This is a genomic window from Brevibacillus sp. BC25, assembly GCF_000282075.1.
In the GTDB taxonomy this organism is placed as follows: domain Bacteria; phylum Bacillota; class Bacilli; order Brevibacillales; family Brevibacillaceae; genus Brevibacillus.
Window position 1 is genome coordinate 1 of the sequence record NZ_AKIX01000016.1, and the last position, 57,671, is coordinate 57,671.

At 48.1% G+C, this 57,671-nt stretch carries 59 protein-coding genes and 2 riboswitches (1 of these 61 running past the window's edge); of the genes, 42 read left to right on the forward strand and 17 right to left on the reverse strand.

Translation table 11 applies throughout. The features are described from left to right. From PMI05_RS03400 to PMI05_RS03410, 3 genes are all read left to right on the forward strand, one after another. The coding region (locus tag PMI05_RS03400) for a CotH kinase family protein (protein ID WP_007717247.1) at positions 1-1,673 on the forward strand (1,673 nt) is incomplete at its 5' end. Continuing rightward, a complete protein-coding gene (locus tag PMI05_RS03405) occupies positions 1,670-2,404 on the forward strand; it encodes a polyphosphate polymerase domain-containing protein (RefSeq protein ID WP_007717248.1) in 735 nt (244 codons plus the stop codon). The genes PMI05_RS03400 and PMI05_RS03405, both read left to right, overlap by 4 nt. Before the next feature lie 22 nt (positions 2,405-2,426). Further along, positions 2,427-3,113, forward strand: a complete 687-nt coding sequence (locus tag PMI05_RS03410) for a DUF4956 domain-containing protein (protein WP_007717249.1) — start codon at positions 2,427-2,429, stop codon at positions 3,111-3,113. Between the two features lie 67 nt (positions 3,114-3,180). On the opposite strand, the gene PMI05_RS03415 is transcribed toward PMI05_RS03410, so the two are convergent. From PMI05_RS03415 to PMI05_RS03425, 3 genes are all read right to left on the reverse strand, one after another. Further along, entirely contained in the window at positions 3,181-4,575 is a 1,395-nt protein-coding gene (locus tag PMI05_RS03415; protein ID WP_007717251.1) for a DUF4832 domain-containing protein, read from the reverse strand. A gap of 32 nt (positions 4,576-4,607) precedes the next feature. After that, on the reverse strand, positions 4,608-5,759 hold the full coding sequence (locus PMI05_RS03420) for a response regulator (RefSeq protein WP_007717253.1): 1,152 nt from the start codon (positions 5,757-5,759) through the stop codon (positions 4,608-4,610). 130 nt (positions 5,760-5,889) lie between these two features. Continuing rightward, positions 5,890-6,204, reverse strand: a complete 315-nt coding sequence (locus PMI05_RS03425) for a thioredoxin family protein (protein WP_007717255.1) — start codon at positions 6,202-6,204, stop codon at positions 5,890-5,892. 213 nt (positions 6,205-6,417) lie between these two features. Between PMI05_RS03425 and PMI05_RS03430 the strand changes: the two genes are divergently transcribed. The 14 genes from PMI05_RS03430 to PMI05_RS03495 all read left to right on the forward strand — a co-directional run bounded on the left by PMI05_RS03430 (position 6,418) and on the right by PMI05_RS03495 (position 19,443). Continuing rightward, positions 6,418-6,873 (forward strand): A24 family peptidase, encoded by a 456-nt coding sequence (locus PMI05_RS03430; protein WP_007717257.1) that lies wholly within the window; start codon positions 6,418-6,420, stop codon positions 6,871-6,873. A 96-nt stretch (positions 6,874-6,969) separates the two neighbouring features. Next, positions 6,970-7,800 carry an SAF domain-containing protein gene (locus tag PMI05_RS03435; protein WP_007717259.1) on the forward strand — a complete coding sequence of 277 codons (831 nt, stop codon included), beginning with the start codon at positions 6,970-6,972 and terminating at the stop codon, positions 7,798-7,800. 3 nt (positions 7,801-7,803) lie between these two features. Further along, positions 7,804-8,961: an AAA family ATPase gene (locus PMI05_RS03440; protein ID WP_007717261.1), complete on the forward strand. Its 1,158-nt coding sequence runs from the start codon at positions 7,804-7,806 to the stop codon at positions 8,959-8,961. Between the two features lie 28 nt (positions 8,962-8,989). Beyond that, positions 8,990-10,378 carry a CpaF family protein gene (locus PMI05_RS03445; RefSeq protein ID WP_007717263.1) on the forward strand — a complete coding sequence of 463 codons (1,389 nt, stop codon included), beginning with the start codon at positions 8,990-8,992 and terminating at the stop codon, positions 10,376-10,378. Continuing rightward, positions 10,356-11,282, forward strand: a complete 927-nt coding sequence (locus PMI05_RS03450) for a type II secretion system F family protein (protein ID WP_007717264.1) — start codon at positions 10,356-10,358, stop codon at positions 11,280-11,282. The genes PMI05_RS03445 and PMI05_RS03450 overlap by 23 nt, the downstream gene beginning before the upstream one ends. 4 nt (positions 11,283-11,286) lie before the next feature. Continuing rightward, positions 11,287-12,222 (forward strand): type II secretion system F family protein, encoded by a 936-nt coding sequence (locus PMI05_RS03455; protein WP_007717265.1) that lies wholly within the window; start codon positions 11,287-11,289, stop codon positions 12,220-12,222. Positions 12,223-12,322: 100 nt separating this feature from the next. After that, complete coding sequence (locus PMI05_RS03460) at positions 12,323-12,535, forward strand: hypothetical protein (protein ID WP_007717266.1); 213 nt, start codon at positions 12,323-12,325, stop codon at positions 12,533-12,535. A gap of 117 nt (positions 12,536-12,652) precedes the next feature. Further along, positions 12,653-14,098: a VWA domain-containing protein gene (locus tag PMI05_RS03465; RefSeq protein ID WP_007717267.1), complete on the forward strand. Its 1,446-nt coding sequence runs from the start codon at positions 12,653-12,655 to the stop codon at positions 14,096-14,098. 30 nt (positions 14,099-14,128) lie between these two features. Next, a complete protein-coding gene (locus tag PMI05_RS03470) occupies positions 14,129-15,274 on the forward strand; it encodes a hypothetical protein (RefSeq protein WP_007717268.1) in 1,146 nt (381 codons plus the stop codon). Between the two features lie 15 nt (positions 15,275-15,289). Then, on the forward strand, positions 15,290-16,144 hold the full coding sequence (locus tag PMI05_RS03475; protein WP_007717270.1) for a hypothetical protein: 855 nt from the start codon (positions 15,290-15,292) through the stop codon (positions 16,142-16,144). 23 nt (positions 16,145-16,167) lie between these two features. Beyond that, on the forward strand, positions 16,168-16,890 hold the full coding sequence (locus tag PMI05_RS03480) for a hypothetical protein (RefSeq protein ID WP_007717272.1): 723 nt from the start codon (positions 16,168-16,170) through the stop codon (positions 16,888-16,890). 34 nt (positions 16,891-16,924) lie between these two features. Further along, complete coding sequence (locus PMI05_RS03485) at positions 16,925-17,326, forward strand: TadE/TadG family type IV pilus assembly protein (RefSeq protein WP_007717274.1); 402 nt, start codon at positions 16,925-16,927, stop codon at positions 17,324-17,326. Then, entirely contained in the window at positions 17,327-18,001 is a 675-nt protein-coding gene (locus PMI05_RS03490) for a Tad domain-containing protein (RefSeq protein ID WP_007717276.1), read from the forward strand. A gap of 128 nt (positions 18,002-18,129) precedes the next feature. Further along, complete coding sequence (locus PMI05_RS03495; RefSeq protein ID WP_007717278.1) at positions 18,130-19,443, forward strand: VWA domain-containing protein; 1,314 nt, start codon at positions 18,130-18,132, stop codon at positions 19,441-19,443. 78 nt (positions 19,444-19,521) lie between these two features. Here the strand turns inward: PMI05_RS03495 and PMI05_RS03500 are convergent, their stop codons facing one another. Continuing rightward, positions 19,522-20,082 carry a hypothetical protein gene (locus tag PMI05_RS03500; protein ID WP_007717280.1) on the reverse strand — a complete coding sequence of 187 codons (561 nt, stop codon included), beginning with the start codon at positions 20,080-20,082 and terminating at the stop codon, positions 19,522-19,524. Positions 20,083-20,295: 213 nt separating this feature from the next. Here PMI05_RS03500 and PMI05_RS03505 point away from each other — a divergent pair, with 213 nt between their 5' ends. Continuing rightward, positions 20,296-21,072, forward strand: coding sequence for a DUF169 domain-containing protein (locus PMI05_RS03505; RefSeq protein ID WP_039960175.1), 777 nt, complete (start codon positions 20,296-20,298; stop codon positions 21,070-21,072). On the opposite strand, the gene PMI05_RS03510 is transcribed toward PMI05_RS03505, so the two are convergent. After that, a complete protein-coding gene (locus tag PMI05_RS03510; RefSeq protein WP_007717284.1) occupies positions 21,069-21,590 on the reverse strand; it encodes a DinB family protein in 522 nt (173 codons plus the stop codon). The two genes, PMI05_RS03505 and PMI05_RS03510, sit on opposite strands and share 4 nt — an antisense overlap. A gap of 65 nt (positions 21,591-21,655) precedes the next feature. After that, positions 21,656-22,603 (reverse strand): YafY family protein, encoded by a 948-nt coding sequence (locus tag PMI05_RS03515; protein WP_007717286.1) that lies wholly within the window; start codon positions 22,601-22,603, stop codon positions 21,656-21,658. A 144-nt stretch (positions 22,604-22,747) separates the two neighbouring features. Between PMI05_RS03515 and PMI05_RS03520 the strand changes: the two genes are divergently transcribed. The 6 genes from PMI05_RS03520 (at position 22,748) to PMI05_RS03545 (ending at position 29,083) form a co-directional block, all read left to right on the forward strand. Further along, positions 22,748-23,614, forward strand: a complete 867-nt coding sequence (locus PMI05_RS03520; protein ID WP_007717288.1) for a D-Ala-D-Ala carboxypeptidase VanY — start codon at positions 22,748-22,750, stop codon at positions 23,612-23,614. 21 nt (positions 23,615-23,635) lie between these two features. Beyond that, entirely contained in the window at positions 23,636-24,688 is a 1,053-nt protein-coding gene (gene vanG, locus PMI05_RS03525; protein ID WP_007717290.1) for a D-alanine--D-serine ligase VanG, read from the forward strand. A 3-nt stretch (positions 24,689-24,691) separates the two neighbouring features. Next, complete coding sequence (locus PMI05_RS03530) at positions 24,692-25,492, forward strand: M15 family metallopeptidase (protein WP_007717292.1); 801 nt, start codon at positions 24,692-24,694, stop codon at positions 25,490-25,492. Continuing rightward, the gene (gene vanT / locus PMI05_RS03535; protein ID WP_007717294.1) at positions 25,476-27,629 is read left to right on the forward strand and encodes a serine racemase VanT catalytic subunit; all 2,154 of its coding nucleotides are present in this window, start codon (positions 25,476-25,478) and stop codon (positions 27,627-27,629) included. Before PMI05_RS03530 ends, vanT begins: the two co-directional genes overlap by 17 nt. A gap of 42 nt (positions 27,630-27,671) precedes the next feature. After that, positions 27,672-28,763 carry a cell wall metabolism sensor histidine kinase WalK gene (locus PMI05_RS03540; protein ID WP_007717296.1) on the forward strand — a complete coding sequence of 364 codons (1,092 nt, stop codon included), beginning with the start codon at positions 27,672-27,674 and terminating at the stop codon, positions 28,761-28,763. Between the two features lie 125 nt (positions 28,764-28,888). Continuing rightward, on the forward strand, positions 28,889-29,083 hold the full coding sequence (locus PMI05_RS03545) for a hypothetical protein (protein ID WP_007717298.1): 195 nt from the start codon (positions 28,889-28,891) through the stop codon (positions 29,081-29,083). A gap of 122 nt (positions 29,084-29,205) precedes the next feature. On the opposite strand, the gene PMI05_RS03550 is transcribed toward PMI05_RS03545, so the two are convergent. Beyond that, on the reverse strand, positions 29,206-29,793 hold the full coding sequence (locus PMI05_RS03550) for a CAP domain-containing protein (RefSeq protein ID WP_007717300.1): 588 nt from the start codon (positions 29,791-29,793) through the stop codon (positions 29,206-29,208). Between the two features lie 7 nt (positions 29,794-29,800). Continuing rightward, positions 29,801-29,958, reverse strand: a riboswitch (cyclic di-AMP (ydaO/yuaA leader). A gap of 108 nt (positions 29,959-30,066) precedes the next feature. Here PMI05_RS03550 and PMI05_RS03555 point away from each other — a divergent pair. From PMI05_RS03555 to PMI05_RS03570, 5 genes are all read left to right on the forward strand, one after another. Beyond that, positions 30,067-30,285: a hypothetical protein gene (locus tag PMI05_RS03555; RefSeq protein WP_007717302.1), complete on the forward strand. Its 219-nt coding sequence runs from the start codon at positions 30,067-30,069 to the stop codon at positions 30,283-30,285. A gap of 336 nt (positions 30,286-30,621) precedes the next feature. Continuing rightward, on the forward strand, positions 30,622-31,125 hold the full coding sequence (locus tag PMI05_RS31245; RefSeq protein ID WP_238543241.1) for a hypothetical protein: 504 nt from the start codon (positions 30,622-30,624) through the stop codon (positions 31,123-31,125). A gap of 8 nt (positions 31,126-31,133) precedes the next feature. Continuing rightward, positions 31,134-31,625 (forward strand): ABC transporter substrate-binding protein, encoded by a 492-nt coding sequence (locus PMI05_RS31250; RefSeq protein ID WP_007717307.1) that lies wholly within the window; start codon positions 31,134-31,136, stop codon positions 31,623-31,625. 151 nt (positions 31,626-31,776) lie between these two features. After that, the gene (locus PMI05_RS03565; RefSeq protein ID WP_007717309.1) at positions 31,777-33,366 is read left to right on the forward strand and encodes a helix-turn-helix domain-containing protein; all 1,590 of its coding nucleotides are present in this window, start codon (positions 31,777-31,779) and stop codon (positions 33,364-33,366) included. Between the two features lie 275 nt (positions 33,367-33,641). Next, positions 33,642-34,115 carry a hypothetical protein gene (locus PMI05_RS03570; protein ID WP_007717311.1) on the forward strand — a complete coding sequence of 158 codons (474 nt, stop codon included), beginning with the start codon at positions 33,642-33,644 and terminating at the stop codon, positions 34,113-34,115. Between the two features lie 175 nt (positions 34,116-34,290). Here PMI05_RS03570 and PMI05_RS03575 read toward each other — a convergent pair whose 3' ends face one another. The 4 genes from PMI05_RS03575 to PMI05_RS31260 form a co-directional block, all read right to left on the reverse strand. Continuing rightward, entirely contained in the window at positions 34,291-35,406 is a 1,116-nt protein-coding gene (locus PMI05_RS03575; RefSeq protein WP_007717313.1) for an aminopeptidase, read from the reverse strand. Between the two features lie 96 nt (positions 35,407-35,502). Beyond that, on the reverse strand, positions 35,503-36,702 hold the full coding sequence (locus PMI05_RS03580) for an iron-containing alcohol dehydrogenase (RefSeq protein WP_007717316.1): 1,200 nt from the start codon (positions 36,700-36,702) through the stop codon (positions 35,503-35,505). 93 nt (positions 36,703-36,795) lie between these two features. Further along, the gene (locus PMI05_RS31255) at positions 36,796-37,839 is read right to left on the reverse strand and encodes a methyl-accepting chemotaxis protein (protein WP_007717318.1); all 1,044 of its coding nucleotides are present in this window, start codon (positions 37,837-37,839) and stop codon (positions 36,796-36,798) included. A gap of 25 nt (positions 37,840-37,864) precedes the next feature. Beyond that, positions 37,865-38,503, reverse strand: coding sequence for a hypothetical protein (locus PMI05_RS31260; RefSeq protein ID WP_007717320.1), 639 nt, complete (start codon positions 38,501-38,503; stop codon positions 37,865-37,867). A 266-nt stretch (positions 38,504-38,769) separates the two neighbouring features. Here PMI05_RS31260 and purC point away from each other — a divergent pair, with 266 nt between their 5' ends. From purC to purN, 7 genes are read left to right on the forward strand one after another with little or no spacing between them, the layout of a single operon-like run. After that, on the forward strand, positions 38,770-39,489 hold the full coding sequence (gene purC, locus PMI05_RS03590) for a phosphoribosylaminoimidazolesuccinocarboxamide synthase (protein WP_007717322.1): 720 nt from the start codon (positions 38,770-38,772) through the stop codon (positions 39,487-39,489). Next, positions 39,482-39,730, forward strand: coding sequence for a phosphoribosylformylglycinamidine synthase subunit PurS (gene purS / locus PMI05_RS03595; RefSeq protein WP_007717324.1), 249 nt, complete (start codon positions 39,482-39,484; stop codon positions 39,728-39,730). The genes purC and purS overlap by 8 nt, the downstream gene beginning before the upstream one ends. A 4-nt stretch (positions 39,731-39,734) precedes the next feature. Further along, positions 39,735-40,427 carry a phosphoribosylformylglycinamidine synthase subunit PurQ gene (gene purQ, locus PMI05_RS03600; RefSeq protein WP_007717326.1) on the forward strand — a complete coding sequence of 231 codons (693 nt, stop codon included), beginning with the start codon at positions 39,735-39,737 and terminating at the stop codon, positions 40,425-40,427. After that, on the forward strand, positions 40,408-42,651 hold the full coding sequence (purL, locus tag PMI05_RS03605) for a phosphoribosylformylglycinamidine synthase subunit PurL (RefSeq protein WP_007717327.1): 2,244 nt from the start codon (positions 40,408-40,410) through the stop codon (positions 42,649-42,651). Before purQ ends, purL begins: the two co-directional genes overlap by 20 nt. After that, a complete protein-coding gene (gene purF / locus PMI05_RS03610; protein WP_007717328.1) occupies positions 42,636-44,054 on the forward strand; it encodes an amidophosphoribosyltransferase in 1,419 nt (472 codons plus the stop codon). The genes purL and purF overlap by 16 nt, the downstream gene beginning before the upstream one ends. Before the next feature lie 30 nt (positions 44,055-44,084). Beyond that, the gene (purM, locus tag PMI05_RS03615) at positions 44,085-45,125 is read left to right on the forward strand and encodes a phosphoribosylformylglycinamidine cyclo-ligase (RefSeq protein WP_007717329.1); all 1,041 of its coding nucleotides are present in this window, start codon (positions 44,085-44,087) and stop codon (positions 45,123-45,125) included. Then, positions 45,119-45,727, forward strand: a complete 609-nt coding sequence (gene purN / locus PMI05_RS03620; protein ID WP_039960180.1) for a phosphoribosylglycinamide formyltransferase — start codon at positions 45,119-45,121, stop codon at positions 45,725-45,727. The genes purM and purN overlap by 7 nt, the downstream gene beginning before the upstream one ends. Positions 45,728-45,787: 60 nt before the next feature. Here the strand turns inward: purN and PMI05_RS03625 are convergent, their stop codons facing one another. Further along, the gene (locus PMI05_RS03625) at positions 45,788-46,723 is read right to left on the reverse strand and encodes a magnesium transporter CorA family protein (RefSeq protein ID WP_007717331.1); all 936 of its coding nucleotides are present in this window, start codon (positions 46,721-46,723) and stop codon (positions 45,788-45,790) included. A 292-nt stretch (positions 46,724-47,015) separates the two neighbouring features. Beyond that, a riboswitch (M-box (ykoK) riboswitch) is annotated at positions 47,016-47,184 on the reverse strand. A gap of 219 nt (positions 47,185-47,403) precedes the next feature. Between PMI05_RS03625 and PMI05_RS03630 the strand changes: the two genes are divergently transcribed. From PMI05_RS03630 to purD, 3 genes are all read left to right on the forward strand, one after another. Next, complete coding sequence (locus tag PMI05_RS03630; protein WP_007717332.1) at positions 47,404-47,781, forward strand: hypothetical protein; 378 nt, start codon at positions 47,404-47,406, stop codon at positions 47,779-47,781. 181 nt (positions 47,782-47,962) lie between these two features. Continuing rightward, the gene (purH, locus tag PMI05_RS03635; RefSeq protein WP_007717333.1) at positions 47,963-49,513 is read left to right on the forward strand and encodes a bifunctional phosphoribosylaminoimidazolecarboxamide formyltransferase/IMP cyclohydrolase; all 1,551 of its coding nucleotides are present in this window, start codon (positions 47,963-47,965) and stop codon (positions 49,511-49,513) included. A 77-nt stretch (positions 49,514-49,590) separates the two neighbouring features. Continuing rightward, the gene (purD, locus tag PMI05_RS03640) at positions 49,591-50,868 is read left to right on the forward strand and encodes a phosphoribosylamine--glycine ligase (RefSeq protein ID WP_007717336.1); all 1,278 of its coding nucleotides are present in this window, start codon (positions 49,591-49,593) and stop codon (positions 50,866-50,868) included. Positions 50,869-51,208: 340 nt separating this feature from the next. Here purD and PMI05_RS03645 read toward each other — a convergent pair whose 3' ends face one another. The 3 genes from PMI05_RS03645 to PMI05_RS03655 all read right to left on the reverse strand — a co-directional run bounded on the left by PMI05_RS03645 (position 51,209) and on the right by PMI05_RS03655 (position 53,879). Beyond that, the gene (locus PMI05_RS03645) at positions 51,209-52,417 is read right to left on the reverse strand and encodes an MFS transporter (protein ID WP_007717340.1); all 1,209 of its coding nucleotides are present in this window, start codon (positions 52,415-52,417) and stop codon (positions 51,209-51,211) included. 11 nt (positions 52,418-52,428) lie between these two features. Further along, a complete protein-coding gene (locus PMI05_RS03650; RefSeq protein ID WP_238543242.1) occupies positions 52,429-52,773 on the reverse strand; it encodes a MarR family winged helix-turn-helix transcriptional regulator in 345 nt (114 codons plus the stop codon). A gap of 188 nt (positions 52,774-52,961) precedes the next feature. Then, on the reverse strand, positions 52,962-53,879 hold the full coding sequence (locus PMI05_RS03655; RefSeq protein ID WP_007717344.1) for a LysR family transcriptional regulator: 918 nt from the start codon (positions 53,877-53,879) through the stop codon (positions 52,962-52,964). A gap of 127 nt (positions 53,880-54,006) precedes the next feature. Between PMI05_RS03655 and PMI05_RS03660 the strand changes: the two genes are divergently transcribed. Next, positions 54,007-55,050 (forward strand): alcohol dehydrogenase catalytic domain-containing protein, encoded by a 1,044-nt coding sequence (locus PMI05_RS03660; protein WP_007717346.1) that lies wholly within the window; start codon positions 54,007-54,009, stop codon positions 55,048-55,050. 15 nt (positions 55,051-55,065) lie between these two features. Next, positions 55,066-56,520: an aldehyde dehydrogenase family protein gene (locus PMI05_RS03665; RefSeq protein WP_007717347.1), complete on the forward strand. Its 1,455-nt coding sequence runs from the start codon at positions 55,066-55,068 to the stop codon at positions 56,518-56,520. Between the two features lie 71 nt (positions 56,521-56,591). Here the strand turns inward: PMI05_RS03665 and PMI05_RS31580 are convergent, their stop codons facing one another. After that, positions 56,592-56,726: an EYxxD motif small membrane protein gene (locus PMI05_RS31580; protein WP_007717348.1), complete on the reverse strand. Its 135-nt coding sequence runs from the start codon at positions 56,724-56,726 to the stop codon at positions 56,592-56,594. Between the two features lie 18 nt (positions 56,727-56,744). Further along, on the reverse strand, positions 56,745-57,284 hold the full coding sequence (locus PMI05_RS03670; protein ID WP_007717349.1) for a DUF2892 domain-containing protein: 540 nt from the start codon (positions 57,282-57,284) through the stop codon (positions 56,745-56,747). Positions 57,285-57,477: 193 nt separating this feature from the next. On the opposite strand from PMI05_RS03670, the gene PMI05_RS03675 reads away from it, so the two are divergent. Further along, on the forward strand, positions 57,478-57,671 hold the 5' portion of the coding sequence (locus PMI05_RS03675; protein ID WP_039960181.1) for an adenine deaminase C-terminal domain-containing protein. Its footprint extends 1,564 nt past the window's final position; the window shows 194 of its 1,758 coding nt (coding positions 1-194); its start codon is at positions 57,478-57,480; its stop codon lies off the right edge, out of view.

Below are 57,671 nucleotides of genomic sequence, written 5' to 3' on the forward strand. Positions count from 1 at the left end.
CGGCTGGTTGTACGCAGGATGCGCCTGAACAGCCAGTGTCAGACAACCCGCCAGCAACGAGTCAGGTGGCGTCAACTCAGCAGATGAATGAGGGTCTGCTTGAGAATAGAAGCGTATACGATCAGGATGTTGACGGGAGTATCGTCCATTTATATGTGACAGTAGTCAACGAAGAAAATTCGAAACTGAAGACGACCACCTTTACGGAACTCAATCTAGCTCCTAGCGGACGGAATGAAAAGGGAGAAGATCTCCAGGCCAAAGTCATTATGCAGGAAGGGACGGCTGAGGGGCCAACCCAGGGGCACTTTGGTTTTGGCGAGTCGAGAGCGAACGGAACGATTGAGCTGCGGGGGGAATCGAGCAGAAGAGCGGAACAAAAATCGTACAAAATCCGTTTGTTCGACAGCGCCGGATACTGGCGGGATCAGCGCAATATCAACTTAAGCAAGCACAAGTCTGACATGACGCGTGTTCGACAAAAGCTTAGCTTTGATTATTTCGAGCAAATGCCCAATATGACCAGTTTGCGGACGCAGTTCGTTCAAGTGAAAATCAAGGATATGACCAAAAAAAATCCGGACCGGGACTATGTTGATTACGGTTTGTTCACTCAAATTGAACAGCCGAACAAAACATTTTTGCAGGCGCACGGATTGGACCGAAACGGAAATTTGTACAAGGCAATTGATTTCGAGTTCCACCGTTACGAGGAACAACTCAAGCTGGCAACTGATCCTACCTACGATAAGAAAGCCTTTGATAAAATTTTGGAGATCAAGGGCAGCGAGAACCATGAAAAGCTCATTTCGATGCTGGACGATCTTCACAATCCTGCGATCAATACGCAAGACTTTTTGGACAAGCATTTTGATCGGGAGAACTACTATACATGGCTGGCATCCAACCTGTTGATGGGGAATCACGACACGGCTGTTCATAATTTTTACTTGTACAGCCCTAGCAACTCCAACAAGTGGTATTTCCTACCGTGGGACTACGACGCATCGTGGGGATTTTTTGAAGAAGAGCTCAAGCGAAGCCCGGAAAAAGGGCTAGGACAATGGCAGTTTGGCATTTCCGACTACTGGGTGTCGAATTTGCATCGCCGCATCTTTAAAGATCCTGAAAACATCAAAACGCTAAACGAAAAGGTTGAGGAAGTCAGCAAGATCATTACGAAGGAGCAAACGGAAAAATACTTGAAGAGCTATTATCCGATTGTGAGCAAATATGTGCTGCAACAACCTGATTTATATAATTTACCGTTGGATGTCTCCTATTTTCACAATGAGCAAGCACTTCTCTCTGGTGAACCGGAGCGTAACAAAAAGAGGTATTATGAACGCCAAGAGAATCCGATGCCCTTTTTTATGGGGGAGCCAAGAAAAGAAGGAGATAAGCTCATTTTTGCCTGGGACCATTCCTATGATCTGCAAGGTGACGATTTGACCTACGACTTTGCCGTCAGTTACGATCCTGCGTTTACGAAGATACACGCGCAGGTCAAGGGGCTGACAGGGGTCCAATACACCATAAACGATCCGGGTAAAGGCCGCTTTTTCTGGCGCGTGATTGTTCGGGACAGCAAAGGGAACGCACAGACGGCATTTGACAGGGTAGAGTCCGAGGATGCGCTTTATCATGGGGTGAAGGAGTTCGTATTGAAATGAAAGGAATACAGAGCACGGGCATCCAGCTCGGCAACAAGCGATTGAGGCATGAGTTGAAGTATTATCTTCGGCTGAGTCATTATGAGCCGCTGCGACAGAAATTGCGCCTGATCGCGACTCCTGACCCTTATTCTGTAAGTGAGGAAGGGTATCATATTCGTAGCTTGTACTTTGACGACTTTCACGATACGGCTCTCTATGAAAAAAACTACGGGGTTTTTCAAAGAAAAAAGTATCGCATTCGCATCTACAACAAAAGTGATGCAGTCATCAAAATGGAGCGAAAGAGCAAGTTCGGAGGATACATTTGCAAAGAATCAGCGTCGATCACGCGGGATGAATATGAACTGATTTTGGCAGGCGATGTTGAGTTTCTGCGAGAGACGGAAAGTGCTGTGCTACGAGATTTTTATTTATCGTGCAAAAATCATCTGTTTCGGCCTCGCGTCATTACGGATTATGTTCGAGAGGCGTATTTGGTGAGAGAAGGGAATGTCAGAATTACGTTTGATAAGTATTTGAAGGCAAACGTCAATTCACTCGATATTTTTGACGAAAACATCATGATGGTCAGAGCTATTCATCAGCCCATGATGATCATGGAAGTGAAGTACGATCAATTCCTGCCGTTCAATATTAGACATTTGCTACAAAACCTGAGTAATCAGCGATCGGCTATCTCCAAATATGTCATTTGCAGAGAGGAGACCAAAAAATACTATAATCTTTAGTGTGAGGAGAAGTCGGGAAACTATGGATACTACCAATACGATTAATTTTCAAGATATCATCAAAAAAAGTGTCTTAAAAATGGATCAATTCGCCAGCATCTCGATCATTGATACCATCATTGGGCTTGTGCTGTCGGGATTGATAGGTTTGTTCATCTACTATATTTACAAAAAGACGTTTCGCGGTGTCGTCTATACACATACCTTTAACATCACGCTAGTGGCAATGGCGATGCTTACTTGCCTGATTATCATGACGATTAGCACCAATATCGTGCTCTCTCTCGGGATGGTCGGCGCGTTGAGCATCGTGCGGTTCCGTACTGCCATCAAAGACCCATTGGATATTGTTTTCATGTTTTGGTCGATTTCGGTAGGTATTGCGACGGGAGCGGGTGTGTACCCGGTTTCCGTCCTGGGATCACTGGTGGTGGCGGCTGTCATTGTCGTGTTATCCAAGCGGCAAATGAAAGATGTTGCCTATCTGCTCATTATCAACTATTACGATCAAGCCAATGACGGGGTTAAATACCAGTTGAACAAACTGAAATACGTCTTGAAGTCAAAGACCGTACACAAAGAGATGGTGGAATTGATTGTGGAAGTCAAAATCAAAGGAGATAATACGGCATTTGTTCAAGATATTTCAGAGGTAGAAGGTGTGAAAAACGTATCATTGGTAAGCTACGATGGCGATTATGCACCATAATGATTAGAAGAAAAAAATCCCTTTCTGACTCCTTTACAGGTGGTCAGGAAGGGATTTTTTTGATGGATCAGTCTCGTACTTGAACCGCACCCAACGTATATCTTCCGTCCGAGCGTTTGCCTTCCATAGCAAATTGAATGCCCGGCTTTTCTGTATGGGGATCGAGGATCGCTACACAGAGGGTGTATGTTCCTTCTGGAAGATCATCCGGGATTTCCAAGCTTTGCTTGACGGTTTTCTTGCCGGGTAGCCATTTGCGGATGTCTTCATCCGTGTTGGTCTTGGCTACGATCTTGCCATCTTCATCCGCGAGTGACAGCTCGAGAATCCACGGGAAATAAAAAGGAGCAACACCGCGGTTTTGCCAATCCATCGTCACAGCGAGGCTGTCTCCGGGCTCGACTGCTTTGGCATGTGTCTCTTTGGTGATGGAGAAGCGGTAGCCAATCGTGTTTAAAAAGCGGTCCAAATATTCTTGTTGCTCGCCGTCGTTTTCGAAACGTGCGGGTGTATTCGGGCCAAGCCAGCTAATATGCGAAGCTTTGGCTTGTGAGATTACCTGGTTAATCGAGGAGCGAGTAAAGTAGCTTGTCAATGAGTTGGATGGAGAGAATTCTCCGCCGCTTGGCGCATACTTCCAAAAGTCGGGCATGGCAGGCATTTTTTCTTTGGTCAGCCAGGAGACGTAGCCCTTCTGTATCCAGGACAGGTAGCTGTTTGTATCTTCTTTGTTGCCGAACATGTCGTTAAACAGCCCCAGTTTGTACTCCTTGGCAACTGGGTGTGGTCTGCGCATCAGCAGCATGGAATCAGGGAAGTTATCTAGATACGGTTGTACGTACTGATCCGTGATTTCTGTTGCAGGGAAAGGAATTGACGTATCGGTGTGCCATTCTCCCCAGTGACCGACGCTTCCCAGTTGTATGAAAGCAATACGGGGATCGTCCTTGTAGCGCTCTCCCAGAGCGTCAATCAATTCTTTGTGGTACTTGATGATCAATGGATTACTGTAGTTGGGACTGTAGCCTTTGCCATAGTCGTTTCGATACCACTCGCCATCATCAAAATGGTCATTGTCCCCACCGATCTCGTTGTATAGCCAATCCGGTATCTCCATGTCCGATTTTTTATCAGGAAGATCCATAACGATGCGGAGGATGAACTTGACATCTTTTTCTGTCCATTCTTCAAACCGGATTGCATCTTCGACCTCATCAAAAGCATAATCCCCTTTGGTTGGCTCAAGTATCCTCCAGGTTAGATTGGCATAGACGAGGGTGTGTTCTTGCTCATTATTACTCGTCCGTGAATCGGGAGCCAGTCCCATATAAGGGTTTTGTAGTACGTCTTGGGATTGCTTTGGCGAATAAGTCGCCGTTCCATAACTGGAGGCGGCGGCAGAGGAAGGTAGAATGCAAAAAGCAGCGAGAAGTACGCTGTATAGACCACTTCGGATCTTCATGAGTGCCCCCTAGATCTAGTGAGAGAGTATCATTACTTTTGTTCTGTCTCCTGTTTCCATATGTGATACCACTTGGTGATATGTTCGTTTACAGTAGAGCCGAGTTCAATCTCCCATCGAGAGGTCAAGAGTTGATACTGCTCTTCTACAGCCGCATGATCGTCCAAGGAAGCGTACAACTGCATCAGGAACATGTAGCTATCCTCTTCAAGCGGGTGCAAATGCAGAATGCGCTGATTGACGTTGATCGCCTCTTGTACTCTGCCGTGGCCCAAATAGAAGCTGCTCATTGTTTTCGCGAGCTGCAGCCACATTCTACGGAGTCTTTCGCGCTCATATTCAGCCCACAAATAGTCGTAATCTCCGAAGTAATCGCCTGTATACGCAGCGAGCACTCGTTCATGCTCCTCCCTACTGGCAAGTGAAAGAGGAGGCAAGTGTCGCAAGCGATTTTCCCATTCTTCCACATCGATCGCAGCTGAATCGATCGTCAATCTATAGCCGCCTTCTAAATTGCCTTTGTTGATCGATATCGTTTGGAGACCATAGCGTTTCAAGGTTTGCCGGATGAGGTAAATCGTCGTATATAGCTGGGTCACGCCTTTGCTTCCATCATAGTCCGGCCACAAAAGCTCGATAATCGAATCCTTGTCGATCATCTTGTTGCGGTGATGCAACAAGTACGCAAACAGCTCGCGGGCTTTATTCGTTCGCCACTTGATCTCTTGCGGCTCCTGATTCGACTGGTGAAACAAAATACTATTGAAGCATTGGATGGAAACGACTGATTCTTCTTTAACAGGCTCGGCTTCTTGCGCGGACTTGATTCTCTCACGCAGACGGTCCATTGTCTTTTGCAAGCGTTGAAGTTGTACGGGCTTCATGATGTAATCCAGCGCGCACAGCTCAAAAGCATCAACGGCGTACTTATCGTACCCTGTGACAAATACGATTTCTGGGGAGTTATCGATTCCTTGCAGACGTTCTCCGATCTCCAGTCCACTGATGCGCGGCATATTAATATCTAAAAATACGACATCTGGTTGAAGGGATATTGCTTGGTCGATCGCTTCGAGAGGATTGGTGTAGGCTCCGATTACCTTAACGCCGCCAACATCTTTTTCTAGCAATCGTTGCAGATGCATCAAGGGTAGTTGCTCGTCGTCTACCAATAAGGCTCTCATCCACTGTCTCTCCTTCAAAAATCGATAAAATGCAACAGATTGTCTTACGAATCTGATTTATCCATACTCTCTACTCTATCATCAAAAGAGAGGTTATCCAAACCTTTACAGTGGCAGGAAATGTGAATTTTTAGCAAGTGATGGAGGTCAGAACACGCTCTAGCTCGTCAAATGATACAAACCGGGCTTGCCGAAATACTTCCTTTCCGTCCATAAACAGCAGGATCGCCGGAGCAGTAAATACGAGAAACTCACCGGAAATGTTGGGTATTCTCTCCATAGATACCACCATACTTTTCACTTGTGGATACTGTTTCAGCAGTTCTATCGTTCTTGCGTAGGTGACATCGCAAACACCGCAGTTTGCCGTTTTTATAAACAACAGACTAGTCGGATGACGTTCAATCTCTGCAAGTAGTTCAGTCAGTTCGAGATACTCCCGCACGGTTCGGTACTCCCACCTTTCGTCGCCGTATTTTTCTACTAGAATAGCACAAAAAAATGTTTGCCTCATGAAACGACAACGGATGTAATCTCCGAGGCAATGAAAGCGCTTTTCCAAAAAACATCCAAAAAAATTGGATATTCTTGCAACAAATTTCCCTATTATACAGTCTGTAATGGTGAAATTTTCCTCAAAAAGCAGGAAGGAGGACATATGGTGTTATCTTGGTATGTCATCATTCCCATTCTTTTCGTAATGGCAGTCGCTATGTATACTGACCTACGCCGCCGTCTCATTTACGACTGGCTGACGCTTCCGGGAATTGTATATTTTCTCGTTCTGCATGCATACCTTCATCCAGAGAAATGGCTGACTTATGCGATGGGAGTTATTGTGCTGGGAGGAATTTCATTACTTATGGCGGTGATCAGCAACGGTCAGATGGGTGGAGGAGATATTAAGCTGCTCGCTCTGGTCGGCGCAGCGGTTGGATGGCAAGCAGGGTTGGTCGTGCTCATGCTTACGTATTTGCTTGCGGGAGCTAGTGTGCTTCCCATGTGGGCCATCGCCAAAATGACAGGCAGGATGAAGCTCGGGCGAGATATTCCGTTGGCTCCATTTGTTGCGGGTGGGACCAGTCTCATGCTGGTCATAATCATGTATTCCTAGTGCCTTTCTCATAAGTTTTGAGGTTTGGAATATTGGCAATAAGACGACAAAGTATGAACATGAATGGATTTTTCGAAAAAGAGAGGGAATCTTCTGATGTTGGAATCAAAACGTAGGGCAATCATTTTCCTTGTACTATCGTTCCTACTTGCTGCACTTGCGGGCTTTCTGTTTCTGCAAAAAATCAAGGATTTGAATGCACAACTGGGCGAAATGGTGGAAATATACGAAGCAAATGCAGATATTCCATCTCGGGCACTGATTCAACCCGACCAATTGACGGTAAGGGAAATCCCAAAAAAGTACGCGGATGATTCGTACGTCATCGATAAAGCCAGTTTGAAAAATCAAGTCACGATCGTTCCCTTGTCAAAGGGAGACATCATTACGAAAAACATCATGAAGCCAGCCAATGTTGTAAGGGACCAGAACAACAGGCTCGTGACAGTGTTTTCATCGAGCAATATCGTCTTCGATCAGGAGCTGGAGGCGTTAGATCGGGTGGACATCATCATCTCGCATGAGGTGAACGGGAAGCCGGTGACAGAAGTGTTCATGAAAGACGTGCCAGTCGCCATGGTGGCCAAATCGGAGAACAGCTTCAAGGGGGTAGCTCTCGAGCTGCCGTTCCAAGAAGCGCCGAAATTCATTCACCAGCAGCATTATGCCCAGATGGTTCGCATTTTGAAAGCGAATGTGGGCAAAGGAGACTTGGGTATTCCCGATCCGTTTGTGGAGCCCAATCCGGAACAGACAAAACCGCCTGGCAAACCTGCTGAAGCGAAGTCTGCGACACCGCCTGTTACACCACCAGCAGCAGGGCAGCCGGCAGTACAGACACCACCGACAGTTCCGGCCCAGCCGCAAACGAAACCAACTTCGGTACCACCGCAGCCAACTAATCAACCACCGAAAACCGGAGGGTAAGTCATGAACAAAGATATGAAAATTCTCGTCGTTGCGGATTATGACTCTGTAAAAGACATGCTGAGGGACATTCTGACTCCGTATGAGCAAGTACGCTACACGACTTCCAGCGAAGTGAAAAAAGAAATTGACCGGATTGGACCCGATGTCGTTTTGCTTGTGCAGCCGGAAGACGGAGCAGGAGTAGAGCTGGTGCAGTACATACAAGGCGAGCTTCCGGAGGGTATCCTCATTTATCTCACGGAAAGACAGGACTTTATCCTGCTGCGAGATGTTGTCCGCGCAGGTGCGGTGGAATACATCGTGATGCCTGATGAGCTCAACCTGTTATCCGATCGTCTCGACAAAATATCAGATTTATCCCAGATCAAACAGAGAAAAAAGGGCACGGATGCATCCGGCAAAGCTTTCGTGCGAGGTCGGGGAAAGGTGTACTCCTTTTACAGTGGAAAAGGAGGAAGCGGACGAACCCAACTGGCAACGGGCTTTGCGCAAGCATTGAAGCTGGAATCTACGGCTAGCGTGCTGCTGATCGATCTCAATCTCCAATACGGTGGAATCGAAACCTTTTTGTCCTTTGACAACAACCGTACATTGGGCGATCTTATGCCGGTTATGGACGAAATCAACGAATTTCATATTCGCAATGTGGCCCAGAGGGAGAACCATTCCAAGCTGGAGGTGCTGGTCAGCCCGCGAGATGCCGAGACGGCGGAGAATATGTCCGAGGCATTTGTCACCAGGTTGATCCGCGCTAGCCGCCGCAGTTATGACTTTGTGATTATCGACCTGCCAACGCATATGAACGAGCTTACCTTTGCCGCTTTGTCAGAGTCGGACATGATTTATTACGTGATGAATCTGGACACACCGTCCGTTCAAATTTACCGACTCGTGGAAGACTTGTTCCGACGTCTGCGCATTGATACCGCAGGCAGGCTCGAAGTGGTCGTCAATCAGGTGGGAAGGGATAACGAACTGAATGTGTCTGATTTGAAAGGGTTATTCACCGCACCGATTACCGCTGAAATCAGCAGAGATCATCAAGGAGTACAAGCGGCTGTCAATCAAGGCCGACCGTTGCAAAAGGAAGCGAATGAGAAGAAGCTCTCCCCTGCTGCGAAAGACATCCGAAAATGGGTACTCAAGAAACTGTCATAAAGAGCAAGTTCAAAAAGGTGGGAGTTAGATGGCTTTATTCCGACGAAAACAAGAGCAGACAGCGCCAGGGGATGAGGCAAAGCAGACGACACTCGCTGCCACATTAGCAGCTCCTTCTTTCAATCCGTACATCGACGAGCTGGCTGAGCACTACAAGACCCGACTCTTGCGGGAGACCAATCTGGAGAGACTGACCAGCCTTCGTTCAGATGAGATGCGCCTCGCAATCGAACGTCTCGTCTCCCAATACATGTCGGAAGAAAAAGTAGTCATTCCGCGAAATGAAAAGGATATCCTGCTGACTCGACTGATTAATGAATCGGTAGGGCTTGGCCCACTTGAACCGCTGCTTGCCGATCCAGAAATCACGGAGATCTCAATTAACGGACACAATCTGGTGTACGTCGAGAAACGAGGACGGCTGGAATTAACCGATTTAAAATTTCGCGACGAGGAACATTTACGGCATATCGTGGACCGGATTGTGGCACCGCTTGGACGACGAATCGATGAAAGCTCGCCGATGGTCGACGCCCGTCTGAAGGATGGAAGCCGCGTGAATGCCGTCATCCCTCCGATCAGTCTCAATGGCACACTCGTTTCGATCCGTAAATTTCGCAAAGAGCCACTCTTGATGGATGATCTAATGCAATTTGGTTCTTTCAATGAAGCGATGTCTCAGTTCATTCAAGCCGTGGTGGAAGCCAAAATGAACGTGCTGATCTCGGGTGGTACTGGTAGTGGTAAAACGACGCTGCTGAATGCGACAGCAAAAGCCATTCCGCACTATGAACGTGTCATTACCATTGAGGATTCGGCCGAGTTGAAGCTGACTCACCCCAACTGTATTGGGATGGAGGCACGCCCGCCCAATATGGAGGGAACTGGGGAAGTCACGATCCGTCAGCTCGTGCGAAACTCCCTGCGAATGAGGCCAGACCGCATCATCGTCGGGGAGGTACGGGGGCCAGAGGCATTCGATATGCTACAGGCCATGAATACCGGGCATGAAGGATCGCTTACCACCGTCCACGCCAACTCACCACAGGATGCCTTCAATCGTTTGGAAGGGATGGTCGTCATGGCCGGGATGGATTTGCCCTCTACGATTGTCCGTGAATATATCGTCAGTGCGCTGGATATCATCGTCCAGGTCACACGCCTGTCAGACGGAACACGTAAACTCGTTTCGATATCGGAAGTAGCAAAGACGGAAGACAAACGGGTGGAGGTCAACGAGATTTTTCGTTTCCAGCGGAAGGGGATCGGCGCGAAAGGGGAAGTCCTTGGCTACTTTACGGCAACCGGAGTAATCCCACGGTGCTTGGAGAAGCTCCAAGTTTTTGGAATCCATCTGGATGAATCCATATTCAGGGCGGAAGGAGGGAAGCAGCGTGACCATGCCTATTCTGTTTAGTCTCGCGGTGTTGTTTGGCATCTGGGGCATCTACGAGTATCTCGGTTATCGGGCCAAGAAGACCGAATGGAAAAAGAAAGCGGAAGAATGGTTCGAGGTGAAGGGAAAACGAAAAAGCGTCGTCATCGTTTGGGGAGACAAATTTGACCAGACGCCCTATGCCAAAGAAATCCAAAAAAAGCTGATCAAAGCGAACTTCCCGCTGGCTCCCTCAGAGTTTTACGGAATTTTGATCGTAGGTACCATGGGGCTCGCCTTCTTGCTCAGCAATATCGTGAATATTTCTTTTCCTTTTAACATCATTATCGGTGCAGTGGTGATGTATCTCATACAGAACGTGCTGTTCTTTGTCCGACGCAACAAGTACCAGGAACGATTGAATGAACAGCTGTCCGAAGTGTGTCGCCTTTTGGCCAACTCGCTGCGTGCGGGTCTTACGCTTTCGCAGGGTATCTCACTGGTAGCCAAGGAGATGAATTATCCCGCTGGTGATGAGTTTAGTCGCATGGCGCGTGAGCTACAGCTAGGCGTCAGCTTTGACCGGGCGCTCTCTGACATGGAAAAACGAATACCGACGCGAGAATTCCGTATCTTTACTGCTACCCTGCTGATTCAACGGCGTGCAGGGGGGAATTTGAGCCAGGTGCTGCAAGAAATGGCGGAGACATTGGAGGATCGTCGCATCGTGAATCAGGAAATCAAGACGATGACGGCGGAACAGCGATACGTCTCTATCTTGGTGCCGATCATGCCAATAGCCCTGGTGCTGATGATGAACATGATGAACAAAGGCTTCATTGATCCGTTGTTTTCCGGATTTGGTCTTTTTCTTCTGGGGTTGTTTGTAATCGGAACTCTCCTGTCCTATATCCTCGTAAAGAAAGTGACCAACATAAAGGTGTGAAAACATGGATGCTCTCATAATTACATGCGTGTTCTTGTTTCTATTGCTGTTTGCGATCTGTCTGAAGGAGTGGTATCGCTACTCCATCGAGAAGCAAAAACTGCTCGCACATGTCCATGAGATGAGCGGGCACAAAAACTACGGTGTACGCAAGCAGGAAACCTCATCCGAGCGTCTGGTCAAACGATTGCTTCGGTATGGAGATGACTATGCTGTCATGGGGCAGCGCATCAATTTTTTCAGTGAGTCACATGAGGTTGAGGATTGGTTGCTAAGGGCTGGGCGGCCGCTAGATTTGACCGTCGCCCAATTCCAAGGGGTCAAAATTTTCATGGCTCTGCTCGGCATTATTGCCGGCACGCTGTTTTTCATTCTCCGCTTTCCCTTATCGCATCTAGGTTTGATCGCCTGGCCGTTGATTGGCTACTTTTTGCCCATCCTTCTGTTGAAGAAAAAAGCGCGCGATCGTCAACATCAGCTTCGCTATGACCTGCCTGAATTTCTCGATACCGTAAGCGTGACTCTTCAGGCGGGGGTGAGTCTCGATCAGGCTTTGCGTGAAGTCATCAAGTTTTTTGATGGGCCGCTTCGGGAAGAGTTTTCCCGATTCAATCAAGAGCTGGATCTCGGTGTACAGAGGGAAAAGGCGTATGAACAATTGCTGCGACGCAACGACAATCCGGAGTTTCAAATGCTGATCAAAGCGCTCATTCAGGGGATGCGCCTGGGGGTGCCGATTGCCGTCACGTTCAAGGCACAGGCGGAAAACATGCGGAGAATCCGCAAAGAGCTGATCAAGGAAAAGGCGGCCAAGGCGTCGCCAAAAGTAACTCTGATCACCACGTTTGTCGTGACTCCTACAGCGATTATCCTGATTGGCGGTTTGATGGTATTGAATATTTTGGAGAACTTCAGTTTGTTCTCCGACATCATGCCATGATCCATGGCCTCACTTTTAGGAGGTGATGCCCGTCAGCGAGATGGGAGTGCACAGTTCTTTATTTATTCATCATCCAAATAATGAGGGGAGTAGATTTTTCATGAAAAGCATGATGCTGAAATGGTATGCAAAAGGTCAAGGAGCTCTGGGAAACGAAAAAGGAGCGCAAGCAATTGAGTGGATCGCATTGGCGGGTGTGGTGATCGCTGTGTTTGGAGCGGTGATTACTTACTTTAATGGTAACCCGGCACTTGTTGGCGAATCGATTGGGGATACGCTTAGCAATATCATCAAAAAATTAGACGGAAATTAATCAACAATTGAATGCTTTTTTGTTGATGAGCATATGGAAAAGAGGTGGTGAAGGAATGGTTCTTCACCACCTGAACCATACATAGCAAGTCGAAATCAAGCAGGAGGTAGCACTTTGATGAGACTCGTGAAGGGAATAATTGCAGTGATCCTCCTGTTGAGCCTGTTAACGGCGTGTTCACAGGAGGCGGATAATCAGCCGGATGCACCTCAGAACACAGAGGGGCAAAATCCTTCTGTTCCACCAAGCACGGAAACACCGCCTTCGCAAAGCCAACCGCCAGACCAAACAGGAGAGCCAAATGCCGAGATGACGCGAGAAGAGAAAGTAAAAGCGTTGGAGGCAATGGCACAGGAAGGAATGCCGCTAAAGCGGGAAACGACAGAGGACTTCGTCAATTCGCCGCCAGGACGTTTTTCTGGGGTTTCGTATGACAACAACAGGGAAGAAGTATTGCCTGAACTCAAAAAGTTCCCTACTGTTGAAAACCCAGACGAAGAAATGATTAACCAATACTATCTTGCCTTGTTGGGGCTGTTTGCCCAGAGCTATCCCGATCCGCAACAGATCATGGATGAATTGAAACTGGCCTCATTTGGGAATCCGGACATCGAAGATCCGCGGTTCAAGTTTAAGGAAAGCTACAATGTGGAGATTATCCTGGATGCGAGTGGCAGCATGGCGGCAAAATCGAACGGCAAGACGAGGATGGATGCTGCCAAAGAAGCGATTCAAGCCTTTGCTGAATCTTTGCCGGAACAGGCGAATGTCGCACTGCGTGTATACGGGCAAAAAGGCAGCGGAAAAGAGTCGGATAAAGCACTATCTTGCAGCAGTAGTGAGCTGGTGTACGGGATGCAGCCTTACAACAAAGAAAAACTGCAGCAATCTTTAAATCAGTTCCAACCTACCGGATACACTCCGATTGCCTACTCTTTGCAGGAAGCGAAAAAGGATTTAAGCAAATTGCCTGGAGATAAGAACACCAATATGATCTTCCTCGTCAGTGACGGAATCGAAACGTGCGATGGTGACCCTGTCGAAGCTGCCAAACAGCTGGCCCAATCCGAGATTACGCCGATTATTAACGTGATTGGATTTGGTATAGACGGTCCAGGGCAGCAGCAGTTGAAAGAAGTCGCAAAGGCAGCGGGAGGCCGCTATGTTCTGATTCAAGATCAGAAGGAGTTGCAGGAAGAATTCAATCGTGGGAAAGAAATCGCGAACAAGTGGAAAGAGTGGAAAGCCAATGCATCCTATCAAGCCGTATCCACTCGTAGTTCTCGATCGATCGACATTAGTCACTTTGCTTTGAAATGGAGCCGTATCGCCAAACGGGAAAATCATGATCTAACATCTGCGATCATGACCATGGATGCAAACAACATGATTTCAGATGAGTTGGCCGATCATCTGCGGAAGTTGAACGACGAGCAGCTGGAAATCGCGCAGAAAAAGGCAGATGAACTGGAGCAATTCCTGGATACCTTGAACGAGAAGTCCTATAAGGAAGCCGTGGATGCGATCAACCAGAAGTTTGCTCAAAATACGAAAACGAACTAGAGACGAAATCTCCAAAAGGAGGTTTGTAAAGTGAGGAAATGGTTAAGAGGCCCAACGGCAGCGGCTAGTTTCGCCTTTCTGATTCTTTTGATGAATCTGTTTCCGCTGGTGGGCCTGGCAGCTTCCATTCAGTATCAAGGGCTGCAATACGAGGCCCCGAAGTGGGATCAGCCAAATCTGGAGTCGCCACAATGGGAGCAGCTCAACCCACAAGCGCCGCAGTGGGAACAAATAAACCCACAGGCTCCTGAGTGGGAAAAGCTGAACCCGCAGGCACCGAACTGGGATCGAACGAATCCGCAAGCACCAAATTGGGATCGGATAAATCCGCAGGCACCTGATTTGCAGGGGCCAAGCGTCAATCACTCGAACCCGCAAGCGCCAAATGCAACCGCACCTGCACCAAGTATACAGATGCCTGCTTCGCAGCAACCCGGCGTCGATCCAGATAGCTCGAAACCGATGACGGAGACGCTGGAATATGGTGCAGTCAAATGGACGTTCAAGGACGTCATGGGTGGTACGCTGGCATATAGTGCTGATTTGCTTATGAATGGCGAAGTAGACATGGCAGCGGGACTTCGTGGTAAAGGCTTGTTCTTGGGGGATCTGGCGATAAAAGGCCTTGATCTTGCCTTCAAGAATACGCCGTATGTAAACACAGTAACAGGCTTGGGTGTCGATTCACTCGACGGGATGAACGCGTGGGCCAACTATCAATTTGTGTTGGCGCAATTGCCGAATAACAGTTTTCGGGATATTTTCCAAGGCGGTCAGCTGACGAATTCGGCAAATCCATCCGGCGTCAGAATGCCGGGAATCGTGAAAGGATTAAATGTGGGCGTAGCAGCGATTAGCCTTCCATTTGACATCATGGATACGATCGGCAGTTTTGGCATGGCGTTTGATCCGAGCCAGAATGAAGCTACACAAAATGAGAAATTTGTGGATGGCGCCGGTAATTTCGGCAGTGTGCTGATGGATGCAGGGGTCATTGCTTCCGTCATACCAGGTGGGCAGGCGGTAGGTGGTGTGCTTGTTGTTACCGGTGCGGTTTTGTGGGGATTGAGCAAACTCGTGAAGTACGCTGACAAGTTAGCCGGAGGAGCGATTACCCGTGGAATCCGGGATGGGGTCGGAAAAGCTGTTGGCTGGGTAAAATCCTTATTTGCGTAACGGAGGTCCTTGCTTATGAAAGTCGTGAATACACCACAGGTTCAGGCTCAGATCGAGCGGAATAAGCGTTTTTTAGAGAGGACAGAGCTGTATAATTACCCGGCCTACGTAGACGGAGAATATTACTACCATGTAGCGTACTGGAGCTGGGCGAAAAAAGACGCTGTCGGGTACTTGGTGCTGCGACCGAATGGTGAAGTGGTTCGCCGCAATGAAGCAGAGCCCGTAGTGAAACTGTTTTTGGTGCATGCACATGCGGGGCGCAAGATTAAGAACAATCTGGCCATTGATAAGGATAAGCCGATCGAGATGTACGAGCAAAAACACGAGTATCTGAGGGCGCTTTTGCCCAGCTACCAGAATAAGATGGACACTGTGATACGGCAAGATACAGAGAAGCTGATCGAGGTTTGTAAAACCATGATGGAAAGCCGGGACCAGCTGCGTGCCATTTATGATCGAGGGATGAATCTGCTCAATCAATTTTTCGCGCGCAACTACGTCATCGCGGGAGAAGAAACGGCATTACGGGATGTGTTATTTGAATCCGACTACATTTTGTATGATCGCATTCGCAAGCAGGTGCTGATTAAAGACTCTGTGGATCGGCTTTATCAGTTTTTCCAATCCGATCGAGTAGAACTGGATCGGGTACAGGAGCAGAAACGAAAAAAGCTGAGCGACTTGCTCTCTGTTTATAAAGACAAAACGCTGCGAAATATTGCCGACGAATCCGTGAAAAGCTTTGAGACGCATACAACAGGGAAACATGAGTCTTTCCATTCGGTTGAACAGTTGCGGGAGGCCCACGAGAAGCTTAATATGACCATCTTGGAAAACGGGCTGATGGATAAGCTGCGAAACCCTTAACAGGAAAGGTGAGAGATACCCATATGCATCCCTTCAAAGAAAGCATCCGTTTTTATGCACGGAACATCGAATCTTTGCTGCTTTTGTCCGCCGTGCTCGTTGTTCCATTTTTTATCATCCACAACTTTACGCTGAACTACCTGAATCTGATCGCCGCGATCACGGGCGCCAAATTCGTCGCAAGCTTTTTCAATCTGTTTTTACTTCTTCTGTTCTTGCTGATCCTCCAGATCCCTTTTGCCCAGTATGTCCAAAGTGATCTGGACGGCGATGAACGTCCGATACGAAAAGCATTTCGGACTTTTTTTGAACACAGCTTTTCCGTATTCGTATTTGGGATCGTGTTTAGCTTTCTTGTCTCTACAGGAATGATGCTGTTCATGATACCCGGGTTGATTCTGATGATCTTGTTCTATTTGACGCCGTTTTTTGTGGTGCTGAAAAAACAATCGGCTTGGCGCTGCTGGCGAGCTGCCTTGGAAATGGGCAAAAAGCACTTCTTCCAAATCTTTGGCTTGTTGCTAATGGTGAGTGTGGTGGAGTGGCTAATCAGTATGGCGGGCTTGTTCCTCGTCACGTCTATTACGGCGACCTTCGGGGCGGTTATGTTTATTGAGTTGTTGCTCAATGTGATTGTTCTTCCGTTTTTTGCAGTCATGTTCATGATGTACGTCAATAAGTGGAAGGACGAGGCGGCAGGAGCGGAAGCGGCTGTGGCAGGGGGATTGCTGCTCGATGAAAGGTAGCTTGCAAATAAGTTCGAGAGGAGATGAGCGAAGAATGCGCCTGAAGAAGATCGTTTCCAATGAAAAGGGCTCGGTCACCGTAGAGTTTATCGCCATACTGCCGTTCGTCTTTCTGATCATGCTGATTTGCTGGCAGTTTCTTGTGGGCGTCTACGGCGTAATCATCTCTCAGTCGGCAGCAAATGAGGCGGCGAAGGTGTACGCCATAACGGGAAACTCGGGAGAAGCCATACAAGCTGCCAAAAGCGTGGTGAACGCGGCAGGAGGCTACATTTCCTTCAATGAGGGCGATATCACATGGGATGGCAACGGATACTTTACCGCCAAGGTCGGCGTGCAGATGGAGCTGGGGTTTCTTCCTGACTGGCTCTATATCAAAGAGGAAGACCGATATATCTCATTTGATCGGGAAATGAAGAGCAGGGTGATGAACTAGATGGTACGTATACTGCGTCACTTGCAAAATGAACGTGGAAATATGACGATCTTCACCCTGACGATTTACTGGTTTATGTTCATGCTGGTGTTTGTTGCGCTTTTCAACTTTTCGACCATTTTTGTAGACAAGGAGCAGGCGTCGAATAGTGCGCAGCAGGCGAGTATTGCGGCGGTGAAGGATATTTATGATGAGATGGAAAAAGCTATATTGCTGTATGATACGTCAATCAATGCGCAGTTCAATCCAGATTATGTCTGGCCGAAGGTAAAGCTTGCAATGAATCATCTTGCGTCTGCACATCCGGATTGGTCCAATAGCGAGATCAAATACGGATCAATTGACAGGGCATTGAACAGTGCATTGCCTGGAAATTTTCAGTTGCAAGCTTATGTATATGCAGGGTTATCGAGTGCAAAAGCCAAAATTCCGGGCGTAGTGCGCAAAGTGCTAGTGGATAACAAGGCGACTCTCAGCGGTTCGTCTATCAAATTGTTCAATAGTGAAAATCGGATTGAAGTAAAAACTTCTGTGGAATACAACTCAGAATCGATGGGGTTCGACTTCATTCCCGCTTATTCCGAGCAGATCTATCAGACGGGCGAAAGCAGACGGATCGGTTTTATAGATGAAGTAAATGACTGGTTTTACATCGAGATCCCTATTCTCGAATGACGAGGGTTGGAGGAAATAGTCCTCGCCATCGGTATGCCTTTTATCAAAAGAAACCATCTGGCGTTCATCCGAAAGAAAAACGCGGCGATCTGATCAACAAGGCAACAAGGCAAGGAGGATATGACCGAATGCGTAACACCAAAATGCGGATGTCGCTCTTGATCAACAGCATCATGATCATGCTGCTGCTTTCTGGCTGTTCACTGGGCGCAATAGGAGCGGGTACAGGGATCCGGCAAAATCAATGGCCGCAGACGACACAGGAATTGATTGCTTCACAGCCCGGACCGCTTGCTAGCACACAATTTTTCCACGCAGCTTATCCGCATCGAGCTGAGATCATACAGGTTTTGGATAAAATGCCTACCCTGGTCGACGGGATGAATGATGCTTATTTGGATTTGTACTGGAATCAATTACTCACCCTGTTTGCCGAGGATTACCTCAGTCCCCAGATGGTTGTAGACCGCTGGAGAATGGCTTCGTATGGCAGTCCTGACATCGAGGACGCCCGCTTTCAGTTTCGGGAAAATTTCAACGTAGAAATCATCCTGGATGCAAGCGGCAGCATGGCTGGGAAAATTGGGGACAAAACGAAAATGCAGCTCGCTAAGGAAGCGATCCAGGAATTCGCGGAAGCACTGCCAGAAGAGGCGAGAATATCGCTGCGCGTGTATGGACATAAGGGCAGCAATGCAGATGAGCATAAACAGCTCTCCTGTGGCAGCAGTGAGATGGTCTATCCATTGCAAGCCTACGATACGAAAGGTCTTGAGCAAGCACTTGGCATGTTTGAGCCGACGGGCTGGACATCTATTGCGCACTCCTTGCGTCTCGCTCAGGAGGATTTGGCGGGATTCGAAGCGGATAAAAATACGAATGTCATCTATCTGGTCAGTGACGGTATCGAGACGTGCGATGGCAATCCAGTGGCAGTAGCCAAGGAATTGTCCCAGTCCAAAATTATGCCGTTGTTAAACGTTATCGGCTTTGATGTGAATGCAGAAGGGCAGAAGCAATTGAAGGAAATTGCCCACGCGTCAGAAGGTTTGTATGCAAATGTGACGAACCGCGAGCAGTTCAAGCAAGAGCTGGAACGTGCGAAAGAAATTGCCCAGAAGTGGGAGCAGTGGAAACGGGATGCTTTGACAGAAGCTGACGCTGTGCTGATCGACCGCAAAAAATGGGTGGATGCTTACGACCGGGACTGGTACGAGAAAAACTGGCGGGAGAGCCTGAACATCGGAATGGCGATCGAGCATTTGTCTGCGAGTGGCAAGATTGGCAAGGACGCGAGGGAGTATCTTACTGGGAAAAGGCAAGAAAGAGAAGCGTTGGCTACACAGTCCAAGGAGGAGCTTACCAATTACTTGGTGAGTCTCACAACCGAGACCTATCAGGAAATGAGAGAGGAAATTGAGGATAAATACAGCGGAAACTAACAGCAATGGGTTCTCCGTTATAAAAGCGATTGCGGTCGCAACGGAGAACCCACTGTAAATGTAAAGGATTAGGGGGCGTCAATCATATGTGAACGTAACGACCTGTTGCAGGCCTGGGTCCACTCCGATTGCCACATCATTTAGGCCATCTGTGTAATAAAAGTAGCGCTTGGCGTCATTGGAATGAGCGTCAGAAGCTTTCACCAATTGGAAGTCGTTCGTCGCAAGCAGGTTTTTCGAGCGGATGAAATCTGATGCCGTCTTTTCCAAATCTGCTTCTGTCATCGTTTTTGTCGCCATTTCTCCGTTTATTCCAATAACGTCAATCGACAGGGAAAGAATTTGCTTTGACCTCGGTTCGATGATGGCGTGAAAGCCATGGACATCGCCACTCACAGGTTCGCGTTTCAGTACGGCGTGAACAGGTACACCTCTGTATACCGAATTGGTTGGGTCCTCCAGCGTGATTTCCCGATCAGTCGTATCAACATCCATCTGATAATATTGTCTAACAGCGGCTGCAGCGATTTGCGCCGCTTCTTCTTTTCCGAGCCCGTGTACTGTATCTGGTGAGCTGGAGGAGCATCCCATTAACAAAAAGACAAGAAGCGCCGTGCCCAGCCATGCGAACTTTTTCATTGTGAACCCTCCAGCCATCCCAAGTAATACGTGTAGTCTTAGTCTTTTTTTATCCTAACAGGGATTGTTTCGACTCCCTATCGATTAACCTTTCCATTACCTTACGATGTTGTAAGCTTCGAGAAAAATGTAGGGAGTGACAGGACTTTGGGCAAAAAAGACGAAAAATTCGGAGTATGAGTAGTGTATGTGAAAAACGAGGGGGCAAATGGAATGAACGCCATCGAGCTGAATCAAGCGCTTCAAATGTATGTGAGGACTGAGACCTTTCCCGTAGGAGTTAGCATCCGAAAAGAAGAAGCCGCTCTGCCATCAAAGGCAAAGCGACCTGTCCGTGATCTAGGTTATCCGATTACGATTTGCCAAGCTGTCGGTTTTTCAAGGCGTTATGGCTGGAGCATCGCGATGAATGGAGCCGATCTGTCCTGTCCGATCGCGCAGGTGGCTTTTGGCTATGAAGAGCAGCCGGCGTTTTATACAGAGGGTCATCTCGCCTGTGGGATGTATACAGATACACTGGAAAATGGGGCGAAAAGCGAGCTGGATGTTCCGAAATTTTCAGCAGAAGAAAGCGGCTACTACGTATCATTTCCACTGGAGCGAGCAGAGATCGAGCCAGATGTCGTCGTGATTTACGGCAATGCGGCACAGGTCATGCGATTGGTGGCGGGGATGCTGTACAAGCGCGGTGGGTCGATTCCTTCCACCTTTTCCAGTCGGGCCGACTGTGCGGACATTGCCATCAAGCCGATCCAGACGGGACAACCGCAAGTGATCGTACCGTGTTATGGCGACAGATTGTTTGCCCAGACACAGGATCACGAGATGGCCTTCAGCTTTCATTTTCGAGATGCCGCCGAGCTGGTGGAGGGATTAGTCGGAACGCAAAAAGGCGGAATCCGCTACCCGATCCCGTCTTTCTTGCGTTATCAGGCAGAGTTTCCGCCGACCTATCAAAAGCTTGCGGGGATGTTTGGAGAAAAAAACTAACCCTTCAGTCGGTTGAGCTGGAGCAGGTGATGGCGATAGTGCATTTCTACGGCGGCAAACCATTCCTTGGCCGTCAGCGAACCGAAGGCTGGGTGAGCCACCCTGTGATGTGCAGGAATTTCGTCCAGAGTCGGTTCCAACTCTTTCATTTGTGTGAGCACGCTGATGAGTCCATCACGCAATTGCTCCTTGCTCTCCGGTTGTGCAGGTGTGTACTCCGGGGAGGCAGGGACTTTCACGCGAATGGGAGGCAAGGAGCCTTGAGCAAAGATCGTCTGCCCGATCTCGGATTTTTCGGTACCTGCTTCTGTGACAGCAGGACCTCCTTGTCTACACTTCTCGATACTTCCCAGTTGAAAATACCGGGCAGATTGGATCAAGTGAAGGTACATTTGCCCGATCGACCATTCCTCTTCACTTGGTTTTTGCAAGAGTTGTTCCATGGTGAAGCCTTCTAATTCAAGCAGGTAGTGGTTTGTCACGTCTTCAAATTTGTTCGCGATTTCCTTTGTATTCATGGGCGAATCAGCTCCTCTTGGTTTTCTTGCTTTTATCATATTCGAACGCTACTGACAGCAGTATGTCAGTAGCGTTTGAATAATTTTTTGGCTTCTTCGCGCATTCGGCTACGCAAGGATTTAGGGGTAAGAACAACCGCATCTGCCCCCAAACCAAGCACCCAAGACAATATTTCTTCGATTTGTCTGACGCGCAATCTGACGAGAAAGCCGTCCGGATGCTCCGTAATCTCTTCTATAAAAAAATAGCCCGATTCTTTGACACGATCAGCGATAGCTGCGCTGATGACGATCTGCACCTCTAGGGATCGATCGTCGATAGGCTTGTAGTCATCAAAATGGAAATGGTCAGGGAGAATAAAGCGGTCTTCCAATACGATCAGGCCGCTCATGCGTGACAGGCGGAATCGACGAATATCCTGTCGCAGATCGCAATGAGCGAGTAGTATCCAAGAACCACGAACCAGTACTAGACCATATGGAGCAACGTCACGCACTGTTTCACGATCGTCACCCTCCCCAGGCGTACCCCTCCGATAGCGGAACCGCACCTTCCGCTCATTGATGATCGCATCGTGGAGAAGTTGTGCATGCGCTTTTTCCTGCTCGCGCAGATTGTTTGCTCTGGGACTTACGAGGCGAAAGGTTGAGCGGATACGGCTGGCTTGTTCGCCTACATCCGCAGACAGGATCGCTTCTACTTTGCGCTGTACAGCTCTTGCGTTATTGCCAAAGTTTTGGTCAAAAGCTTGCTCGACCAAGTCTGCTCCGATCAAGAGTGCAACGGCCTCTTCTACCGAAAAACTGACGGGCGGCAGAAAATATCCTTCCATTAACGAATAGCCCTGACCTGGTGCCCCAACGATGGGGACGCCTGCTTCGCTCAATGCCTGCATGTCACGATAAATCGTCCGGACGCTCGTCTCGAAGGTCGCGGCCAAATCTTCTGCGCGCAACGTTCCTTTTCGTTGTAGCTCCAGAACGATTGCCAACAAACGGTCTGTTTTGTTCATGCTAGGCTGCTGACCTCCTCTCTATCCAGCTAAGCAACTTTATAAAAATGAATGGACATCTTTAAAATTATTTTATATTTACCCTACTTTTTATTTTAACAGTTTTCCCTATCCTACATGTGTAAGTGAAGGAGGAAGCTGTGAATGAAAAAGAGGGTTTTTTGGCTTGTCATTTTATCGCTGTTTGGATATATCGTTTTTCAAAAAATTACAGAAGGACCACCTAATGTTGGAGGACATATGGAAACAGTGGGAGAGGCTACCGGCGTGGGTGTGGAGTACCAATCGATACAAATAACAAAAGATCAAATTTATCAGGGAGACCTTCTCTTGGTCAATAAAGACTATCCGGTTCATGAGGCAGGGGTAAAAAACGATGTGGTTCGGTTGTCTGAGCATGAAGAACTGTTGCAAGGCTATACTTTGCTCGATCATAGACTCGAAGTGTCGGAGCGTGTAGCCAAAGTATTCTTGGAGATGGTCAAAGCTGCGCAACAAGATAACGTGAGTCACTTTATCCTGAACAGCGGTTATCGAGGGAAGGAAGAACAAGAGAAGCTGTATGAAGAAATGGGGCCAGCGATCGCGATGCCAAGCGGTTATAGCGAACACAATGTAGGTTCCGCGCTGGATATTGGATCGACGCAAATGAAAATGGAGCATGCTCCTGAAGGCAAGTGGTTGGAAGATAACTCATGGAAATACGGTTTTATTTTACGCTATCCAAGTGACAAAGTAGCGATAACAGGAACGGTATACGAGCCGTGGCATTTCCGATATGTCGGTTTGCCGCATAGCGCGATCATGAAGGAGAATAACTTTTCGCTGGAAGAATACTTGGATTACCTAAAAGACCAAAGAAGTATCTCTGTGACAAACGATGGAAAGATCTATGAAATTAACTACTACCCTGTCGATCAAGAGATGACGATCAAAGTACCGATTACGAGCAACTATGAGATTTCGGGTGACAACATGGGCGGTGTGATTGTAACAAGCTACGTGAACTAAAGAAATAAAGGAGTGAATCTAATGAAGAAATTGACTGTCGCGATTTTGTTTGGGGGATGTTCCTCGGAGTATGAAGTATCCCTTAAATCTACGAGTTCGGTGCTGGAGAGTTTGTGTCTGGAAAAGTACGAGGTGATTTTGCTAGGAATTACGAGGGAAGGGCAATGGCTGCGATATACCGGCAACATCGAAAGCATTCGGAATGACAGTTGGCATCAAAGTGAGAAGTGTGTGCCTGCCTTTCTCTCTCCTTGCAGAAAGGTGAAGGGAATTGTTGCAGAGGAGAACGGTACCATGACAGTCACGAAGGTTGATGTGGTGTTCCCGATTTTGCATGGCAAAAACGGAGAGGATGGAACGGTGCAAGGGCTATTGGAGCTCGCCGGAATTCCGTTTGTCGGTTGTCACACGCTATCCTCTGCGATTTGTATGGACAAGGATATCGCCCACACACTGGCGGAAAGCTCCGGTATCAAAACGCCAAGATCCGTTACCGTTTATCCAAATACTGATCTTGCGACTGTTCAATCTGCCACCGAAGCACTGGGATTCCCTTTGTATGTCAAGCCAGCAAAGGCAGGGTCTTCCATTGGGATTACGAAAGCATACAGCCTATCAGAATTGTTCTTTGGTATAGAAAACGCCCTTTTGCATGATGACAAAGTGGTCATCGAGGAAAACATCGTGGGATTTGAGGTGGGCTGCGCGGTACTAGGAAATCGTGAGGTCATTGTAGGAGAAGTGGATGAAATCGAATTGCTTCAGGGCTTCTTCAATTATACAGAAAAGTATTCATTGGAGACTGCCCATATCCATGTCCCAGCAAGAATTGACGCGGAACTGGCTCATAAAATCAAGCAAACAGCCACCCATCTCTATCAGGTTTTTGGCTGTCGTGGCTTCGCTCGCGTGGATATGTTTGTTACACCAGACGGAGACATTGTGTTTAACGAAGTGAATACGATCCCTGGCTTTACCTCGAAAAGCAGGTATCCAAGCATGCTGCGTGCAACGGGGATTTCCTATAAAGAACTTCTGGATACATTGATTATGCTAGCGTTGGAGGAGGACTAATCGATGACACAACTTCACGTCTCGACGATTTCTTTGAACAGCGACAATCTGCATCACGGCCATCTGATATTGGTGAATCGCCAGTACCCGATCCGTTGGCAAACAGACGACGGCATCCTACTGAACCGCATGCGGCTGATTGATGGAGCACACAACAATATGATGCTGGAAAACACCGCTGCAAAGATGTTTGCCAAACTGCTGAAAGCCTGCAACGCAGAGCATACAATCGTACCTGTCAGTGGCTTTCGCAGCAAGACGGAACAAAAGGATATTTATGATCAATCCTTGCTCGAAAATGGACAGGTGTTTACTAGTCAATTTGTTGCGCGTCCGAATGAAAGCGAGCATCAGACAGGGCTTGCGATTGATGTAGGAGAGAAGAAGGAAGAGATCGATTTTATTTGCCCTTCTTTTCCCGATCATGGCGTATGCCGAATGTTTCGCCAACGTGCCAGTCAATATGGGTTTATTAAACGCTACGACAAAGACAAGGAACAGCTAACAGGAATTTCGGATGAGCCTTGGCATTTTCGGTATGTGGGCTATCCGCATGCTGTTTTGATGGAAAAGCTTCAGCTTTGTCTGGAAGAGTATATCGAGTATGTGAAAAACTACGAATTCCATCAGGAGCATTTGCTAGTGGATGATGAGCGCATTGAAATCTACTATGTAAAGGCTAGCGATACAGTTACGCACATCCCGGTTATGGCTGGTGAGAGCTACGAAATATCGGGCAACAACGTGGATGGATTTATCATTACGGTGTTTCATCAGGAGGCACGTAATGAACGTGGGGAGTGAAAGGCAGTATGGCGGGCTGGATCGATTCCGAATCATTGCAGCGATCCTTGTCATCGCAATCCATACTTCTCCCCTGCTGTCCATAAGCGAATGGGCTGACTTTACACTGACACGAACAATAGCCAGGGTTGCGGTTCCATTTTTCTTTATGTGCACAGGATTTTTCTTCTTACAAAAGCTTGGCACAGATCGCAACAGAAATGCGAATTTGCTGAAGCAGTTTTTATGGAAAGTAGGAAAGCTATATATACTTTCGATCCTACTCTATCTTCCTGTGAATGTGTATACAGGGTATTTTACGAATCAACTTACCGTGTTTTCAGCAGTGAAAGACCTCTTGTTTAACGGGACCTTGTATCATCTGTGGTATTTCCCTGGCATCATGCTGGGGGTGTGTATCAGTACCTTTTTGTATACAAGACTATCCGCATGGAAAACGTTTTGGGTGACTTTGCTGCTGTATGGCATCGGGTTATTGGGAGACAGCTACTTTGGATTTGCACAGATGAATCCATATGTGGACAGTATCTATCAATCGATGTTTACCCTGTTTGATTACACGCGGAACGGTATATTTTTTGCCCCTGTGTTTATTGTCATGGGAGGGATGATTGCCAATACCCGCAGGCGGAAAAAGAAAAAGGTCGCACCGTATGCCATCGGACTTGGAGTGTTCGGAAGCATGCTGGTAATAGAAGGCTTGCTTTTGCACGCTTATCAGCTGCAACGCCATGATAGTATGTATATTTTTTTGATACCGTGCATGTATTTTCTCTTTCAACTACTGTTGTTCTGGAAAGGCAAAAATCGCCCAACGTTACGAAAGCTGAGCCTGTATGTTTATGTCATCCATCCGCTGTGTATTGTGCTCATTCGCGGAGCGGCCAAAGTGACGGGACTGACAGGGCCGCTTGTTGAAAACAGCTTGGTGCATTTTACACTGGTCACTGTGCTATCGTTTGTTCTTTCTGTGATGGCGATGAAGGTGATCCAGCGCTTTCGAGGTGGGAAACCGGATCAAACAGGACGAGCATGGGCTGATATCTATCTTCCTCATCTCCAACATAATGTAAGGGAAATCCAGCGGGTTCTCCCGAAGGATTGTGCGATGATGGCAGTCGTCAAGGCGCAGTCATATGGCCACGGCGGATGGCAAGTCGCGAGGTTCTTAAACAAGCTCGGGATTGATCACTTCGCAGTTGCCACAATCGATGAAGGAATCGAGCTAAGGAAGAAGGGCGTAAAAGGGGAGATTCTGGTGCTTGGCTATACCGATGAACGACGGATACGCCAAATCGCCCGTTTCAGACTGACGCAAACCGTAGTAGATAACGAATATGCCCAAAAACTGAATGGCTACAACGTGAAAATCCCTGTTCATATCAAGATCGACACGGGGATGGGGAGACTCGGGGAATCTTGGGAACACACAGAAAAAATTGCGGCCATGTATCGCTATAAAAATTTGCAGGTATGCGGTACCTTTACGCATCTGAGTGTGGCTGATAGTTTGGAAGCTTCGGATATCGATTACACGAAAAATCAAATCGCCCGTTTCCAGAAAGTGATCGATCAGCTGAAAGAAACGGGGATCGATCCACAGAAGCTGCACGTTCAAAGCAGTTATGGCGTGCTGAATTACGGGGAGCTGCAATACGATTATGCTCGGATTGGGATCGCTCTCTACGGGATGTTGAGCAAGCAGGGAGATAAGGTAAAAACAAGCGTCGACCTACGACCTGTGTTATCACTGAAAGCAAGAGTTGTACAGGTGAAACAGGTGGAAAAAGGAGAATCCGTGGGCTATGGACGCGCCCACACAGCGCCCAAAGACAGCAAGATTGCCATCGTATCCATCGGATATGCAGATGGGGTTCCGCGCATGCTGTCACAATCGGGCGCTACCTGCTTGATCAGAGGAAAAAGGAGACCAATTATTGGGTTTGTCTGCATGGATCAGCTTATTGTAGATATTACAGATATGGAAGAGGTGCAAAAAGGGGATGTTGTGACCTTTATCGGCAGAGATCAAGAAGAGGGTATCACTGCCGAGGAAATGGCCCATCAATGTAAAATCATTACGAACGAACTGGTAAGCCGTTTGGGAGAACGCATTAAAAGAGTCTATCATGATTGATCTCTGGACGAAATTTGGGATAGGGAGTGGTTCATTTTTTCCATGGTGAAGAGGAGACATAGTTTTCGTTCCAAAATGCTTGGGCTTCTTGGGCTTGGCATGCTTCTGGCCGGTATCATAACCTTTCTGCTCTATAAAGTACTCCAGTTTTACTATCGGATGGAGGTTAAGTACGAAGATCCGCTCGCCCAGGTTCGCCGTTTCATCAGGGAGATGGGGGATATCAATTTCTTTTTGCTTGTCTTTGCTCCCATTGCGATCTTGTATTTCTATCTCCTGACCAAACGGTATGCGGGCTACTTTCGGGAGATTTCCACGGGCATTCATTATCTCGCCAGTGGAGACTTTACACGGCATGTCCATATTCCATCCAATGATGAGTTCGCAGATATCGCCAAGGATATCAATCTGGCAAGTGAAATGCTGCAAAAGGCGGTAGAAAGAGGAGATTTCGCTGAAAGCAGCAAGGATCAGCTTGTTTTGAATCTGGCGCACGATTTACGCACACCGCTGACATCCGTACTGGGTTATTTAGATTTAGTTTTACGAGACGAGCAGATGCCAAAAGAACAAATGCGGCATTATGCGACGATTGCTTTTACCAAGTCGCAACGATTGGAAAAGCTGATTGATGAGCTCTTCGAAATTACGAGAATGAATTACGGCATGGTCAACCTCGAGCAAAAGGTTATTGATTTGAGTGAATTGCTTGTTCAGTTAAATGAAGAGATGTATCCTTCCTTTGAGAAAAATGAGCTGGTCGCGCGGTGTACGATTGCTGCTCATTTAGTGATCGTGGGAAATGGGGAGCTTTTGGCGCGCGTCTTTGAGAATATCCTGACCAACGCGATACGCTATGGAGGAGATGGCCAGTTTATCGATTTGAACGCTTATCGTGAGGACGATGAAGTGGTAGTACAAATCATGAATTACGGTAACCAGATACCTGAGGATGCGCTACCGCATATTTTTGAAATGTTTTTTACGGGCGATAAAGCGCGAACGCATCAAGGGGGAGGCACAGGACTCGGCCTGTTTATTGCAAAAAATATCGTCGAGAAGCATCGGGGAACGATTTCAGTCCAAAGTGATTTTATTCGAACGTGTTTTGAGGTCAGGTTGCCGTATGGATGAAATGATGGCAATAAAAAAATGGAGACGCTTCAATGTCTCCATTTTTTTATTGCATAATTCATGGGGATTTGAAATTTTGGTAGAATATTCCTGCAACGAAACAAATTAATTTTTGGTGGTTAGTTATGAATAAATACACATGGACATTGATAGGTGCGGTAATTGTTGCTGGAATATCATTGGCTACTTGGGCTGGGGCCATTAACCAAGGGGATAAGGAAGCATTACAGGCATATAAAAAGATGGAACAGGCACGTAACCAAGAGAACAATCCCTTAAGCAAATCGAGTAGGAATGTAACCCGGAAGAGAATGAAGTAAAAGGTAAGCTGTTGGCTTTTCACGGAGATAGATAGATGTTCAAGGGCCACTCCAGACAAGGCTGGGAAAAAACAAGAAAGCCGGGTCCCCACTAGAGGACTCGGCATTTATATCCAATTTCATTATCCGATGAATTCTTGTACCCAGTATCCATTCACAAAGCCTACACCGATTTTGGTGAAGGAAGGATTCATGATGTTTTGACGGTGTCCTTCACTGTTCATCCATTGGTTCATGACTTCCTCAGCGGTGCGTTGACCCATGGCGATGTTCTCACCCGCGGTCATAGAAGATACTCCGAATTGTTTCATCATGTCAAATGGAGAGCCATACGTAGGGCTTGTATGGTCAAAGTAGTTGTTGTTGGACATATCAGCCGCTTTTGCTTGTGCAACTTTGTTCAGGGAAGCATCCAGTTCCACTGGCTTCAGACCTGCTTTTGCACGCTCTTGGTTTACCAAATCAGTTACTTGCTTCCCAACAGAGGAAGCATCCACTTGTTGGTTAGCTTGTTTTACTGGCTGTTGAGCTGGCTGCTGTTGATTCGCTGGTGCTGCGTAAGGTGCTTGCATTTGCGGTTGGACAGGTTGCATATATGGTTGATACCCGTATTGCGGACATGTGGTAGCGGCAGAAGCTGTGTTAGAAAAGCCGGAAAGAACAAATCCCAATCCCAATGTCGCGATTGCAATAGTACCAAGGCGTTTCATATTCACATCGTCTCCTTTTTTTGGCCTACGAGGTTAGTTGACGGATTCGGATTGAGGAAACAACCCTACGCACTTTGGCGATTCACCCCATGCAGATCTCTCATCTGCAAGTAAAAAAGATCCCCCGCACTTCCATTCGAGAGGAAGTTTCGGCTGTTTTGTTTGGCATGACCTAGAATAACAGAGATTCACTGGTGAAAGAAACCCGTAAAATTTGGTAGGATTAATAAGAATATCTCTTGTTTTATTGAGAGGCTGGAGTCCGACACTCACTTGTCTTGCATCGGCAACGCCAGACCGCTCGAACAAGCGCTTCAGCATGCAACTACTGAAATGCTCTCCTTGCTAGTCGAAGACTATGGGCTCTCGGTAAATGAAGCAAGCCTGCTGCTCGGCCAAGTCGTCGAATATAAGGTGGCCAACGTGTTCAATCCCGCTTACAGTGTCGCCTGTAAAATTCCAAAAGCATATTTACCTGTTCGCAAATCCTAGCTGCTCAATCGCTTAAGTGGGGTCTGACGTTAAAGATGAGTCAGAAAAAGGGATGCGCATATGATCGGCGGCTGCTCCGAATTCTTCCCGAGTTGATTCAGCATACCTCATAGACAGTGCAGGTGGATAGGGCCTCTTATGCGAGGCTCCTTTTTTTATTGTTTTTCGTTAGTCAGGAAGTGACGAGTTTGTATAAAGCTGGTCGTAGAGAATGTGTATTGAGCATGCAATCCAATTTGGGGTAAAATTTACTCAAGTGAGATGATAATGATTATCACTATAAATCAACGAATTGTTTTGCTACAAAACATAAAACTTTTTGGAGTGAATTTAATCATGGCAAGATCGGGATTTATGAAAACAGGATGGATATCGCTTATAACGGCAGCAATGATTACGGTGACAGGTTGCGGCTCGACAGGCGATCAAGCTGTGGCCACGGTGACTACCGATCAGCCTGCACAGGCAACGGCAGCGCCAAGCGAAGCTCCGCCTCAGACGGAAACGCGCGTCGTAACCGATGGCTTCGGAGAGGTAGAGATTCCGACAAATCCAAAGCGAATCTCAGCTCTTTATCGTGAAGATTATTTGGTTGCGCTTGGGGTAACGCCTATTGTGCAATATTATAACCCGATGTGGGGCAAGCAGGATTATTTGAAGCTGGAAGTGCCGTTGTTCGATGTGACCGGCAGCATCGAAGCTATGCTTGTGTCCGAGCCGGACTTGATCATCGGCGCCGGAGAGGTCGATGTAGCACAATACGCGCTCTATTCCAAGGTTGCGCCGACGTTCCGCTTGCCGGACGACGTACTTGCGGATTCGCGCAAAACATTACCTTAATCGCCGAATTGCTTGGTCTCAGCGACAAGGCGGAGCAGGTTCTTGCCGATTACGAAGCCCGTATTGTCGATGTGAAGGCGAAGCTGAACGCGGCGATCGGCGATGAGAAGCTTGTTGTTCTGCGGATGAACGTCGTAGATAAATCGATTAATATTTTCGGTATTCATAACACGTTTGTCGGACAAATCTTGTATGAGGATCTTGGGCTGAAGGCGCCGGGGTTCGCCGAGGCGATGACGGAGGGCAATATCGTCTTGTCGAAGGAGGTCATTCCAGAGCTTGACGCGGACCATATTATTTTGCTTCCGTCCAACGGGACGTGGGAGGATGAGAGCAACACGAAAGCGCTTGAGGAAATGAAGGCAGATCCGTTATGGCAGACCGTTCCTGCATTTAAGAACGGCCATGTATATCCCGTAGAGAGATCGTATTGGCAGACGGGAGCCATTACGGCAAACGGGTTGAAGATGGATGATTTACTTCGATTACTGGCTTCTTAGCAGGAAATAAGAGTGATTAAGTTCATTGGCGGGACTCATCGCCATAATTGAGAAAGAGCCACTTTTCAACGAAGGTTGATGGGTGGCTCGATTTGATTTACACTATATTCATTGAGAATGAATATCAATTAAAAGGCGGTTGATAGTAACGATGGATATTGAACAGCGCAAACAAGCTGGGACTGCTCCTTTAGTCCAATATGCGCTGCGATCGATCCGCTTAGTCGTTGCGGGCGAGCAAGCAGAAATGAGTGATTTGGACAGCAGCGATAGAAACGATAAGGAAAGCTTTGAACTGCTCATTATAATGAGCGGGACGGGACAAGGAAAATGCTATTTGCAGGGGCCAGGAAGATCTTTATATGTTGATCAAGAGGTTATGAGCTGCAGCTATTACCGAGTGTGCTTCGTAACGAGCGGCTATGAAGCAGCTTCGAGCTTGCTGCCGGATAAGCAAGAGCTTGCCTGCGCACCCTTCGCGAAGACGATGGAGCTGCTTGATGAGTTATATGGACTCCGCGGGGCGAGCGACGAGCTCGAGCTGTTCCAACGATTTGTGAGATTTCAAGAGCTGCTGCTCTTTCTATTCCGCCAAAATGCACCTGCAGCCGAGGATAAGGGAACGGATATCGAGCGGAATGGGGTAGAGCTTAGCATACGGCATATTCATCAGTATTACCGTGAGCTTCTGAACTTGGAGGAGCTGTCCTCCCTCGCAGGCATTGATCGCTGGAAGTATACCCGTCTGTTCAAAGAGGCTACGGGTCAAGTACCGCTTCAGTACTTGAATGAAGTACGGATTAATCAAGCCAAGAAGTGGCTGGCAAGCGCCGATGACAAGCTGCTCGATATTGCGCTGAATGCAGGTTTCAACAATGAATATTATTTCAATCGTCGTTTCAAGCAGACGGTAGGCATATCGCCCGGACAATACCGTCGCAGCCGCAAGGGACAGCTTAGAGTAGTAGCGCCGTATTTGGAGGATTTCATAGTCTCGCTGGATATGCAGCCTATCGCCCAGTATTGGCATGCGAAATGGGGAAAACAAGACTATCTAGGCTTAGACCATATTCCGACGTTCGACGAGAACGGCGGCAACTTTGACGCGCTTTCCGGTTATAAGCCGGATTTGATATTGCTTATAGATCGTTACGAGCAACTGCAATATTCTCAGTGCCGACGCATATCCAACACGTGTATCCTGCGTGAGCAGACAAGTAATTGGCGTACGCTGCTGCGTACCGTCGCCGATTATTTCGGTCGGACGGAGTTGGCCGACGATGCTATCGCAAAGTATGATTTCAAAGCACGGAGCACGAGTCATACGCTGAGTCAGGTTATGAAAGGTGCAACGGTCGCTTTTTTGCGTATCTCGGCGGACCACATCATCCAATATGCGGGAGAAGGGCAAGGCTTTGTTTCGACTGTTCTCTATGGCGATGTTGGCTTGCGCTCCCACTCCGCCGTAGGTGTAGCTTCAAAAGCGAATAGGCCGGGCATGTTCAATCTCTCTGTAGAGGACCTGCGTACGTTAACCGCGGATCATCTGTTCATTACTTTCGATAAGTGGCATAGTCAGGCAGAAGGAAAGGAGAGGGAACTGCTGGAGCAGCCAGAGTGGCGTGATCTGCCTGCTGTACGAAACAACCGCGTTTACGAGGTTGATTTTCTAACTTGGATGAATAACGGAATTATTTCCAACGGCAAAAAAACCGATGATATACTGCGATCGTTAGCTTGATTTGGTTTTGCTTGCGACTGAATGGTCTGCATCTGTACAGAGATAACAAAGTTTTAGACTGATTAATAAAGTACTAGACTGGATAATAAAGTTTTAGACCAGGACCGTTAAACTAGCGTGACAGCGAGGTGCTAAAGTTAACATTGGAAGGCGTGACTTTAGAGCAAGCCTTTCCTATGATTTTGGTTGGCTCAGTTTTGATGGTTGGAGATAGTATGCTGCAAGCGCTGGCAATTGTATCTGAAAAATATAAATAGCATAGAGGGCGGTAATGTATGAACTCGCTAACGAAAGAAACGGTAGATGAATTATTGGCAGCAATGGACTCTTATAAAGTAATTGCGCAAGAACTCATCGACAAATTAATATTGGAAACGAACCAGCCTGAAAAATCAGAGATAATAAAAGGAAGTTACTACTTAATTTCAAATGCGGAATTGCTAAACGATGGAGAACATTTAACCGGTAATTGGTACTTTGATGTTCATGGAGAACATTGCATGTTTGAGAATTTAGATACTGGACAAAAATTGGAGGTTTCTCTCGGGAATACAGACGATATTAGAAATGTTGATCCCTACTTTTTTCATGATTTCTTGAAATCAACTGAGAATTTTAAACACTTAATTCAACATTTTGAAAATCCATTTGGTGATATGTTGAATTTTTTTGAGGTATTAGAAAAGAGAAAAATACTTATGCATATTCACGGTGTTGAATACAGAAAGATTCTTCAGAATGAAAAATAATTTTGGTTCGTGAATAAGAGGACGTTAGACTATCAATTTTTTCAGATCATAAATTTTAAAAAAGTAGCTATCAACGATAGAGAAAACTTTGAGCACATAATACTTTATTTTCTCTGAACAATAGAAAATGGGCTAGGGAACCTCATCCCCTAACCCATTTTTTCATTCATTGCATTTAAATCAAATTCTCCGGGTTCAAGCCTTCCAGCTCTGGCAACACAAAGATCCCGTCTTTTCTGATCAGCACATCGTCAAACCAGATTTCGCCGCCGCCGTATTCAGGGCGTTGTATTTGGACCAAGTCCCAGTGAATGGAGGAGCGGTTGCCGTTGTCTGCTACTGTGTAAGCATTCCCTGGCGTGAAGTGGAAGCTGCCCGCGATTTTTTCGTCAAACAGGATGTCCAGCATCGGGTGGAGGATGTGCGGATTGAAGCCGATCGCGAATTCTCCGATATAGCGTGCGCCCTCGTCAGTGTCGAGGATGTCGTTCAATGCTTTGGTATTGGAGCTGGTCGCTTCCACAATTTTTCCTTCTTTGAAAGTGAACTGCACATCATTGAAGGTAATGCCGTTGTAGATCGATGCCGCGTTGTAGAAAATCGTTCCTTCCACGGAATCGCGCACAGGAGCGGTGTATACTTCGCCATCCGGGATATTGCGTTTGCCGTCGCATTTGATGGCATTGATTCCTTTAATGGAGAAGCGCAGGTCCGTTTTTGGACCGACGATGCGTACACGATCGGTGCGCTCCATCAGCTCTTTCAACGGAGTCATGGCAGCGGACATTTTCGCGTAGTCCAGATTGCAGACGGAGAAGTAGAAGTCCTCAAAGCCCTCGAGACTCATTTTGGACAGTTGCGCCATCGACTTGTTCGGGTAGCGCAGTACAACCCAGCGTTTGTTCGGAACGCGCTCGTTCGTATGTACTGGTTGATACAGGACGCGAGCGTAAATGCCCATTTTGTCTTCCGCTACGTCGGCATACTCGTTGATGTTGTCGTAAGCGCGGATAGCGATGTAAGCGTCCATGTCTTTCATCCGGTCATACTCGTATTTTGCCATCAGAGCCATGTGTTCTTCGCTCGTGCCTTGATAGAGTGCACGCATGATTTCCTGGTCTTTCAAGGTGACCAAAGGCAGAGCCCCAACTGCAAATGATTCACGCACAAGTGCACGAACGAGTTCAGGTTGCAGGCCTGTATTTTCGATCAGAACTTTTTCGCCTTTTTGCAAATGGAGTGAGTAACGGACGAGACGGCTTGCCAGTTCATTAATGCGTGGATCTGCCATAGGTGGTAACCTCCGTAGTAAAATAATTTTGATTAATGATTAATTTGTATTATTACACAACTGAACGAAGGCTCGCCAGTGTGTTTGATGCTTCGATTACAGGCAAGCCTCGTAGATCGCGATCACATCGGATTCATTCAATTTTCGTGAGCTAGGCAGATACCCGATTCCGCGTCCGCCGATGCGAACCGCTTCTTCAGCCATTTGTGCCAGCGATTGTTTGGTCACGCCGAAGTCAGACAGACGTTCTGTGATTCCCATGCGCTCATACCAACGGCGAACGGCTTCAATCGTTGCTCGTGCTGCTTCGCTCTCGTCCTCCACGGTAACGCCAAAGCAATGACGTCCCATACGGGCTAGTCTCTCAGGACGGTCTTGCAAAATCACCTGTGCAAAATAAGGAAGGGACAAGATCGCCAGTCCACGACCGTGAGCCATATCGTAGATTCCGCTCAGCGGATGTTCAACTCCGTGCAACGGCATACCAGCACCACGACCGCCAGCAGCGAATGGACTGATGCCCAGCGTACTCGCCCACAAAAGGGTGGATCGCGCTTCTGCATTGTCTGGTTGCTGGATCGCTGTGACGGAGTGCTCGACGACGAGACGAATGAGTGTTTCAGAAATCCCGTCCTGAACGTGGGTTCCTTCCGCGCTGATCAAATAGTTTTCAAACAGATGGGAAAAGATATCGGCGCAAGATTCCGCTGTGACCCGAGCTGGAACGGTAAAGGTGACAGACGGATCAAGAATGGCAATCTTCGGGTAAAGTGCTGGGCCGTTTATCGAAGATTTTTCATGCGTGTCCCAATGAGTCAGGACGCTAATATGGTTGGCTTCCGAACCTGTAGCGGCTACTGTCGGGACGGTCATGATTGGCAGTGCTTCCTGAACGGGTACCAGCAATTGACCAGAGCCGCTCGGATTTCCCCGCATGTAATCGTAAATCGGGCGTCCAGAAACGGCTGCTGCCGCAATCGCTTTGGAGGCATCCATCACGGAGCCGCCACCGATAGCTAGGATGAAGTCACACTGATGCTCACGAGCAAGAGCAGCTCCGGCATCAACCGTTGCCGTACGCGGATTCGGTTCGATTTTGTCAAAAACAAGATACGCCACTTGAGCTTCCTGCAACAGAGCCTTGGCGCGGTCCAAAAGTCCTGTACGTTTGGCCGCATTGCCGCCTGTGACGAGCAATGCTTTTTGGCCCATCGATTTTGCTTCTTGGCCCAAACGTTCCAGTTCGCCTATACCAAAGTAAATTTTGGTAGGAAAAGATACTTCAAATGGAAACATCTGAAATTCCTTCTTTCACGTATTGGTTGTACCACTGACAAGTTTATCATAAACAAAAGAAAAGAGCCTGCCCGAGGGGAAGGCTCTGCTTGTTCATGCAACGCGAAAGCGATCACTAATTTCTTGCAGCCGCTCAGATAAGGATAGAAGCTCTGTAGCCAGTTGCCGTGATTTTTCAATGGAAGTGAGCTGTTCGCGCGAGGCGACCAGCATTTCTTCTGTGCTGCTTTTGGTCTCTTGGGAAATGGCGACAAATGTATCCAATGCCATGTCTACGGTGTGCAAGCCTTCGGTTATGTCGGATAACCCCTCGTTAGCTATATGCAGCTCTCCCGTTGTCTGATCGACAGCTTGTCGAAGCTCAAGAAAAGCAGATGCAGCATCTGAGAGCTTTTGCAGGCTTTGCTGAAGCTGTTCGGATGCCTGTGAGGTTTCGGAGGAAATCGCATAGGTTTGTTCCTGAACAGCGTCCATCAGCCGCGTGATTTCTAATGTGGCATTTTCCGACTGACTGGCAAGCTTGGCTACCTCGTTGGCCACGACAGCAAATCCGCGCCCGTATTCGCCAGCACGGGCCGCTTCAATACTCGCATTTAAAGCGAGAAGCTTGGTTTGCTTCGCCACGTTTTGGATCAGATGAACAACATCTCCAATGGATTCTGATTGTCGACGCAGTTCAGTCATGCGGGTGTCGACCTGTGCGTACGTGTGGGAGAAGCGGTTGATCATCGTGTTCAAATCATCGATACGATTTTGACCATTGTGGGTGACTGTCTGCATCTTTTTACCCGCTTCAATGACAGAGAAAATACGCGCAAACAGTCCGTCCATCGATTGCTTTATGTGCTGAAAAGAGGTGCTGGCGCCATCTGTTGAGGCAGCCGTTTGTTCGACGCCTTGGTTGACTGTATCGAGACGCAACGACAGCATCGACGAACGATCGCCTGCTTCGTCGGCTGTTTGCCTGATGGCGATGCCGCCTTTGTTCAGTTCTTCAATCATGAGTTGGATCTCGGTAATAATCTCACACATTTGCTCAATCATGTGATTGAAGCTGTTTGAAATCCCACGAATCTCTGGACCCTCGTTTTGCAAAAGGGAACGATGGGTGAGGTCGCCCGAGCTGACCTGTTGCATGGCCACAATCAACGTCTGAAAAGGCTCAGTTATCCCCTTTACAACCAGCAAGCAAAGCAACAAAGATTAGGACCAAACTAGCAAGAATGGTCACCACGATTATTTTGGTTATCTCATGGAGAGGACCTAGATAGGACTCCTGCAAAACGTCTATGACGTATATGTAGCTCTCCTCAGGAGAATGCGTAAAGGCCAGTGTATGTATATGACCATCGACAGGGACATGAATCACGCCGAATCGCTCCGCTTCCATCCGTATCGCGATATCTTGCGGGATTTCAATAGCGCTCTTTGTCACATTTTCAATGGGGTGAAAGGCTCCATTTTTGACCAGATATTGCTGAAGTATCAAGCCTTCCTGAGACAGATTGCTTTCTTGCTGTTGCAATTCGTATTGAAGGCGCTTTTGGTAGGATTGATCGTCGCTAGCGAAAGTGAACTTCAAAAGCGATATTTTTTCGGTAGTCTTGTCCGTTTCTGAGTCAAGGCGGGACTCCATTTGCGAAATCATCGCCTTTTTTGCCTGGGTGTAAAAGGTCCAGCCAATTATGCTGGAAGAAATGAGCAGGATGCACAGTAGTGGGATCGTCAGCTTGGTACGGAGCCGCACTTGCCTGTGTAAGCGAGAAAAGGGAGTGAGTAAATGGCGAAAGATAGCGTGCATCTCCAGTTGCCTCCTGATAAGTGGATGGTCGAAAAGTCCCGAGACTAAGGACTATTGTAATAAGGAGATGTAAAGCCAGTATGGAGAACATGTAAACGAATGTTAACATCTATAGTTCGAAAAACATGCAGTAAATCCCGAACGTTTGTCGAAGTGTATTCCAGCATTTTTCGTTGATAAATGCGTATGATTGTGTTTTAATGTAGTTGAAACGTTCGTGAATTAACCGAAACTCAACCTTTTTGACTGGGAAGGTGACTCCTACGGTGGAAAAACAGGAACAACTCTACGAGGGTAAGGCAAAACGTATTTATCGGACATCTTTGCCTGAACAGTACTGGGTAGAGTACAAAGACGACGCAACAGCATTCAATGGAGAGAAACGGGCGCAAATCACCGGAAAAGGTGAGCTAAACAACCGCATTACGGCAATCTTTTTCACCATGCTGAAGGAGCGGGGCATCGACAACCATTTTGTCCGTCTGCTGTCCGCCACAGAGCAAGTTGTTCGCAAAGTGGAGATTATCCCTTTGGAGGTAGTCGTTCGCAATATCGCAGCAGGCTCATTAGCCAAACGTCTTGGCATGGAAGAAGGAACTGTGCTTCCGCAGCCCGTTGTCGAGTTTTACTACAAGGATGATGCACTGGGAGATCCATTGGTGAATGCCTCCCATATCAAAGTGTTGGGGATTGCGAGCGAGAGTGACCAAGCGACATTGGAACGCATGGGTCTTGCTGTAAACGAGGTCCTCGTGCCTTACCTGCGCGAGCGCAACATTACCTTGGTCGATTTCAAACTGGAATTCGGAAAAACAGCGGACGGGGAGATTCTCCTCGCCGATGAAATATCCCCGGATACATGCCGTTTCTGGGATTCAGTAACGAAGGAAAAGCTCGACAAAGACCGCTTCCGCCGCGATTTGGGTAATGTGGAGGAAGCTTACAAAGAAATGCTTACGAGACTAGGAGGAGACGTACATGTTTAAAGCTGTTGTTTATGTAACATTGCGCGAGAGTGTTTTGGATCCGCAAGGACACGCTGTAAAAGGTGCTCTGCACACCTTGGGTTTTGATGAAGTAAACAATGCGCGTATCGGGAAGTATATGGAGCTGGAATTGAACACTTCTGACCGTGCGCAAGCCGAAGAGCGTGTACGTGAAATGTGCGAAAAGCTGTTGGCCAATACGGTGGTAGAAGACTATCGCTTTGATATCGTGGAGGGCTAAGGATATGCGAGTAGCCGTTATCGTCTTTCCAGGCTCGAACGCCGACATTGATTTGTTTAACGCAGTTGAAGATATAATGGGAGTGCCTGTGGATTACGTATGGCATTCCGATACGGATCTTTCTAAATATGATGCGATTCTCTTGCCAGGCGGATTCTCTTATGGAGATTATCTGCGCTGTGGTGCGGTCGCTCGTTTTTCACCCGTCATGGAGCAAGTGGTGAAGGCAGCAGAAGAAGGCAAGCTGATCATGGGAATCTGTAATGGCTTCCAGATCCTGACCGAAGTCGGACTGTTGCCAGGAGCACTCTTGCGCAACCGTTCACTGAAATTCCGTTGCAAGCTGTCCGAATTGCGTGTGGAAAACAACGATACCTCCTTTACCCGTGATTTCGCGGCAGGGGAAATCATCCAAATTCCGATCGCGCATGGCGAAGGAAACTACTACTGTGATGAAGAAACGCTGGCGAAGCTTAAAGCGAACGATCAGATCGTTTTCCGCTATCATGGCGAGAATCCGAATGGTTCACTGGAAGACATCGCGGGCATTTGCAACGAACGTGGAAACGTACTTGGCATGATGCCTCACCCGGAGCGTGCCGTCCACTCTTGGATGACTTCCGATGACGGACGCCGCATGTTTACCTCGATCCTGAAGACTTGGAGGGAACAGAACAGTGTCACAACTCACGCATAAAGAACCGACAGCCGAACAAATTGCCGATCAAAAACTATACAAAGAAATCGGTCTGACTGACGAAGAATATCAGCGTGTCGTAGAAATTCTCGGCCGCAAGCCGAACTGGACGGAGACTGGTCTGTACAGCGTCATGTGGTCGGAGCACTGCTCCTACAAAAACTCCAAGCCTGTCCTGCGTCGTTTCCCGACAAAAGGACCTCGCGTTTTGCAAGGACCAGGGGAAGGTGCGGGTATTGTCGACATCGGTGACAATCAGGCGGTTGTTTTCAAAATTGAAAGCCATAACCACCCTTCTGCTATCGAGCCGTACCAAGGGGCTGCGACTGGTGTGGGCGGTATCATCCGTGACGTATTCTCGATGGGCGCGCGTCCAATTGCGCTGCTCAACTCGCTTCGATTCGGGGAGCTCAAGTCTCCTCGCGTCAAATATTTGTTCGAAAACGTCGTTGCAGGTATCGCAGGCTACGGGAACTGCATCGGGATTCCAACTGTGGGTGGCGAAGTGAATTTCGACCCTACGTATGAAGGCAATCCGCTTGTCAACGCTATGTGCGTCGGCTTGATCGACCACGAAAAGATTCAAAAAGGGGTAGCATCCGGTATCGGCAACCCTGTTATCTACGTTGGCGCAAGCACGGGGCGTGACGGTATTCACGGGGCGACCTTTGCATCCGAGGAGCTCACAGAAGAGTCGGAGAAAAAACGCCCGGCAGTACAAGTCGGCGATCCATTCATGGAAAAGCTCCTGCTAGAAGCGTGCCTGGAGCTGATCGACACGGGTATCGTCGTCGGGATTCAGGACATGGGGGCGGCTGGCTTGACGAGCTCCAGCTCCGAGATGGCATCCAAGGCAGGGAACGGAATCGAGATGAATCTCGACCTGGTGCCACAGCGCGAAGCTGGCATGTCTGCATACGAAATGATGCTGTCTGAATCGCAGGAGCGCATGCTCGTGGTCGTGGGAAAAGGTAAAGAAGCAGAAGCGATTGCGATTTTTGACAAATGGGGACTGGCATCCGCTGTCGTGGGTAAAGTAACAGAAGACAGCCAGCTGCGTCTGTTGCACCAAGGTGAGGTAGTAGCAGAGGTACCAGTAGACAGCTTGGCAGACGACGCACCTGTGTACCATCGCCCATCTGCGGTGCCTGCTTACTATGAAGCAAACGCGAATGTAGATGTGTTGGCAGCCATCCAAGAACCGAAAGATCTGAATGTGACGCTGAAAAGCTTGCTGGCTCAGCCAACGGTGGCGAATAAAGCGTGGGTATACGAGCAATACGATCACATCGTGCGTGCAAACACAGCTGTAAAGCCTGGTTCTGACGCTGCTGTTGTCATGGTGCGCGGTACTCGCAAGGCACTTGCCATGAGTACAGATTGCAACGGTCGCTATGTGTACCTCGATCCAAAAGTGGGCGGTGCCATTGCGGTTGCAGAATCTGCGCGCAACGTCGTCTGCTCCGGTGCAGAGCCGCTGGCGATTACGGACTGCTTGAACTTCGGAAGTCCGGAAAAGCCTGAGGTGTTCTGGCAATTTGAAAAATCGTGCGAGGGCATGAGCGAAGCGTGCGTAGCACTCGATGCTCCGGTCATCGGCGGAAACGTATCTTTTTACAATGAACGCAGCGGTGACGCGATCTATCCAACCCCAACGGTGGGAATGGTCGGCTTGATCACCGATGTTGACCATATTACGACCCAAGATTTCAAAAATGAAGGCGACGCGATCATCCTGTTGGGCGAGACCTTTGCTGAACTGGGCGGCAGTGAGTATCAAAAGATGGCTACGGGCAGCATTTCCGGACGTCCTCCACAAATCGATCTGACTAAGGAAGCGGCAGTACAAAAGGTGGTTCTCACAGCGATTCGCCAAGGTCTGGTGAACTCCGCACACGATCTGTCCGAAGGTGGTCTGGGTGTCGCACTGGCTGAATCTGGCTTCGGCAAAGGCTTCGGCGCGCAGGTGGCTCTTGCGTCTGAGCTGCGTGCTGACGTGCTCTTGTTCAGTGAATCTCAATCTCGCATCTTGCTCAGTGCTTCTGGGGAGCAAGCGGCGGCGATTCTCGCATTGGCAGGTGAACATGGCGTCCCTGCCGAGAACATCGGTACGGTCGGCGGCGATCGTCTGGTAGTGAACGTGAACGGTACAGAAGCGATCAACGCTTCGACTCAAGAGGTGAAAGCAGCCTGGAAGGATGCGATTCCATGTTTGATCGGCTAATCTGGGACAAATTGAACGAAGAATGCGGCGTCTTTGGCATCTACAACCACAAAGAAGCATCCCAATTGACCTATCTGGGTCTGCACGCCCTTCAACATCGCGGTCAGGAGAGCGCAGGCATCTGCGCCTCCGACGGCGAGAAATGGTATAAGCACCGCGGTATGGGGCTCGTGTCAGAGGCTTTTGGCAAGGGTGATCTGGAGAAGTTCAGTGGTCATATCGCAATCGGCCATACCCGTTATACGACGGCTGGCTCGAGCAAGATTGAAAATGCCCAACCGTTGTTCTTCCGTTACGCACAAGGCAGCATGGCTGTTGCCCACAACGGGAATCTCGTAAATGCCGCTGTGCTTAGAAAAGAACTGGAAGCAAAGGGTTCCATTTTTCAGACGACCAGCGACACTGAGGTGATCGCACATCTGATCGCCCGCTCTGAGTGCAAGGATTTGCCTGGAGCGGTAAAGGACGCCCTGCAATACATCAAGGGAGCGTATGCGCTTCTCGTCATGAACGAGAACCAGCTCGTGATCGCCCTCGATCCGAATGGCTTGCGTCCGCTGTCACTGGGACGTCTCGGCGACGCGATCACTGTCGCGTCCGAGACTTGTGCGTTCGATATCATTGGCGCGCAATATTGGCGTGATGTGCAACCAGGCGAGCTGATCGTCATCGACAAGGATGGCATTACCGAAAGCAAGTTTACGGAAACAACACAGCGTTCGATTTGTACGTTTGAGTACATTTATTTTGCCCGACCAGACAGTGACATCGACGGAATCAACGTCCACATGGCGCGCAAACGTCTGGGCAAGCAACTGGCATTGGAATCCGCTATTGATGCTGATGTCGTCACAGGTGTGCCGGATTCGAGTATCTCTGCTGCTATCGGATTTGCGGAAGCCACAGGAATTCCGTACGAAATCGGCTTGATCAAAAACCGCTATGTCGGTCGTACCTTCATTCAGCCGAGTCAGGAGCTGCGTGAGCGCGCTGTCTATCTCAAGCTGTCTGCGGTTCGCAAAGTAGTGGAAGGCAAACGCGTCGTGATGATTGACGACTCCATTGTTCGTGGTACGACGAGTAATCGGATCGTCCGCATGCTGCGTGAGGCTGGCGCCAAAGAAGTGCATGTGCGCATCAGCTCTCCGCCTGTTATGAATTCTTGCTTTTACGGCATCGACACGTCGTCGCGTGAGGAACTGATTGCGTCGACCAAATCCGTAGAGGAAATTCGTCAAATCATTGAGGCTGATTCCCTGTCGTTCTTGTCTATTGAAGGAATGATCGATGCAATTGGCCGCACCGATTCGGCTCCTAATAGAGGACACTGCCTCGCATGCTTTAACGGAGAATATCCGACAGAGATTGAGTTCGAAGAAGCGCTACCTGCGCTCAAATGCTAATACAAGCACCTCTTGCTAGGGGGAGAAACGATGAGTGAAGCATATAAACAAGCTGGCGTAGACATCGATGCGGGCAACGAAGCCGTCGAGCGCATGAAAAAGCACGTCAAACGAACATTCCGCCCGGAAGTTATGACTGATTTGGGCGGGTTCGGAGCGCTGTTTCGCCTGGATACCAAAAAATACGAGAAACCGATTCTCGTTTCTGGCACAGATGGGGTAGGAACCAAGCTGAAGCTCGCTTTTGCCATGGACAAACACGATACAATCGGCATCGATGCTGTCGCCATGTGCGTCAATGACGTAGTGGTTCAAGGGGCAGAACCGCTCTTTTTCCTGGATTATCTGGCAGTAGATAAGGTCATTCCAGAAAAAATCGAAGCGATTGTCAAAGGGATCGCGGAAGGCTGCTCGCAGTCCGGTTGCTCGCTGATTGGCGGGGAGACTGCCGAGATGCCTGGCATGTATGCAGAAGGCGAATACGACATCGCAGGCTTTACCGTAGGTGTCGTGGACGAGGGCAAAATGATTACGGGAGCTTCCGTGGCAGCTGGCGATGTACTGATCGGGCTGGCTTCCAGCGGCGTGCACAGCAACGGTTTCTCGCTCGTTCGCAAGGTTCTTTTGGCAGATAAAGGCATGTCCCTGCATGATCATGTTGACGTATTGGGCAAAAAGCTCGGCGATGAGCTGCTGACACCGACCCGCATTTACGTGAAGCAAGTGCTATCCGTTCTTGAGTCACATGAAGTGAAAGCTCTGGCGCACATCACTGGCGGCGGCTTTACTGAAAACATTCCACGCGTGCTTCCAGAAGGAATGCAGGCTGTGATTAACGTTGGTTCCTGGCCGGTACTGTCGATCTTCGAGCTGGTACAAGAGGCGGGTAACATTTCTTACCCGGATATGTACAAAACATTCAACATGGGCATTGGCATGATGCTCGTCGTGAAGTCGGAAGACGCAGTGAGTGTTATGAAAAAGCTGCAAGAGCTGGGAGAACAGGCGTATTTGATCGGACATATTCAAGCGGGAGAGCGCAAAGTCGTATACAACGGGGTGGAATGGTGAGAAGGCTGGCCATTTTCGCCTCAGGCAGCGGCTCCAACTTTGAAGCGATCGTGCAGGCTGTACAGGACGGTAGGCTCACAGGCGTAGAAGTTGCCTTGCTCGTGTGCGACAAGCCCGGCGCCAAGGTTTTGGAACGGGCAGAGCGTTTAGGGATCGACACCTTTGTTTTTCAACCGAAGGAGTATGCAGACAAGGCTGCTTTTGAGCAGGAAATAGTGGCGCAGCTCCAAAAACGCGATATATCGCTGGTTGTGCTGGCAGGCTACATGCGTTTGGTGGGTGACACTCTTTTGTCATCCTACGAAGGAAAAATCATCAATCTGCATCCATCGCTTTTGCCTGCTTTCCCAGGAAAAGACGCGATTGGTCAGGCACTTGTATACGGGGTAAAGGTAACGGGGGTAACGGTACATTTAGTTGATGCCGGTCTGGACACAGGACCGATCATTGCCCAGATTCCCGTAGCCGTGCAAGAAGCAGATACGGCTGAGACTTTGGCGGCTCGCATCCATGCTGTGGAGCATGAGCTTTTGGTGAAGGTCATTGGCTATTTAGCAGAAGAGAGAGTGAAGCTGGAAGGACGGCTTGTCCAGCTGACATAAATCGAGAGATCAAAAAGAAACCGACATCCTTTTACGATGTCGGTTTTTTAGTTATTCGTTTTAGAAATACTTCTTTCTCCAAAACAGGAGGGCTGTTACGGACGTAATGGCGGTGGACATGATCATAATGATCGTGAATGCATGCGGATGATCCTGAAAAGGAAGCGGGACGTTCATCCCGTAAAAGGTGCCGATCACCATAGGTAAGGTGATGACAATGGTAATGGCGGTCAACAGCTTCAATACGCGATTCAGATTGTTGGAGATGACGGAGCCAAAGCCATTCATGATGTTCCCTAAAATGGCGGTATAGATTTCCGTCATTTTGATTGCCTGCTTGGTTTCGATTTTTACTTCTTCCAGCAGTTCCTTATCTTCTTCGTACATTTTCAAATAACTGCCACTCCGAAGCAGGGAGATCAACAGACTGTTCGTTTCCAGGGACGTTGAAAAATAAACGAGGCCCTTCTGCAATTCAAGCAAGGTAAGCAGTTCATTGTTTTTCGTCGATTGTCGCAACGATTTTTCCAGGGTTTCTGTCTGCTTGTTGATTTTTTTCAAGTAATGCAAATAATCATGCGACGTATTCGATAAAATTTGCAGGACGAACCGGTTTCGCATGTGCGTGTGAAAGTTTTTCACTTTCCCTTGGACGAACTCATTCATGACAGCCGTTTCTACCAGGCAAACGGTTAAGATATAATCTTCCATCACCATGATTCCCAACGGAACCGTCGTATAGTTGTCCTTCGTACCTTCCTTCGTGGAGATCGGGATGTCCACGTAGAGCATCACGCGGTTTCCGTCCTTGTCGATCCGTCCGATTTCTTCGTCATCAAGGGCATCCTGCAAAAAATGAAGGTCAATCGACAACTCCCTGACGACTTGTTGCTTTTCTTGCTCAGAAGGATCGGTCAGATGGATCCAGCAGCCTTTTTCAAATTGATGCAGTTCTTCTATTTTTCCCATGGCATTCGTTTTGTAAATGTTCAACATGGTTTTCTCATCCTTTCGCAAATAAGGATCGGAGGGATACGACCATGTTGCGCAAGCATGTCTACATAAAGATACTTACATACACTCGTCCCATAAAAAGGGAGAATGACAAATAAGGTATGGGGAACATGCCGCAGCGCCACAAGGTCGGAAAATTCTCCGTACACAATATTGATTGCCGTTATTCATTCCGCAACTTGGACTACTGTCCATTAAAACGTTCCCCCTTTCTAAAATAAAAACCCTCTAGCGAAATCTAGAGGGTTAGAAAAGTGCACAAAATAACACCACTTTTTCTCCCCCTACCAGAGCTTTGGCACTATACAACGTAAAGGAAACATTCCTTAGCCACCTTAAGAAAAGCCTTAGTTCGGCAGTTCCTGTTCTACCCATTGGCATCTTTCGATATTTCCGGGCAGTGGCCTATGTTTGTATAGGAGCCTCACCTAACGAGGATGAATGATTGACTTTGTCATCGTATTCCTGTCACCAGTATTTGTCAATCACGTTTTCTCGTCCTACATGCATGTTATTCATGTCCTTTCATACGGTGTCGGCTTCTAACTATGACCGACTCACCCTATTTTGCTGCTATTCTTCTTCCGCGAATCATGACAAACCAAATCAACTCTTGTGACATACAGTAAGAGAGGGATATTCCCACAAAGGGAGGGGCCGACTTGAGCGGAGATTTTGTTTCGAACTTGCTCGATAAGCTAAGCCAAAAAACAGGGCGGCAATGGACGCTTAACGATATTATGAAGCTAGCGGAAAAAATGCCGAAGGGCGGAGCCAACGTAGATGCACTGCTCGATGAGCTGGGCAACATGGGATTCGAAGTGCCAGAGGAGACGAAAGAGCGCGTCAGGGATCGTGTAAAGGACGGCGAATCCATCTCCATGGAAGAGTTAGGGAATTTAATGCCCAAAGAAGTAAGGGCGAAGAGCCGCAAGTCGAAGAAGCCGATCAAGCCAATCAGGGCGACTGCCAAAAGCAAATCAGTCTCACTGTCAGGTCGCATCAAAAAGCTATCAGGCAAAGGCAAGAAAAAACGATAACTTCATCAAAGCAAATGCAGGTGTATGCAGTCGCAAGTGCCGAACAGGCATGGGCGGCTGCGTTTGTTTTCCTGACGAAGTTATTGATAATAGCGTACAATTATTTTATAATAAGTAAGTATTGTTCGTGTTTTGGTCGATAGTTACTCATGTTTTCACTAAAATTCAGGAGGTTCTATCCGTGAGTGTGAAAAAAGCGTTGATCAGCGTTTCTGACAAGACAGGATTGATTCCGTTTGCCCGTCGATTGGTAGCCGCCGGGGTACAGATCATTTCTACCGGAGGTACGGCTTCTCTCTTAAAAGCAGAGGGAGTTCCCGTCATTGGCATTTCTGAAGTGACTGGATTTCCAGAAATTTTGGACGGTCGCGTCAAAACGTTGCATCCCAATATCCACAGCGGCCTCTTGGCTGTAAGGGACAGTGAAGCACATGTGCAGCAACTAAAAGACCTTGGGATTGAAACCATTGATCTGGTTGTCGTGAACCTTTATCCTTTCAAGGAAACGATAGCGAAGCCAGACGTGACATATGAAGATGCCATTGAGAATATTGATATTGGTGGACCAACGATGCTGCGTTCTGCTGCGAAAAATCACGCGTTTGTCAGTGTAGTGGTCGATGCAGCCGATTATGAAAAAGTAGCAGAAGAAATTGAAGCAAATGGCGATACTACGCTAGAAACCCGTCGCAAGCTGGCTGCAAAAGTTTTCCGTCATACAGCTGCCTATGATGCCTTGATCTCTCGCTATTTGAGTGAGCAGGTAGGCGAACTGTTGCCTGAGAGTTATACGGTGACTTACGAGAAATCACAGGATTTACGCTATGGGGAAAATCCACATCAACGTGCGGCATTTTACCGTGAGCCGTTATCAGATCAGTTGAGCATCGGGAATGCGAGTCAACTGCAAGGAAAAGAACTTTCCTATAACAACATCAATGATGCAGATGCAGCGTTGGCGATTGTACGTGAATTCACTGAACCTGCTGTCGTTGCGATCAAGCACTCCAACCCTTGTGGAGTAGGGATCGGCACTGATATTCGCGCGGCTTACCAAAAAGCGTACGAAGCAGACCCTGTTTCTATTTTCGGTGGGATTGTGGCAGCAAACCGCCTGATTGACCGTGACACCGCACTCGCGATGAAAGAGATTTTCTTGGAAATTATCATCGCACCAGACTTCAGCGAAGAGGCGTTGGCTGTTCTGGCTGAGAAAAAGAACCTGCGTCTCTTGCGTATTCCTGCGCTGAATGAACCAGCCAAAAAAGTGGACAATCTGTTCCGCGTGGCTCCTGTTGCAGGCGGGGCACTCATTCAAGATTTCGACTACAAGCAGCTCGAAGAAAGCGAGATTCAAGTAGTTACAGACCGTAAGCCTTCGGAAGAGGAACTAGCACAGTTGAAATTCGCGTGGAAGGTCGTCAAGCACGTCAAATCGAATGCGATTCTCTTGGCAAAAGACAATATGACTATCGGCGTGGGTGCAGGCCAGATGAACCGCGTTGGCGCAGCGAAAATCGCCATCGAGCAGGCAGGTGCATTGGCAAGTGGCGCGGTAATGGCCTCGGATGCGTTTTTCCCGATGGGCGATACCGTGGAAGCGGCAGCCAAAGCAGGGATTACCGCTATCATCCAGCCCGGCGGCTCCATTCGCGACCAAGATTCGATTGATGCATGCAACCGAGCGGGCATTGCAATGATCTTTACCGGCACTCGTCATTTCAAGCACTAAAAGAGGCTATTTGGGGAGTAACGTTCGCTTTTTTAAACACGTACTAAAGAGTGGATCACCTCACAGGAGGAAATACGATGAAAATATTAGTGATCGGCGGCGGCGGTCGAGAACACACGATTGCCTGGAAGCTGTTGCAGAGCTCTAAAGTGACAAAGGTATACTGTGCGCCAGGAAATGGGGGCACCGCCCAAATCGCACAAAACGTGCCGATTGGTGTTTTCGATTTTGCTGCACAGGTTCAATTCGTCAAAGATGAGGGAATTGATCTGACTGTCGTTGGCCCGGAAGATCCTTTGCTGGCGGGGATTGTGGACTTTTTCCAGGAGCGTAATCTGCCGATCTATGGCCCGAACCAAAAAGCGGCAATGATCGAGGGCAGCAAGTCTTTTGCGAAAAGTTTAATGAAACGCTACGAGATTCCGACGTCTACCTATGAATCGTTCCTGGATTACGAGTCGGCGAGTGCGTACGTGAGAGAGCAGGGGGCTCCTATCGTTGTCAAGGCGGACGGCTTAGCAGCGGGGAAAGGGGTCGTTGTCGCAGAGACGGTGGAGGAAGCAGAAGAGGCACTCCGTCAGATCATGCAGGAAAGCGTTTTTGGTGAAGCGGGAGCGCGCGTGGTCATTGAGGAGTGCATGTTCGGCGAAGAGCTGTCGCTGCTGTCTTTCGTCGATGGAGAGACGGTTAAGCCGATGATTACTTCTCAGGATCATAAGCGAATTTTCAATGATGACCGTGGCCCAAATACAGGCGGCATGGGAACATACGCCCCGGTACCGCAAATGTCTGCTGAGCTGGTGGACGAGATCGTCAAAACGATTGTCCAGCCAATGGCGTCAGGGATGGCCAAGGATGGTATTCCGTTCAAAGGCATTCTCTACACAGGTCTGATGATTACGGAGCAAGGACCAAAAGTCGTGGAGTTCAATGCGCGTTTTGGTGATCCAGAGACACAAGTGCTCTTGCCGTTGCTCGAAACAGATTTGCTCGATATTTTTGTCGGAACGGTCAATGGTGAGCTCGATGCAGTCGATGTGACATGGCAAAAAGGAAGTGCTGTCTGTGTCGTCATGGCAGCGCCCGGTTATCCGGGAGAATATCCAAAGGGTGCGTTGATTCACGGACTGGGTCAGGCAAACGAGGGAGCTACGGTGTTTCACGCAGGTACGAAGGCAACCGAGGAAGGCATCGTAACGAGCGGTGGCCGTGTGCTTGGCGTCGTGGCAACAGGAGCGGATTTGGCGCAAGCGCGTGAGACAGCGTATGCGAAGGTCCAAGGCATCTCGTTTGATGGGGCGCAGTATCGCACGGATATTGCGGCACGAGCGATGAAGTATCAACAAAAGAGATAAATAAAAGAACAAGCTGTTCCTTCGGTAGAAATTTCTACTTGGGGAACAGCTTTTTTACATGTGGGGGAACTGTGCCTAATAAAAAATAGCTTGATAATTAATAAAACTATTCCTTACATAAGGAGTAGTTTTATTTGTATAATGCCAATAATAGTAAAAATTTGGGAAGTGGGAGTATTTATGGGAAGTGTAGGTTACCCTGGTCTTATCGTTATGGTAGTTTTGGTAATTGTTGCTGCAGTAATCGTATATAGCTTAACAGCACCGCAGAAAAGAAAGAGGCGCTAAAAGGCGCCTAATTCTACGGGGTTCAATCTTTATCGTGTCGCTTAAGCTTCTATTACACACCAACGTTTTCACTCGCGATTGCCGCTTTTTTCGCTCTGGCCGCAATCAGCTGCGAAAGGAAATAAACAATGAGGAACAGCAGCAAGTACGCTGCCGACCAGCGGTACATGACAGAGTAGCTCGAATGTGTCGCGATGACGCCGAGGAGCACAGAGCCGACCGCGATACCCAGATCGATGGAATTAAAGAACAGTCCGTTCGCCATGCCGCGTTGCTCAGGTGTGACGACCTTCACCATCCACGCCTGGATAGATGGCTGAATCATGCCGTAGCCAAGCCCGTAGAAGGCAGCAGAGACGAGAAGAAGGGACTCTGTAGTTGTCAGGGACAGGAGCAAGAGGCTGACCCCGACGAAAATCGCACCGGGAGGCAGGACGGCAATGTGACCTTTGCGATCATACAGCTTGCCGGAAAACGGACGAATCAACACCATCGCCAGTGCATTCGTAAGGAAAAACCAGCCGACATTCTCAATGTGGGCTTCTTTTCCGTACAAAGCCAAAAAGCTGAGAATCCCGCCATACGTAATAGACAAACAAAAATTCAGTCCAGCTGGAAGCAGCAGCTTTTTATCATAAAAACGGCGAATGCCTGTGACAGTTTGTACGTTCCCGGACGACACAGGAAGCTGATTGTAGGCGCGGATAAAATGCATCAACGGAAAAATAATGGCAACTAACAACACGAGAACCATGAGCATCGATCCGAATCCAAACCAATTCAACAGGCCAAGTCCAATCAATGGGCCGAGTGCCATTGCCAAGCTGGTCGATAAGCCGAAATACCCCATGCCTTCGCCGATCCGTTTGGTAGGAATCACATTGGAGACAATCGTCGGAAAGGTCGTGCTACCCATCCCAAAGCCGATGCCGACCAGGATTCGCAACAGAAGAAAGAAAACAAGGCTTCCCGCCCAGTAATAGCCTGCGCTAAAAATCGCGACGAATCCAAGTGCTACGATCGCCAAGAGCTTACTACTTTTCGTTTTCAATGCTTCCCCGGTAAACACCCTTGCGATCACTGCTGCAAGTGAAAACAAGCTAATGACCAGGCTGACGACAAAATCATTGGCCTGATACGTTTCCTTCACATAGGCAGGAAATGTAGGGGTCTGCATTTGAACAGTGAGAAATAACAACAAATTGCATACAGTTAACAGGACAAAATCTCTCGTCCACAGTCTCTCTCTACTCTCTCCCAATGCTGTCACTCCTAGTCTGTCGTTTTTCTATTGATGTTCTCGTTAATCTCCAGCAAGATTTCCCGCAAGAAGGCCAGCTTTTCAGGAGAGATCCCTTCCAATATGTCTGCGACGGCATGAGCCTCTACAGGAATCGCCTGCTCAAGCCATTCCCGTCCTTTCGGGGAAAGGGTAATGATGTAGGCGCGGCGGTCTTGTTCGCTCAATGTCTTTTCGATAAAGCCTTTTTTGGCGAGTGTGTCTAAAATGCGTGTCATGGAAGGCTGATCCTTGGCCGAGCGCTGGGCCAGCTCTTTTTGATTGATGCCCTCTTCTTCTCGTAGTCGATAAAGGACGGCAAACTGCTCCGTGGTCAAATCAAACTCCTTTAAAAAAAGGGAAACATAATGAATCATTCTCCGGTATGTATTTCCAATGAGAAATCCAACCGGTTCCTTTTGCCAATGATCGATCAGGGGAATGACCCTCTTTCGTTCGAAATTACTTGCAATGACAATTATATGTATAACAAGTAATTAAGTAAATGGGAAAAAATGATTGAAGATTACCTGCCGATGGATCGCCCAGAGATGTTATGTTGTTGCTGTAGTTCATTGAAATAATCAATGGCGAACTCTCGAAAGCGTTGCGCTGCTTGGGATAAATAATGCTTTCGAGACCAAGCAATGCTTCTGGTAATCAGGCATTCTGGATTCGTAATCTTTATTTTATTGGGGATGAGGTGAGATCTCATCTCCCAGCTCGTTTGCGGGATAAAGCAAAGACCGATTCCTTGTCTGATCAAAGATACGATGGCATCAGGCTCGTCTACTTCAAAAATCACTTTAGGGGTAAAGCCTGCCTGCAAACACTGTTCATCCATGAAGGAGCGGAGCCAAAAACCTTGGCGTACATTCAAAAAATGCTCATCTTTCAGTAAGGCTAACGGAACAGTTTCTTGGCCCACCAAATGGTGATTCTCTGGGACCACGAGATAAATTTCTTCGGTGATGAGTGGTTGCCATTCCAAATTAGGACTATCAAATTCCCCTGAGGCAATGCATAAATCAATCTCCCCGTTTTCAAGCATCTTTTTTACAACAGGCGTTGGTTCGAACACTTGACGAAATTGAACGTCCGGATATTGACGCAAAAACTTGCCCAGTAGCTCAGGGATGACGTTTGTTATGGAAACCGCAAGGGAAATACACCCCTTATTAAGCCCCGCCATATCCCGCACGATGCTCTCACCTTGTTCTAACACTTGAAAGATTTGCTCCACATGCTCCGCATATACTTTTCCGAACTGATTCAAGCGAATTTTGCGCCCGTGGCGGTCAAATAACGGTACACCCACGCGTTCTTCCAAACGTGCAATCATGATGCTCAAAGAAGGCTGGCTGATATTCAACACTTCAGCGGCTTTTGTCATGTGCTCCAAGCGGGCTACTGTCATAAAATATTTCATTTGAAGCAGGTCCATTGTGTATGTTCCTTTCTATATAGACGTTTATCTATTATTTTGATAATTATAATATATTATTCAATATGAAAAGAACTTCCTATAATAAAACTGAACGAATACTCAGTCGATGGGAGTTGTATCAAGCATGAGAGCTGCAGTCCTTGAAGCTTATAATCAACCTTTAGTTGTGAAACAAGTCGCAGATCCTGAGTTGGCGCCAGACGGGGTTATCTTGAAACTGGAAGCCTCCGGCGTATGCCGCAGTGACTTGCATGTGATTCATGGAAAGATGGCCATGGTTCAAAACTTCCCACATATTCTCGGACATGAAATGAGCGGTGTTGTAGAAGAAGTTGGAAGCAACATCCGTAATTTCAAAAAAGGGGACCGCGTTATCGTGCCTTTCACACAAGGGGATGGCGTATGCCCGCATTGCTTGTCCGGTCACAATAACGTTTGCGATAACAGTCGATTGGTCGGCATGCATTTCAACGGAGGATATGCGGAATATATTCACATCCCAAACGCGGACCTGAATCTTCTCCACCTGCCAGAAAATGTCGATTTCCTGAGTGCGGCTGCCATGGGTTGCCGATTCATGACGGCTTTCCATGGTACGGTTACGCAAGGGAATGTTCGTCCAGGGGAATGGGTAGCTGTCTATGGCACCGGAGGCGTTGGGCTCTCTGTCATCCAAATTGCAGCGGCAGCAGGTGCGAACGTCATCGCGGTCGACATTGCCGATGATAAGCTGGCCTTCGCCAAAGAAATGGGAGCGGTTGCATCCGTGAATAGCAAAGAACACAATGCGCCCCAAGCAATCAAGGAATTAACGAAGGGCGGCGCTCATCTTTCGATTGATGCTCTTGGTATCCAGGAAACATGTCTTAATTCCATCATGAGCCTTCGTAAACGCGGACGTCATGTCCAAATCGGTGTGAGCTCCAATCCAAATGGCGGTATGACACCGATTCCAGTTAACCTCATGCTTTCACATGAATTGCAATTGATTGGTTCTGTCGGCATGCCGACACCGGAGTTTTCCGGAATGCTGAATATGGTTAGCCAAGGAAAGCTATCCCCAGGCAAATTGGTCACCAAGCAAATCGCTCTGGACAACATCAATTCAACGTTCGATGAAATGGAATCTTATGGCGGCGTAGGGGTAACTGTCATTACAAAATTTTAAGGGGGTCACCAAGAGATGGCAGATAAATTCTCCATGCAGTATATCAACGGGGGTTGGCGCGAAGGCTCGAGTGATCACGTGTATGAAAATGTAAACCCTTACAATGGTGAAGTGGTAGCTCGTATGAAGCTGGCGAATCGAAACGACATTGATGAAGCATACCAAGCCGCGAAGGAAGCGCAGAAAATATGGGCACAGGCTCCGGCAGACGAGAAGAAGCAAGTGTTGCGCTGTGCAGCCCAGCTCATGCAGGAAAGAAAAGATGAATATATTGGAATCATGGTGAAGGAGACCGGAAGTTCGTTCGTGAAAGCGATGTCCGAATTCATGGTTTCTGTTGGGAATATCATGACAGCAATTGAGTATGCGGATCGCATGTATGAGCCGCAAATTTTCCCTGGTGCAATCCCTGGCAAGGAAAATCACGTTTACCGTCACCCAATAGGTGTGATTGGACTGATTACACCGTTCAATTTCCCACTTATGTCTGCGATGCGCGTAATCGCTCCGGCAATTGCTGTTGGTGACGCGGTTGTTCTCAAGCCGGATTCTGGCACATACATGTCAGGCGGTCCTTTTCTTGCTGATATTTTTGAACAAGCAGGGCTTCCAAAAGGTGTTCTGAATGTAGTGGGGTATGATATTGCGGAAGTGGGAGATTACTTGATCGAACACCCGGTTCCTCGGATCATCTCCTTTACCGGATCTACTGCTGTTGGACGTCATATCGGGGCATTGTGCGGTCAAAATTTGAAGCGGGTTTCTCTTGAGCTGGGCGGTAACAATCCGTTTGTCGTATTGGAAGATGCCGACCTGGATGCCGCGATTAACGCAGCCGTATTCGGAAAATTTTTCAACGTTGGACAAGTATGCGTGGGAACGAATCGCATGTTCGTTCACCGCAAGCATTACGACGAGTTTGTTCGCCGTTTCGCGGAACACGCGGGGCAACTGCCATACGGCGATCCAATCGATCCAAAGGTGATCATCGGGCCACTCATCAACGAACGACAAATGCAGAAGGTCCTCCGTATTGCGGAAGACGCAAAGAAAGATGGTGCACGCGTTGTTTTGGAAGGTCAGCGAATCGGTAATGTTTTGACGCCGTTTGTTTTTGCAGATGTGAAGCAAGATTCCCGACTGGCCCAAACCGAAATTTTTGGACCAATCGCAACGATTATTCCATTTGAATCGGATGAAGAAGTGCTGGAGTGGGCTAACAATACGGAGTACGGCTTGTCTGGCGCCGTGTTTACGGAGGATTTGGAGAAAGGCATTGCATTTGCACGTGCTGTTGAAAGCGGTATGGCGCATGTAAATGATGCAACTGCTAACATGGATATGAACGCTCCATTTGGTGGTGAGAAAAGCTCCGGCATTGGCCGTTACGGGGGCGAAATCGGTTTGGAAGAATTCACGACAGTCAAATGGGTGTCGGTGCAAACGGAACCACGCAAATTTCCTTTCTAATATGCTTTGTGAAAAGCCCGTTACATTTTCATCGAATGTAACGGGCTTTTCGTCTTCCTGTCTATTATTGGCTATTGGCGATATCTTCCTTTTCTTCTCGACGTTCGAAAGAAGTAATATCCCATCACGCCGATGACGCCAATGATCGTGGCAATAACAAAGAAGTTATGGGACATCCATTCATACATCTGGGAGCCGACAAGCATATGCAGTGCCTCCTCTCCTTATGTGTACGTGGGGTATCGATTGCTGCTGCTGTTATTTTCTTGGGAGCGAAAAGAAATGATCTCCCTTGCGGCCTTTTCGAGAACTTTATCCTCGGGGGTAAGCTTCGCATTTTGCTGATTGTTGATTGGTTGTTTCACCTGGTTCGCTGATAATTGTGGGCTTGCAGAATACTGTATGTTTGCCTTATTCGTTGTCGCTGATGTGTTGCTCGCATCATCTTGGCTGTTGTTCGAGTCTTTGATGGGCGCAATATTCATGGAGCGCGTAAACTGATTGACCGCCATCTGCACCCCTTTTTTCTTGAGCTGATCCATCATGCCCTGCATGCCATTCCCTTTTGTCGTATTGATGCCTATCGCAGCGTACATCGGACAAAAGCGCGTAGCTCCTTCCGCTACTTTCATTGCTGAAAAAGCCATGAGCAGCCATGGTGCATTGTATGGGCGGCGGCTCATTCTTCCGATGCCGTATGCCAAGCCTAACAGACCGCCAGTCATGCGAATCATCGCGTCAGTTCTACCTACGTTTTTATGCATGAGAGTTGTCCTCCTGTCGGAATTACTTCTATTCGATAGTCTGCGATGAAGGTCGACAAGACACCCGTGGGAATTGTTACTACCATTACCAAGCTTGCAGGGGAATGAATGATGGGCAGCGAAGCTGTAGAGAGCGATGAACGGTCGTTCATTTTGGAAAAACATCGGGAGACCAGCAAGGAGAGAAAAAATGATGCGCGTACGAGCCATATCTGATCGTGATTACTTGAACATGATTCGCGTGAGCAGACGTCAGGCACCGGCAAGCCTTTGGATAAAAGGCGCAAGCGTTCTGAATGTGTACACAAAAGAATGGCAAGAGCATCACGTCGTAGTGGCAGGAGAACGTATTGCTTATGTAGGCGAAAAAGAGCCGTTGGTCGATGA

Coding starts and splice junctions, on each gene's coding strand:
- PMI05_RS03415 (WP_007717251.1), bottom strand. CDS start 4,575: ATGAAGATCCGAAGTGGTCTATACAGCGTACTTCTCGCTGCTTTTTGC.
- PMI05_RS03435 (WP_007717259.1), top strand. CDS start 6,970: ATGTTGGAATCAAAACGTAGGGCAATCATTTTCCTTGTACTATCGTTC.
- PMI05_RS03430 (WP_007717257.1), top strand. CDS start 6,418: ATGGTGTTATCTTGGTATGTCATCATTCCCATTCTTTTCGTAATGGCA.
- purD (WP_007717336.1), top strand. CDS start 49,591: ATGAAAATATTAGTGATCGGCGGCGGCGGTCGAGAACACACGATTGCC.
- purN (WP_039960180.1), top strand. CDS start 45,119: ATGGTGAGAAGGCTGGCCATTTTCGCCTCAGGCAGCGGCTCCAACTTT.
- purF (WP_007717328.1), top strand. CDS start 42,636: ATGTTTGATCGGCTAATCTGGGACAAATTGAACGAAGAATGCGGCGTC.
- PMI05_RS03405 (WP_007717248.1), top strand. CDS start 1,670: ATGAAAGGAATACAGAGCACGGGCATCCAGCTCGGCAACAAGCGATTG.
- PMI05_RS03505 (WP_039960175.1), top strand. CDS start 20,296: ATGAACGCCATCGAGCTGAATCAAGCGCTTCAAATGTATGTGAGGACT.
- PMI05_RS03460 (WP_007717266.1), top strand. CDS start 12,323: ATGAAAAGCATGATGCTGAAATGGTATGCAAAAGGTCAAGGAGCTCTG.
- PMI05_RS03480 (WP_007717272.1), top strand. CDS start 16,168: ATGCATCCCTTCAAAGAAAGCATCCGTTTTTATGCACGGAACATCGAA.
- PMI05_RS03490 (WP_007717276.1), top strand. CDS start 17,327: ATGGTACGTATACTGCGTCACTTGCAAAATGAACGTGGAAATATGACG.
- PMI05_RS03550 (WP_007717300.1), bottom strand. CDS start 29,793: ATGAAACGCCTTGGTACTATTGCAATCGCGACATTGGGATTGGGATTT.
- PMI05_RS03485 (WP_007717274.1), top strand. CDS start 16,925: ATGCGCCTGAAGAAGATCGTTTCCAATGAAAAGGGCTCGGTCACCGTA.
- PMI05_RS03515 (WP_007717286.1), bottom strand. CDS start 22,603: ATGAACAAAACAGACCGTTTGTTGGCAATCGTTCTGGAGCTACAACGA.
- PMI05_RS03500 (WP_007717280.1), bottom strand. CDS start 20,082: ATGAAAAAGTTCGCATGGCTGGGCACGGCGCTTCTTGTCTTTTTGTTA.
- PMI05_RS03660 (WP_007717346.1), top strand. CDS start 54,007: ATGAGAGCTGCAGTCCTTGAAGCTTATAATCAACCTTTAGTTGTGAAA.
- PMI05_RS03465 (WP_007717267.1), top strand. CDS start 12,653: ATGAGACTCGTGAAGGGAATAATTGCAGTGATCCTCCTGTTGAGCCTG.
- PMI05_RS03520 (WP_007717288.1), top strand. CDS start 22,748: ATGAAAAAGAGGGTTTTTTGGCTTGTCATTTTATCGCTGTTTGGATAT.
- vanG (WP_007717290.1), top strand. CDS start 23,636: ATGAAGAAATTGACTGTCGCGATTTTGTTTGGGGGATGTTCCTCGGAG.
- PMI05_RS03545 (WP_007717298.1), top strand. CDS start 28,889: ATGAATAAATACACATGGACATTGATAGGTGCGGTAATTGTTGCTGGA.
- PMI05_RS31260 (WP_007717320.1), bottom strand. CDS start 38,503: ATGCACGCTATCTTTCGCCATTTACTCACTCCCTTTTCTCGCTTACAC.
- PMI05_RS03455 (WP_007717265.1), top strand. CDS start 11,287: ATGGATGCTCTCATAATTACATGCGTGTTCTTGTTTCTATTGCTGTTT.
- PMI05_RS03625 (WP_007717331.1), bottom strand. CDS start 46,723: ATGTTGAACATTTACAAAACGAATGCCATGGGAAAAATAGAAGAACTG.
- vanT (WP_007717294.1), top strand. CDS start 25,476: ATGAACGTGGGGAGTGAAAGGCAGTATGGCGGGCTGGATCGATTCCGA.
- PMI05_RS31580 (WP_007717348.1), bottom strand. CDS start 56,726: ATGCTTGTCGGCTCCCAGATGTATGAATGGATGTCCCATAACTTCTTT.
- PMI05_RS03665 (WP_007717347.1), top strand. CDS start 55,066: ATGGCAGATAAATTCTCCATGCAGTATATCAACGGGGGTTGGCGCGAA.
- PMI05_RS03565 (WP_007717309.1), top strand. CDS start 31,777: ATGGATATTGAACAGCGCAAACAAGCTGGGACTGCTCCTTTAGTCCAA.
- PMI05_RS03510 (WP_007717284.1), bottom strand. CDS start 21,590: ATGAATACAAAGGAAATCGCGAACAAATTTGAAGACGTGACAAACCAC.
- PMI05_RS03420 (WP_007717253.1), bottom strand. CDS start 5,759: ATGAGAGCCTTATTGGTAGACGACGAGCAACTACCCTTGATGCATCTG.
- purQ (WP_007717326.1), top strand. CDS start 39,735: ATGCGAGTAGCCGTTATCGTCTTTCCAGGCTCGAACGCCGACATTGAT.
- PMI05_RS03445 (WP_007717263.1), top strand. CDS start 8,990: ATGGCTTTATTCCGACGAAAACAAGAGCAGACAGCGCCAGGGGATGAG.
- PMI05_RS03570 (WP_007717311.1), top strand. CDS start 33,642: ATGAACTCGCTAACGAAAGAAACGGTAGATGAATTATTGGCAGCAATG.
- PMI05_RS03495 (WP_007717278.1), top strand. CDS start 18,130: ATGCGTAACACCAAAATGCGGATGTCGCTCTTGATCAACAGCATCATG.
- PMI05_RS03410 (WP_007717249.1), top strand. CDS start 2,427: ATGGATACTACCAATACGATTAATTTTCAAGATATCATCAAAAAAAGT.
- PMI05_RS03540 (WP_007717296.1), top strand. CDS start 27,672: ATGGTGAAGAGGAGACATAGTTTTCGTTCCAAAATGCTTGGGCTTCTT.
- PMI05_RS31245 (WP_238543241.1), top strand. CDS start 30,622: ATGGCAAGATCGGGATTTATGAAAACAGGATGGATATCGCTTATAACG.
- PMI05_RS03670 (WP_007717349.1), bottom strand. CDS start 57,284: ATGCATAAAAACGTAGGTAGAACTGACGCGATGATTCGCATGACTGGC.
- PMI05_RS03580 (WP_007717316.1), bottom strand. CDS start 36,702: ATGTTTCCATTTGAAGTATCTTTTCCTACCAAAATTTACTTTGGTATA.
- PMI05_RS03440 (WP_007717261.1), top strand. CDS start 7,804: ATGAACAAAGATATGAAAATTCTCGTCGTTGCGGATTATGACTCTGTA.
- PMI05_RS03530 (WP_007717292.1), top strand. CDS start 24,692: ATGACACAACTTCACGTCTCGACGATTTCTTTGAACAGCGACAATCTG.
- PMI05_RS31255 (WP_007717318.1), bottom strand. CDS start 37,839: ATGCAACAGGTCAGCTCGGGCGACCTCACCCATCGTTCCCTTTTGCAA.
- PMI05_RS03655 (WP_007717344.1), bottom strand. CDS start 53,879: ATGGACCTGCTTCAAATGAAATATTTTATGACAGTAGCCCGCTTGGAG.
- PMI05_RS03475 (WP_007717270.1), top strand. CDS start 15,290: ATGAAAGTCGTGAATACACCACAGGTTCAGGCTCAGATCGAGCGGAAT.
- purM (WP_007717329.1), top strand. CDS start 44,085: ATGAGTGAAGCATATAAACAAGCTGGCGTAGACATCGATGCGGGCAAC.
- PMI05_RS03575 (WP_007717313.1), bottom strand. CDS start 35,406: ATGGCAGATCCACGCATTAATGAACTGGCAAGCCGTCTCGTCCGTTAC.
- purS (WP_007717324.1), top strand. CDS start 39,482: ATGTTTAAAGCTGTTGTTTATGTAACATTGCGCGAGAGTGTTTTGGAT.